Origin of the sequence: Ramlibacter lithotrophicus (assembly GCF_012184415.1) — a bacterium.
GTDB lineage: Bacteria > Pseudomonadota > Gammaproteobacteria > Burkholderiales > Burkholderiaceae_C > Ramlibacter > Ramlibacter lithotrophicus.
The window spans coordinates 1113519-1168649 of the sequence record NZ_VTOX01000001.1; the positions used below are offsets into that span (position 1 = coordinate 1113519).

The following is a 55131-nucleotide window of genomic DNA, read 5'->3' on the forward strand; positions in this document are numbered from 1 at the left end:
CCTGCTCGATGTCGCCGGCCAGCAGCGCCGCCCGTTCGCCGTTGGCGACCCGCAGCACGCAGCTGAGCGCATTGGGCTTGCCCGGTGCGAGGTAGTCGGCCGGCCGCGGGTGCAGCACTTCGAACCGGACGCCGTCCCAGTCCCAGGACTGCCCGGCCGCGCATCGCGCCAAAGGCCGGATCGCCTGCAGTTCGTGATCGTCGGCGAGCGAGCCGAGGACCGCCGCTCCTTGCTGCTGCGCCAGCACGGCGCCGGCGCCACCGGTGTGGTCAGTGTCGCGGTGGCTCAGCACCAGCAACTGCACCCGCTCGCCGAAAGCGCGCAGGAGCGGCACCAGCACCCGATGGCCGGCGTCGCTTTCCGCGCTGTAGCGCGGGCCGCTGTCGTACACGAGGGTGTGGCCGGCCGTGCGCACGATCACGGCGTTGCCCTGCCCGATGTCGGCCGCGAGCAGCTCGAACTGCCCCGGCGCGGGGCGCGGCGTCTGCCAGAGCAGCACCGGCAGCAGCATGGGCAGCGCGAGCAGCCGTACCGGCCACGGCAGGCGCAGCACCAGCAGCAACCCGCCCGCGACGCCCAGCGCGCCGGCCCACAAGGGCGCGGCCGGCACGGCGACCGTCGCGAACGGAAAGGCGGCCAGCCATTGCAGGAACTGCTGCAGGAACTGCTGCAGGACCTGCACCGCGGCACCGGCCGGCGTCCACAGCGAGTTGGCGGCGGCGCCGGCGATGGCCAGCGGCGTCACCACCAGCGTAACCCACGGAATCGCGACCGCGTTGGCCAGCAGGCCGACCAGCGACGCCTGGCCGAACAACAGCAGGGTCAGCGGCGTCAACGCCAGCGTGACCACCCATTGCTCGCGCATCGCGGCCATGATCGCGCGCGCCAGCCGCGCGGCGGGCCCAGCTGGCGGTCGCGGCGCCAGGGCCGGCGGCTCGCTCGCAAACAGGACGCCCACCGCGACGAAACTGAGCCAGAAGCCGGGTTGCAGCAGCGCCCAGGGATCGGCCGTCACCACCACCGCCGCGGCCAGCAACCACACGACGGGCCACGGCCAGTGCCGGCCCGACAGGCGCAGCAGCGCGACCGTGGCGAGCATCAGCACCGTGCGCTGCGCAGGAACGCCCCAGCCGCTGAACAGGGCATAGGCCGCGGCCAGCGCCGCCCCGCCGGCGAGCGCCGCGTGTTGCGCCGGCCAGGCCAGGCAGGCGCGGATGCTGCGCCGCCACAGCGCGCCGGTCACCAGCGCCGCCAGCCACGCGAACATCGTGATGTGCAGCCCGGAAATGCTCATCAAGTGGGCCACGCCGGTTGCGCGGAAGATGTCCCAGTCGGCGCGCTCGATGGCGTTCTGGTCGCCGACCGCCAGCGCCGCGAGCACGCCGGCGATCGCGCGGTCGGGGACCTGGCGGAAGACGGCGTCGCGCACCTCCTGCCGCCAGCGCTCCACCGGATGGCGCCAGGTGGCCTCGAGGCGCTGCGGCGGCACATCGCGCGGACCGGCGCGCACCGATCCGGTCGCCTGCACGCCCTGTTCCCAGAGCCACAGTTCGTAGTCGAAGCCGTGCGGGTTGCTGTTGCCGTGCGGCGCCTTCACGCGCACGGCGAGCTGCCAGCGCTCGCCCGGACGCAGCGGGGCCGGCACGCGCTGCAGCTCGACCAGACCGGAGTCGCCCGGCGCGACGCCGCCATACCAGCCGAGCGACAGCAGCGGCACCAGGCGCACCGCCACGCCGCCCGTCGTCGCCGACTCCACCTCCAGCCGGAAGCGCAGCCCCGCCTCATGCTGCTGCGGCAGCGCCGCGACGATGCCGGTGACGACGAGGTCGCGCCCTTCCAGCGCCGGGTCCAGCCCCCGCGCGAGGAAGCGGTCGGCGCGCCAGCCGCAGGCGCCGAACCCGGCCAGCGCGAAGGCCAGCAGCGCCAGCACCGCTGCGCCGCGGCCGGGACGCCGCCACGCCGCGCCTGCCAGCACCGCCAGGCCCAGCACGCCAAGGCCCGCGTAGGCTGCCGCCGGCCAGAGTGCCGGCTGTTGCACCTGCAGCGCCGGACCCAGCACGGCGCCTGCCAGCGCGGGCGTGATCCAGCGGCTGGCGGCGGGGCCATGGCGGTCGGGCATGCCGCTTCTCAACGATCGACGGCCCGCCGGCGCCGACCGGGCAAGCCCGGCCGGCCGCTCAGGCCTGGTCGTCGATGGCGTCGGTGGAAGGCGGCGGCTCGGGCGGCGGCACGCGCCGCTTGATCAATGCCGTGAGGGCGCTGTCGGCGCCGCGGCCGGTGCCGGGCGAACGCCTGCCGTCCTCATCGTGCGGCGGCTCGACGCTATCCTTCTTGTCTGGCGTCGTCATCGCGCTCCGGCCACTGTGCGTTGCTGCCATGCAGGCGCTGGTGGCGGCGCTGGTGCTGCGACTTCATCTTCTCGAGGGCGCTCGCCGCGCCCATGCCCGCGTTGCCGAAGTCGCCGGCGGCGCCCTCGTCGCGGGGTTCCTCGGACCCGGTCTGGTCCTGCCTCACCTGCCCCATGCTTTGCTTCCCCTTTCCGGCTCTTTTGATCGCAGCGGGCAAAGCGCAGCCCGGGGCGACGGTGGCGAATCTATCAAGGATCGGCGGTCCGCCACGGGAAGAGGATGTAACGTTGCGCGCGCCTGCGCTCCTACAATCGCGTGACACAAGGAGGCGCCATGAGCGTGTACGACCAACTCGAAGAACTGGGCATCACCCTCCCGCCGGTGGCCGCGCCCGCCGCGGCCTACGTGCCCTTCGTCCAGACCGGCAACCTGGTCTATCTCTCCGGCCACATCGCGAAGAAGGACGGCAAACCCTGGGTCGGCCAGTTCGGCCGCACCATGACGACCGACGAAGGCAAGGCCGCTGCGCGTGCCGTCGCGATCGACCTCATGGGCACCTTGCACGCCGCGGTGGGCGACCTGAACAAGGTGAAACGCATCGTGAAGCTGATGAGCCTGGTCAATTCCACCGGCGACTTCACCGAGCAGCACCTGGTGACCAACGGCGCGAGCGAACTGCTCGGCCAGGTGTTCGGCGACAAGGGCCAGCACGCGCGCAGCGCCTTCGGCGTCGCGCAGATCCCGCTGGGCGCCTGCGTCGAGATCGAGCTGGTGGTCGAGGTGAGGTAAGCAGCGCGACTGGCACTGAAGCACCACCTCGAATGCCATCGGCCGGGCGGCCTGGGTGTCGGAGCAAACGCGCGCCACCTGGGTGGCATCGGCCGGCGACCGGGGGTGTCGTTCTCCGCTCCTCTCGCGGACGACCGCCCAGCCGCGCATGAACCATCACATCACCACCGCCCGCGCACGCCACCGGGCGGGCAACCGCGAATGGGTCGCTGCGCCCGACACCCCCAATCGCCGGCCTCGGCGGTGCGGCGTGGCGCTCCACCATGAAGGCGGCAGCCGGTGAGTCGCGGGTAGTTTCTTGCCACCACGGTGGAGCGTCCCCCGCTCGGTGAGCACCCAAGATGGACCACCGCCGACCCGGAGTCCGTCTATTCCACCCGCTCGATCGTCACCGGCTTGAAGCCCAGGTCCGCCGCCTTGCCCTTGCGGCCGCGGCCGGCCTTGGCGTTGTTCAGCGAGCGGATCTCCAGCGTCTCCTCGCGCTCCTTGCCGCCGCGCCCGAGGCCGGCGATGCGCACGCTGCGGGTGTAGGCTGCGGCGCCGGCAAGCGAGTCCTTGGCGTCCAGGTCGATCAGCATCAGGCCGCGCCCGCCGTTGGCCATCGCCTTCAGCTCGGCGATCTCGAAGGTGAGGATGCGGCCCAGCGTGGAGGCGCAAGCCACGTGCGTAGCGGGCGGTTGCGGCGGCACGTTGGCCGGCGACGGACGGCAGATCGTCTCGCCCTCGCCGACGCTGATGAAGGCCTTGCCGGCCTTCAGGCGCGACATCATGTTTTCCACCGTGGCGATGAAGCCGTAGCCGCCCGAGCTGGAAAGCAGCAGCCACGCCGACGGCGCGCCGGCGAAGTAGTGCAGCAGCTGCGTGCCGGCTTCCAGTTCGATCATCGTGGTGACCGGCTGGCCGTCGCCGCGCGCGCCCGGCAGCGTGGACACCGGCACCGTGTAGACGCGGCCGTTGCTGCCGAACGCAAGCAAGGTGTCCACGGTTCGGCACTCGAAGGTGCCGTACAGGCCGTCGCCGGCCTTGAACGCGAAGCCGGACGCATCGTGCCCGTGGCCCTGGCGCGAACGCACCCACCCTTTCTGGGAAACGATCACCGTCACCGGCTCGTCGAGCACGCGCACCTCCACGGTGGCTCGCTTTTCCGCCTGGATCAGCGTGCGGCGGGCGTCGGCGAACAGTTTCGCGTCCTGCTCGATCTCCCTGATCATCAGGCGCCGCAGCGCCGCCGGACTGCCCAGGATCTCCTCGAGCTTCTTGCGCTCCTCGTGCAGTTCCTTCAGCTCCTGCTCGATGCGGATCGCTTCCAGGCGCGCGAGCTGCCGCAGCCTGATCTCCAGGATGTCCTCGGCCTGCCGGTCGCTGAGCTTGAAGCGCGCGATCAATGCAGCCTTCGGCTCGTCGCTGTGGCGGATGATCGCGATCACCTCGTCGATGTTCAGCAGCACCAGCTGCCGGCCCTCGAGGATGTGGATGCGGTCGCTCACCTTGGCGAGCCGGTGCTTCGAGCGCCGCTCGATGGTGGCCTGGCGGAACTCGGTCCATTCCAGCAGCATCTGGCGCAGCGACTTCTGCACCGGCTTGCCGTCGAGGCCGATCGCCGTCAGGTTGATCGGCGCCGACGTCTCCAGGCTGGTGTGCGCCAGCAGCGTGGCGATCAGGTCGGACTGCTCGATCCTGCTGGTCCTGGGCTCGAACACGATGCGCACCGCCGCGTCCTTGCTCGACTCGTCGCGCACGGCGTCGAGCACCGCCAGCACCGTCTGTTTGAGCTGCAGCTGCTCCTGCAGCAGTGCCTTCTTGCCGGCCTTGACCTTGGGGTTGGTCAGCTCCTCGATCTCTTCCAGCACGCGCTGCGCGCTGACGCCCGGCGGCAACTCGGTGACCACCAACTGCCACTGGCCGCGCGCCAGCTCCTCGATCTTCCAGCGGGCGCGCACCTTGAGCGATCCGCGGCCGGTGCGGTATGCCTCGGCGATGTCGGCCGCGGCGCTGATGATCTGGCCGCCGCCCGGATAGTCCGGTCCCGGCAGCAACGTGAACAGCTCCGCGTCGTCAAGCTTCGGGTTGCGAATCAGGGCGACGCAGGCATCGGCGACTTCGCGCAGGTTGTGGCTGGGCACTTCCGTCGCCAGCCCGACGGCGATCCCGCTCGCGCCGTTGAGCAGCGCGAACGGCAGGCGCGCCGGCAGCTGCTGCGGCTCCTGCGTGCTGCCGTCGTAGTTGGGGACGAAATCGACGGTGCCCTCGTCGATCTCGTCGAGCAGCAGGCTGGTGATGCGGGCCAGGCGCGCCTCGGTGTAGCGCATCGCCGCGGCGCCGTCGCCGTCGCGGCTGCCGAAGTTGCCGTGGCCGTCGATCAGCGGATAGCGCTGCGAGAAGTCCTGGGCCATGCGCACCAGCGCGTCGTAGGCCGCCTGGTCACCGTGCGGATGGAAGCGGCCCAGCACGTCGCCGACCACGCGCGCGCTCTTGACGGGGCGCGCCCCGCCGGCGCCGGAAAATCCCAGGCCCATGCGCCACATGGAGTACAGGATGCGCCGCTGCACCGGCTTCTGGCCGTCCGCCACGTCGGGCAGGGCCCGGCCCTTGACGACGCTCAGCGCGTATTCGAGATAGGCCCGCTGGGCATACGAGCCCAGGCCGAGCTCGCCGTCGTCGCCGGCGTCGCCGCCGCCGAAGGAAATCAGTTCTTGTTCCATAGCTCCGTCGCAAAGGCCGGCGCGAGCCGGCCATCTCCCTCACTCCGAGACCGTCGCGCCCTCGTCCCTGGGCCCGGCCGCCAGCGGCACGCCCGGCGCCTCGCGGGCCGGCAGGTTGCCGCGGCCGCGCGCGCCGCCCACCGGCAATTCCATCCGCACCCGGCTCGGCGCCGGCCCCTCGCGCGCCGCCAGCTGCGGCGGCTTGAGCAGCCCGTACAACTGCAGCACGGTCTTCACGTAGTTCTGCGTTTCGCGGTAATTGGGGATGCGGTTGCCCGCGCGCTGCACCGCGCCTTCCCCGGCGTTGTACGCGGCCAGGGCCAGCTCCAGTTGCCCGGGGAACAGGTCCAGCAGGTGGCGCAGGTAACGCGCGCCGGTCCTGATGTTGACGCGCGGATCGGCGAGCTTCCTTGCCGTCGGCGTTTTGGCGTCCCCGGTGACGCCGTAGCGCTGCGCGGTGGCCGGCATCACCTGCATCAGGCCCACCGCGCCCTTGGGCGACACGGCGCCGGCGTCGAAGCCGGACTCGGTGGCGATCACGGCCTTCAGCAGCTCGTAGTCGATGCCGTGCGCCTTCGATGCCTCGCGCAGGTGGTGCTTGACCTGCTTGTAGGCCGGCGAGACGTCGAAGAACGCCAGCAGCTTGGATTGCGAGGTCGGCACCGCTACCGGCCGCGGCGTGGCAATGCCCTGAGTGGTGTCGAAGCTCTCGCCGCCCCGGAAGAACAGCTGGTAGCGCTCGTCGAGCCGCTCGGCCGCGAAATGGGCGACCCCCTTCTCGTCGACATAGCCCCAGACGTCCGCCCGCGCCGCCGGCAGCAGCGCCAGCGCCAGCAACAGCGCCGCGAGCGTGCGCCAGGCCGCCGTCATGCCGCGAGCTCCAGCGCCGCCGCGCGGCGCGCGTCGAACTCGGGCCGCAACATCGACATGACGGCCAGCGAGTCAAAACCGTCCGCCACCTTGACGGCGTCGCGCAGGACGCCTTCCTGGACGAAGCCCTCGGCGCGGTACAGCGCCGCCGCGCGGGTGTTGCGGCCCTTCACGTCGAGCCAGAGGCGATGGGCGCCAAGGTCGTCGAACGCGATCTTCTTGGCCAGGTGCAGCGCGGCGCGGCCGTAGCCCTGGCGTTTGGTCTGGATGACCATCCTCTTGAGTTCCAGCGACAGGTGGCGGCTGCGGCAGCCGACCAGGATCAGGAAGCCCACCGCATCGAGTTGGGGCCCGCCCTCGACGATGAAATGCCGGAAATCCGGAAAACGGATCGCCGCCTCGTGCTGGGTGCGCTCCCAGGGGGTGATGAACGGCAGGTTGGCGTCGTCCTGCTCCAGGGTCAGCACGAAGTCGAGGTCGCTCTGCATCGTCGGCCGCAGGCGCACCCGCACGGGCGGGCGGTCCAGGATCGTGTCGGCGGGGCAGGAACGGTTCATGGGTTGGAAGTCAGACGTCGATTTCGACGGCGTTGCCGTGCAGCTCCATCAGTTCGCGGCGCGCGGCGGCTTCGCCCTTGCCCATCAGCTTCGTGATGAGCTGCTGGGTCTGCAGGAAGTCCAGCTGGCCCAGCCGCACCGGCAGCAGCCGGCGGGTATCCGGATTGAGCGTCGTCTCCCACAATTGTTCCGCGCTCATCTCGCCCAGTCCCTTGAACCGGCTGATGCTCCAGGCGCCTTCGCGCACGCCTTCCTTGCGCAGCTTGTCCAGGATCGCCGTGAGCTCGCCTTCGTCCAGGGCGTAGCTCTTGGACGCCGGTTTCTTGCCACGGGCCGGCGCGTCCACGCGAAACAGCGGCGGGCGCGCCACGAAAACATGGCCGGCCTCGATCAGCTTCGGGAAGTGGCGGAAGAACAGCGTGAGCAGCAGCACCTGGATGTGCGAGCCGTCGACGTCGGCGTCCGACAGGATGCAGATCTTGCCGTACCTCAAGCCAGACAGGTCGGGACTGTCCTCGGGGCCGTGCGGATCCACGCCGATCGCCACGGCGATGTCGTGGATCTCGGTGTTGGCGAACAGGCGGTCGCGCTCGACCTCCCAGGTATTGAGCACCTTGCCGCGCAGCGGCAGCACGGCCTGGCATTCCTTGTCGCGGCCCATCTTTGCGCTGCCGCCGGCGGAGTCGCCTTCCACCAGGAACACCTCGTTGTGGCTCAGGTCACGGCTCTCGCAGTCGGTCAGCTTGCCGGGCAGCACGGCCACGCCCGACCCCTTGCGCTTTTCCACCTTCTGGCCGGCCTTCTGCCGGCTCTGGGCCGCCTTGATCGCGAGCTCCGCGAGCTTGCGGCCGTACTCCACATGCTGGTTCAACCACAGCTCCAGCGCCGGCCGCACGAAGCTGGACACCAGCCGCACCGCGTCCCGCGAGTTGAGGCGCTCCTTGATCTGGCCCTGGAACTGCGGATCGAGCACCTTGGCCGAAAGCACGTACGAGGCGCGGGCGAAGACGTCCTCCGGCAGCAGCTTGACGCCCTTGGGCAGCAGCGAATGCAGGTCGATGAAGCTCTTGACGGCGTTGAACAGGCCGTCGCGCAGCCCCGCCTCGTGGGTGCCGCCGTTGATGGTCGGGATCAGGTTGACGTAGCTCTCGCGCACCGGCTGGCCGTCCTCGGTGAACGCCACCGACCACTGGGCGCCCTCGCCTTCGGCGAAGCTGTCGTTGTTCTGGGCGAAGCCCTCGCCCTCGAACAGCGGGATCACCGGCTCGCCCGTCAGCGTCTGCAACAGGTAGTCGCGCAGGCCGCCCTTGTACTGCCAGGACTGGGTGTCGCGCGTCTTCTCGTTGGCCAGCGACACCGTGACGCCCGGCATCAGTACCGCCTTGCTGCGCAGCAGGTGGGCCAGTTCGGCCAGCGGCAGCTGGGTGGACTCGAAGTACTTCGGATCCGGCCACACGCGCACCGACGTGCCGGAACGCCGGTCGCCTTCCTGCGCCTTGCGCACCTGCAGCGGCTCGACCACGTCGCCGCCGGCAAAGACGATCCGTGCCACCTGGCCTTCGCGGTGGGTGGTCGCTTCCAGCCGCTTGGCCAGGGCATTGGTCACCGACACGCCGACGCCGTGCAGGCCGCCGGAGAAGCTGTACGCCCCGCCCGAACCCTTGTCGAACTTGCCGCCGGCGTGCAGCCGCGTGAACACCAGCTCGATCACCGGCGCCTTTTCTTCCGGGTGCAGGCCGAACGGGATGCCGCGACCATCGTCGTCGATGCTCACCGAACCGTCGGTGTGCAAGGTGACCTTGATCCGCTTGCCGTGGCCGGCCAGCGCCTCGTCGGCCGCGTTGTCCAGCACTTCCTGGATCACATGCAGCGTGTTGTCGGTGCGCGTGTACATGCCGGGGCGCTGCTTGACGGGCTCGAGGCCCTTGAGCACCCGGATGGAACCTTCGGAATAGTCGGGAGGGAGTTTGCTGGCCATGGGAGCCGGATTGTATGCCGCCGGCCGGAACTGGCTGTACGGACATACAGGTTCATGGCCAGGGCCGCCATGGGGCATCGCCGGGCGCGACAGCAACGGCACGGCGGCTTCGGTACAGTCGCCCGATGCCTCCCGCCGCCTCCCGCCATCTCCCGCTCGCGCAGGTCCTCGCCTGCGGCGCCGCCATCGTCACGCTGTCCATGGGCATCCGCCACGGCTTCGGCCTGTGGCTGCAGCCGATCACGCAGGCCCAGGACTGGAGCCGCGAGACCTTCTCGTTCGCCATGGCGATCCAGAACCTGGCCTGGGGCTTCTTCGGCATCTTCGGCGGCATGGCGGCGGACCGGTTCGGTCCGCTCCGGGTGCTGATCGGCGGTGCCCTCCTGTATGCAGCCGGCCTGCTGGGAATGGCCCTCGCCACCAGCGCGACACTCTTCGCCCTCACCTCTGGCATCCTGATCGGCGCGGCACTGGCCTGCACCACCTACCCCATCATCTACGGCGTGATCGGGCGCCAGATCGACCCGGCCCGGCGGTCCTGGGCGATGGGGGCCGCGGCCGCGGCCGGCTCCTTCGGCCAGTTCGTGATGCTTCCCGTCGAGGGCTTCCTGATCGGCGCCGTCGGCTGGCAGCAGTCGCTCCTGCTGCTCGGCGGCCTGGTGCTGCTGATCGCCCCCATCGCCTTCGGCCTGCGCGAGCCCGGCTTCCAGGGCGGCCATGCGCCGCAGCGCGAGCAGAGCATCCTGCACGCCGTGCGCGAAGCCTTCCGCAACCCGAGCTTCCAGCTGCTGACGGCGGGTTTCTTCGTCTGCGGGTTCCAGGTGGTCTTCATCGGCGTGCACATGCCCAGTTACCTCCGCGACCACGGCCTGCCGCCGCACGTCGCCAGCTACGCGCTGGCCCTGGTCGGTCTGTTCAACGTGTTCGGCACCTATATCGCCGGCTCGCTCGGGCAGAAGCTCGCCAAACGCAAGATCCTCGCCTTCATCTATCTGGCCCGCTCGGTCGCGATCGCGCTCTTCCTGTGGGCACCGCTCACGCCGTTGTCGGTGTACCTGTTCTCCGCGGTCATCGGGCTGCTGTGGTTGTCCACGGTGCCGCCCACCAACGCCATCGTGGCCCAGATCTTCGGCGTCGCGCACTTCTCCATGCTGGGCGGCTTCGTCTTCTTCAGCCACCAGATCGGCTCGTTCCTGGGCGTCTGGCTGGGCGGCCTGCTGTACGACCGCACCGGCAGCTACGACATCGTCTGGTACATCGCGATCGCGCTGGGGGTGTTCGCCGCGCTGGTGAACCTGCCGGTGCGCGAGTCCCCCATCGTGCGGCGCGTGCCGCAACCGGCCTGAAATGAGCCTTCGCGCGCGCAAGGTCCTCGCCTACGTGGCCGCCGTCGCGGTGCTGCTGGGGGTTTTCGCCCTCTACACGCGGCCCGAGCTGATGATCACCATCTCCGAGCAGGTCTGGGCGTGCTTCCAGTGAATGACGCTGCAATTCCTGCGCTGCGCTGCGAAATTGCATCGTGGCCGATCGGCAGGAAAGCTTGGGACGGCCCGGCGCTTTCCTGAGCATGAAGACAACGAGAGAAGAGATGCACGGCACCGAAACGCCATCCCCCTGGGTCCGGCGCTGGTCGCACCTGGTGCCGGCCGGCGCGCCGGTGCTCGACGTCGCCTGCGGCGGCGGCCGGCACCTGCGCTGGTTCGCCGGCCGCGGCCATCCCGTCACCGGCATCGACCGCGCGCCTGAGGCGATCGAGGCAGCCCGCACGTTCGGCGCGGCGCTGCAGGCCGACCTCGAGGACGGCAGCCCGTGGCCGCTTCCCGGCCGCACGTTCGGCGGCGTGATCGTCACCAATTACCTCTGGCGGCCGCTCTTCCCGCAGTTGCAGGACAGCGTCGCTCCCGGCGGCGCGTTGATCTACGAGACCTTCGCGCTCGGCAACGAAACCGTCGGGCGGCCGGCGCGCCCGGAGTTCCTGCTGGCCGCCGGCGAGCTGCTGCGCCTGGTCGACCGGCTGCGGGTCGTCGCCTACGAGGAGGGTTTCCTCGAAGATCCGCCGCGCTTCGTGCAGCGGATCGCCGCCGTGCGTCCGGTCGCGGGTGATGCGGCCCCGCGCTACCTGCTCAAATAGTCTCCACCTGCGCCGCCGCCGGCGCGGTGCCAGCGAAGCGGCTGGGTAGAATGCCTTTTTTCCCCCTCGAGTACCCGCACATGACACCGATTACAGGCAGCATCGTGGCATTGGTGACGCCGATGCACGACGACGGCAGCGTGGACTATCCGTCCCTGCGGAAGCTGGTCGACTGGCACATTGCCGAGGGCACCGACTGCATCGGCGTGGTGGGGACCACGGGCGAGTCGCCCACCGTCGACGTGCAGGAACACCACGAGATCATCCGCGTCGCGGTGGAGCAGGCCAGGGGCCGCGTGCCGATCATGGCCGGCTGCGGCGCCAACTCCACGGCCGAAGCCATCGAGCTGGCCAAGTACGCGAAGAAGACCGGCGCCGACTGCCAGCTGCAGGTCGTGCCCTACTACAACAAGCCGACGCAGGAAGGCCAGTACCGGCACTTCCGCGCGATCGCCGAAGCGGTCGACCTCCCGATGGTGCTGTACAACGTGCCGGGCCGCACCGTGGCCGACCTGCAGCACGACACCGTGCTGCGCCTGGCGCAGGTGCCCGGCATCATCGGCATCAAGGAAGCGACCGGCAACATCGAGCGCGCGCAGTGGCTGATCCGCGACGTGCCCGAGGGCTTCGCCGTCTACTCCGGCGACGATCCGACCGCCGTCGCCCTGATGCTGTGCGGCGGGCAAGGCAACGTCAGCGTCACCGCCAACGTCGCGCCGCGCCTGATGCACGAACTGTGCGTGGCGGCGGTGGCCGGCGACGCCAGGAAGGCGATGGAGATCCAGCGCCGGCTGCTGCCGGTGCACCGCCACCTGTTCGTGGAAGCCAATCCGATCCCGGTGAAGTGGGCGATGGCCCGCATGGGACTGTGCGGCGGCGCCCTGCGCCTGCCGATGACGCCGCTCGCGACGGCCAGCGAGCCGGTGGTCGAAGCCGCGCTGCGCGCCAGCGGCCTGCTGGCCTGAAGTTCAAGACAAATCCTGAGGGGATGAAGTGAAGCAATCTGCAAGACTCGCGCTGCTGGCGGCGTGCGCCGTGATGGCGCTCTCGGCCTGTTCCGTGCTGGAAGGCGAGAAGGTCGACTACAAGAGCGCCGGCAAGGGCGTGACCCTGGAGGTCCCGCCCGACCTGACCCAGCTCTCGCGCGACTCTCGCTACCAGGTGCCCGGCGGCACGGTGACGGCCAGCAGCTTCCAGGTCGGCCAGGCCGCTCCCGGCGTGCCGACCGCGGCCACGACGCTGGGCGACGTGCGCATCGAACGCGCCGGCACCCAGCGCTGGCTGGTGGTGAACCGCTCCGCCGACCAGCTGTGGGGACCGGTGCGTGACTTCTGGCTGGAAAGCGGCTTCCTGCTCACGCAGGACGAGGCGGCACTCGGCATCCTGGAGACCGACTGGGCCGAGAACCGCGCCAAGATCCCGCAGGACTTCATCCGCAACGCGCTGGGCAAGCTGATCGACTCGGTGTATTCGACCGCCGAGCGCGACAAGTTCCGCACCCGGCTCGAGCGCACGCCCAGCGGCGGCACCGAGATCTACATCAGCCATCGCGGGATGATCGAGGTGTACAGCAACACCCAGAAGGACCAGACGGTGTGGCAGCCGCGGCCGTCGGACCCGGAACTGGAAACCGAATTCCTGCGCCGGCTGATGGTCAGGCTCGGCGTGCCGCAGGAGCAGTCGAAGGCCCTGGTGGCGAGCGCGGCCAGGCCGAGCTCGCGCGTCGCCACGGTGGGCAACACCCCGGTGGTGCAGATCGACGAGGGATTCGATCGCGCCTGGCGCCGCGTCGGCCTGGCCCTGGACCGCACCGGCTTCACGGTGGAAGACCGCGACCGCGCCCAAGGCATGTACTTCGTTCGCTACGTCGAGCCGAGCGCCGACCGCAAGGAGCCGGGCTGGCTGGCGAAGCTGTTCGGCCGCGGCGACAAGGACGCCGCGCCGAACAAGTACCGCATCGCGCTCAAGAGCCAGGGCGAGTCGACGACGGTTTCGGTGCTGAACGCGAGCGGCGGGCCGGAGACCTCCGAGACGGCCAAGCGGATCGTGCAGGTCATCGCGGACGACTTGAAGTAAAGGTGAAGACACGGGTCCTGCTGCGCGGACCCGCGTCCTTGCACGGATGATCAGGTTCAAGAGCCTCGGCAGCGGCAGCACCGGCAATGCCACGGTGGTGCAGGCCAGCGGCGGCGGCCGCGCAACGCACCTGCTGATCGACTGCGGACTTGGCATCCGCCAGCTGGACAAGCGGCTCGCCATGGCCGGCATGCTCGCCGAGCAGATCGACGCGATCTTCATCACCCACGAGCATTCCGACCACGTCGGCTGCGCCCGCCAGTTGGCGCTGCGCGAGCGGATCCCGGTCTGGATGAGCCACGGCACCTGGTCGGCGATCGGCAAGCCGGACCTCGAGGGCCTGCTGCGGATCGCCTGCGACGAGGTCGACATCGAGATCGGCGGGCTGCAGGTGCTGCCCTTCACCGTGCCGCACGATGCGCGCGAGCCGCTGCAGCTCACGTGCGGCGATGGCCAGCGGCGCCTGGGCGTGGCGACCGACATGGGCCATGCCAGCAGCCACGTCCTGGAACAACTGGCAGGCTGCGACACCCTGCTCCTGGAGTGCAACCACGATCCCGAACTGCTCGCGGCCTCGGCCTATCCGCCCTTTCTCAAGCGCCGCGTGGCCGGCGCGTACGGGCACCTCGCCAACAGCGCTGCCGCGGCCATCGCCGCGGCCCTGCAGCCACGCGGCTTGAAGCAGGTGGTGGCCGCGCATCTGAGCGAGCAGAACAACCGTCCGGCGCTGGCGCGCGAGGCGCTGGCCGCCGCACTCGGTTGCGCGCCAGCCGACATCGGCGTGGCGGATGCGGGGACCGGCTGCGACTGGCTTACGGCCTGACTCACCCGCCGCGCGCCTTCGGGGTGCCACCAATGCAAAAAGCCGCCCGAGGGCGGCTTTTTCTTCGAACCGGAAGAACCGATTACTTGGTGCCGCTGGCGGCCGAGGCGGCCGGCGTGGCAGCGGCTGCAGCGGCTGCGGAAGCAGCAGCATCGGCAGCCGGGGCGGCGGCCGGAGCGCTGGCAGCGGCGTCGGCGGCCGGAGCGGCGGGGGCCGGAGCCGGAGCGGCGGCGGGAGCGGGAGCCGGAGCGGGCGCCGGCTCTTCCTTCTTGCCGCAGGCAGCCAGGGCAGCGGCGGCAATCAGGGTCGCCAGGACGAGCGATTTCTTCATTTCAAGGTTCCTTCTCTGGGACGAAGCAATTTTCGGAAATTGTCAGTTCGGCGGAATGGCCGGTGTTGACCCGAACGCAGGCATTCGAGCTCCTGCCGTTCAGCACGGGATTATAGGTCCGAAAGGCCCAATACCCGGCAAACCCTTAAGGGACTGCCCCTAGGGGATTCCACTCACAGTCCAAGAGTGTTGGATGGAAACGACGGCGAGCTCTGCCGCAGCCATTCCTGCAGGTCCTCGCGCAGCATCAGGCGGCGTTCCGGCTCGCCGCCGCAGTAGCCGTTGCAGCGGTCGAGGTCCAGCCGTTGCATGACCCAGCCGGGACTCCAGATGGCACTGGGCAACTCCAGCGGATCGGCGGCGCGGCAGGCCCTGGCATCGATGATGTGCGCCCAGGTGCCGCGCCAGCCGACGAAGCGGGCGTGCCGGCGCACCACCTCGTCCCAGCGGCGCGCCAGCAGGATGCAGTGCCGGCCGCTCGTCGACCACGCGTGCAGCGACTCGGCGACGGCCCGCTCGCCCAGCGGCCAGTCGGCGAAGTCGGGGTCGCTGAGGATGATTTCGCGCCAGCCTTCGCGGGCGGCGGCGGCCAGCGCATCGCGCACCAGTTGCTGGAAGGCGATGCGCCCCTCGAAGCGGCCGGACGGCAGCGGCTCGGGCGGAATGGCGTCGGGCGCGGTCATGGCGTTGCTTCCTCCAGCGGCTGCAGCCAGCCGGCTTCCTGCCAGGCCGCGAGCAATGCGCGCGCCGCGGCGCTCGCGCGCGCCACTTGCGCGGCCTGCAGCCGGCGGCCGTCGGCCAGGGCGCGCATCAGCGCCGCATCGCGGCCGCTGGCGCGGTAGCTCTCGCCGTTGATGAAGACGTGCGAGCGGTCGTACATCATCCGCGTGCGGCGATCGAGGACGACGCCCGCGTCCAGGTCGGCGGGGGCCGCGCCCTCGAACCACACCGTCGGCTTGGGCTCGCTCAGCGCCTCGCCCAACGCGCGCTCGACCGCACCGGGATCCTTCAGGGCTGCGGCGAGCGCCGCCTGCGCGAACGCCTGCAGCGCTTGGGGAATGGCCCCGGGCGCGGCGGTGGCGGCTTGCGCCGGGTCGCGGTAGATCCGCTCGCCGGCCGCCTCGGCCGCATCCTCGGACAGCCGCTGCAGCAGGTCGCGTGCGAGTTCGGCGCCCGCCGGCGAGCGGAAGCCGATCGAGTAGGTCTGGCACTCGCCCTCGGCGATGCCGTCATGCGCATAGCGCGGGGGCAGGTACAGCAGGTCGCCGGGCTCCAGGACGTATTCGGCCTCCGGCTCGAAGCTGGCGAGGATCTTCAGCGGCACGCCAGGCACGAGGCGGAGGTCGTCCTGCCGGCCGATGCGCCAGCGCCGCCGTCCCTGCGCCTGCAGCAGGAACACGTCGTAGCTGTCGAAATGCGGGCCGACACCGCCGCCGTCGGCCGCATAACTGATCATGAGGTCGTCAAGCCGTGCCTGCGGCACGAAGCGGAACCGCGACAGCAGTTCGTGCGCCGCTTCGTGGTGCAGGTCGACGCCTTGCACCAGCAGCGTCCAGTCGGGCCGCGCCAGGGGCGGCAAGGCGCGCCGGGCGAACGGCCCGCGCCGGAACTGCCATTGGCCGCCCGAGCGCGCCACCAGCCGCGACTCGACCTCCTCGCGCGCCGCGAGCGCGAACAGTTCGGCGCGCGAGAGCAGCGGCTCGAAGCCCGGCAGCGCGCCGCGCACCAGCAGCGGCTTCTTCTGCCAGTGCCGCTTCATGAACTGGGCCGGGGTGAGCCCCCCGAGCAAGGGCGTGGGTCGTGTGACGTCCATCGTGAACTGCGAGAATCATGGCATGGAAATCACACCGCAATGCGTCGTCGCGCTGACGTGGACCCTCGAGGACACGCTCGGCGAAGTGCTGGACGAACTGGCCGAGCCGGTGGAGTTCCTCGTCGGCGGGGACGACCTGCTCGCCCGCATCGAGGAAGCGCTGCAGGGCCACGGGGCCGGCGACCGCCTGGACCTGCACCTGGAGCCGGAGGAAGCCTTCGGCGACTACGACGAGGAACTGGTGTTCCTCGAGCCGCGCAGCCTGTTCCCGCAGGAGCTGGAAGAAGGCATGACCTTCGAGGGACTGCCCGCCGGCGCGAACGAACAGGCCCCGAAGGACCTGCTCTACACCGTGACCGAGATCTATCCCGAGCACGTCGTCGTGGACGGCAACCACCCGCTGGCCGGCATCGCGCTGCGCCTGCACCTGAAGGTGGAGCGCGTGCGCGAAGCGACCGAGGAGGAAGTCGGCCGGGGCTCGGCTGGCACCGGCTTCTTCAAGGTGCAGACCGGCGCGCCGGACGGCGGCCTGCTGCACTAGCAGGCCGCCCGCTTGCGCCCGTCAGGCGTGGTAGATCACGCCGTTTTCGATGCGCACCCGGTCACCCGGGCGCAGGTTGCCAGTGGCGGCCACATCGTAGGTGCGCACATAGCCCTGGTCCGTCTGGACTTCGATGCGGTACACCGGGTTGGTGCTCGCCACCGTGCCGCCGGGCGCCGTGTTCTGGGCGATGCGGTTGCCGGCGATGCCGCCGCCGATCGCGCCGAGCACCGTGGCGGCCGAGCGGCCCGAACCGCCGCCGATCTGGTTGCCCAGCAGGCCGCCGACGATGGCGCCGATGGCCGTGCCGGCGAGGTTGCGGCCCTGGTTGGACGAAGCGATCGGCTGCCCGCTGACCAGCGACACGTTGGTCACGCGGCCGTATTCGACGGCGGCGACCGGCGCGCTGCTGTACGTGCCGGACGGATACGTCACGGGCGCGGGCTGGCCATACAGGTCGGTCGTGCTGCAGCCGGCCATGGCCAGGGCCAGGGTGGCGGCTCCGGCGATCGGAAGCAATCTGGATTTCGTGTTCATGGTGGCTCTCCTTGTGATCAAGCTGGCGAACACCACGATTAAAGAGTCCTGCCGCTCCATCTGGGCCGCAGGCATTGCCGCAGATTGCTGTAGGACCGGGCCGGGGCTGGCGCCCCGTCTGATGCGGACGAGCTAGTGCTTGCCGGTCGAGCCGTAGCCACCCGCGCCGCGTTCGGTCGCGGGGAACTCGTCCACGACATTGAACTGGGCCTGGACCACGGGAACGATCACGAGTTGCGCCAGCCGCTCCATCGGCTGCAGCGTGAAGGCCGTGTCGCTGCGGTTCCACGCGCTCACCATGAGCTGGCCCTGGTAGTCGCTGTCGATGAGCCCGACCAGGTTGCCCAGGACGATGCCATGCTTGTGGCCCAGGCCGGAGCGCGGCAGGATCATCGCGGCGAAGCCGGGATCCTTGAGCCAGATCGCGATCCCGGTCGGCACCAGCCGCCAGGCGTTCGGCTCCAGCGTGAGCGGGCCTTCCAGGCAGGCCCGCAGGTCGAGGCCGGCGCTGCCCGGCGTGGCGTAGCCGGGAAGCTGGTCCGCCATCCGCGGATCGAGGATCTTGACGTCGATTTTCATTGGAGCGTGGGGGAAAAGGCTCAGCCGGCGATGCGCCGCGCGATTTCGGCGACGAGCTGGCGCGCCAGGACCGTCTTGGAGGCGCGCGGCAGTTCGCGCACGCCTTGCGCGTCGACCAGCAGCATCTGGTTGTCGTCGAGGCCGAAGGTCAGCGGGCCGATGTTGCCGACGATGAGCGGAATGCCCTTGCGCACGAGCTTGGCCCGTGCATGGGCGGCCAGGTCGTGGGTTTCGGCCGCGAAGCCGACGCAGAACAGCGCCCCGCTCCTGGCCCGCGCGCCCTGCGCCACCGTCTGCAGGATGTCGGGGTTCTCCGTGAAGGCGACGACCGGGGCGGCGCCCGAGGCGGGCTTCTTGATCTTCTGCTCGCTCTGGGCAGCGGGCCGCCAGTCCGCCACGGCCGCGGTGGCGACGAAGACGTCGGCGCGCGGCTCCTCGCCCAGCGTGGCCTGCAGCATCTCGCGGGCCGACTTCACGTCGATGCGGGTGACGCCACGCGGCGTCGGCAGGTGCACGGGACCGGCGACCAGCGTGACGTCGGCGCCGGCCTCGCGCGCCGCGCGCGCGAGCGCGAACCCCATCTTGCCGGAGGAGTGGTTGGTGATGCCGCGGATCGGATCGAGCGCCTCGAACGTGGGGCCGGCGGTCACCAGCACGCGCTTGCCCGCCAGCAGCTTGGGCTGGAAGAAGGCGACCACGTCCTCCAGGATCTGCTCGGGCTCCAGCATGCGGCCGTCGCCCGTCTCGCCGCAGGCCTGGAAGCCGCTGCCCACGCCCAGGATGTGCGCTCCGTCGGCCGCGAGCTGGGTCATGTTGCGCTGGGTCGCGGGGTGCGCCCACATCTCGCGGTTCATCGCCGGCGCGAGCAGCAGCGGCACCTGCGCCAGCGGCCGCGCCAGGCACATCAGGCTCAGGAGATCGTCGGCCCGGCCGTGCAACAGCCTGGCCATGAAGTCGGCGCTGCATGGGGCGACCAGGATCGCATCGGCTTCCCGCGACAGGTTGATGTGCGGCATGTTGTTGGGCTCGCGGCGGTCCCACTGCGAGGTGTAGACGGGCCGGTTCGACAGCGCCTGCATCGTGACGGGGGTGATGAACTGCTCGGCCGCCTCGGTCATCACCACCTGCACGGTCGCGCCGGCCTTGACCAGGGTGCGGCACAGCTCCGCGGCCTTGTAGCAGGCGATGCCGCCGGAGAGGCCCAGGACGATGTGTTTGCCGGCGAGCTCGGTCATGGCGGAAGTGTAAGGGGCCGGGGACGGGGGACCGGGAAGCAACCGGACCTCTCTCATCCCCTGGCCCCTCGCCCCTAAGCTCTAACCCCTGACCCCTATAATTTCGCTTTACCACCTCCGGGCGCCGCGGCTCCCGACCGACATGACCAAATTCGTCTTCGTCACCGGCGGTGTGGTGTCCTCCCTGGGGAAGGGAATCGCCTCAGCCTCCCTCGCCGCGATCCTCGAATCGCGCGGCCTCAAGGTCACCCTCATCAAGCTCGATCCGTACATCAACGTCGATCCGGGCACCATGTCCCCCTTCCAGCACGGCGAGGTGTTCGTCACCGACGACGGCGCCGAAACCGACCTCGACCTCGGCCACTACGAGCGCTTCGTGACCACCCGCATGGGCAAGGTCAACAACTTCACCACCGGCCGGATCTACCAGTCGGTGCTGGAGAAGGAGCGCCGCGGCGACTACCTCGGCAAGACGGTGCAGGTGATCCCGCACATCACCAACGAGATCCAGGAGTTCATCAAGCGCGGCGCCCACTTCGGCGAGCCGGGCGCGGCCGACGTGGCGATCGTCGAGATCGGCGGCACGGTGGGCGACATCGAGTCGCTGCCCTTCCTGGAGGCCGCGCGGCAGATGAGCCTGCGCATGGGCGCCAACAACACCGCGTTCGTGCACCTGACCTACGTGCCGTGGATCGCCGCGGCCGGCGAGCTCAAGACCAAGCCGACCCAGCACACGGTGCAGAAGCTGCGCGAGATCGGCATCTCGGCCGACGCGCTGCTGTGCCGCGCCGACCGCAAGATCCCCGACGAGGAGCGCGGCAAGATCTCGCTGTTCACCAACGTGCCCGAGTGGGGCGTGATCTCCATGTGGGACGTGAACACGATCTACAAGGTGCCGCGCATGCTGCACGAGCAGGGCCTCGATGGCCTTATCTGCGACAAGCTGCGCCTGAACACGCCGCCCGCGAACCTCAAGCGCTGGGACGACCTGGTGTACGAGACCGAGCATCCGCAAGGCGAGATCACGATCGCCATGGTCGGCAAGTACGTGGATCTCTCGGACAGCTACAAGTCGCTCAACGAGGCGATCAGGCACGCCGGGCTGCGCAACCACGTGCGCGTGAAGATCGATTACGTCGACTCGGAGACCATCACCCCGGAGACCGAGTCGCAACTGGCCAAGTACGACGCGATCCTGGTGCCGGGTGGCTTCGGCAAGCGCGGCATCGAGGGCAAGGTCGCCGCGGCCCGCTTCGCCCGCGAACACAAGGTGCCGTACCTCGGCATCTGCCTGGGCATGCAGGTCGCCACCATCGAGTACGCCCGCGACGTCGCCGGCCTGAAGGACGCCAACAGCACCGAGTTCGACCCCGCCACGCCGCATCCGGTGATCGCGCTGATCACCGAGTGGATGGAAGCCGACGGCACCATCAAGACCCGCACCGAGCAGTCCGACCTCGGCGGCACGATGCGCCTGGGCGCCCAGAGCTCCGACGTCGCCAAGGGCACGCTGGCCCACAAGATCTACGGCGACGTGGTGACCGAGCGGCATCGCCACCGCTACGAAGCCAACGTCAAGTACCTCGACCAGCTGCGGCAGGCCGGACTGGTGATCTCGGCGCTGACGCAGCGCGAGCACCTCACCGAGATCGTGGAACTGCCCCAGGACGTGCATCCGTGGTTCATGGGCGTGCAGTTCCACCCCGAGTTCAAGTCGACCCCCTGGGACGGCCACCCGCTGTTCAACAGCTTCGTGAAGGCGGCCGTCGACCACCAGCAGAGCACCGGCCGCCAGGCCGGCAAGCCGCTCAAGGCGGTGGCATGAAGCTGTGCGGTTTCGAGGTGATTGCCGCAGGGCTGGAGAGGGGCCCCGGCTTCGCCGGGGATCGGAACCCGGAGGCAATCGCCACGTCGTTCGAGGTGGGTGAATGAAACTGTGCAACTTCGACGTGGGCCTGGACCGGCCCTTCTTCCTGATCGCCGGTCCCTGCGTCGTCGAGTCGGAGCAGTTGCAGCTCGACGTCGCCGGGCAGTTGAAGGAAATCACCGGCAGCCTGGGCATCCCCTTCATCTTCAAGAGCAGCTACGACAAGGCCAACCGCTCGTCGGGCACCAGCTTTCGCGGCCCGGGCATGGCGCGCGGCCTGGAGATCCTGGGCAAGGTGAAGAAGGAACTGGGCGTGCCCGTCATCACGGACGTGCACACCGAGGCCGAGATCCCCGAGGTGGCGAAGGTGGTGGACGTGCTGCAGACGCCGGCCTTCCTGTGCCGCCAGACCGATTTCATCCGCGCCGTCGCGCAGTCGGGGCTGCCGGTCAACATCAAGAAGGGCCAGTTCCTCGCGCCGCACGACATGAAGAACGTGATCGACAAGGCCCGCGCGGCAGCGCGCGAGAACGGCCTGTCCGAGGACCGCTTCATGGCCTGCGAGCGCGGCGCGAGCTTCGGCTACAACAACCTGGTCTCCGACATGCGGTCGCTCGCGATCATGCGCGAGACCGGCGCGCCCGTGGTGTTCGACGCCACGCACTCCGTCCAGCTGCCGGGCGGCCAGGGCACCAGTTCGGGCGGGCAGCGCGAGATGGTGCCGGTGCTGGCGCGCGCGGCGGTGGCCGTCGGCGTGGCGGGCCTGTTCATGGAGACGCACCCGGACCCGGCCAAGGCGCTGTCGGACGGCCCGAACGCCGTGCCGCTCAAGCACATGCGGGCGCTGCTGGAAACGCTGGTCGCGCTCGACGCCGTGACCAAGAAGAACGGATTTCTGGAAAACAACTTCGAGGCCTGAGACATGCCCAGTGCTTACGTGATCGCCACCGTGGACGTCACCGACCCGGTGCAGTACGAGGAATACAAGAAGCTCTCCACCATCGCCATGAAGGCGGGCGGCGCCGAGGTGTGCATCCGCGGCGGCAAGGTGGAGGTGCTGGAAGGCGACTGGAACCCGGCGCGGTTCGTGATGCTGAAGTTCCCGTCGGTGGAAGCGGCCCACAAGTTCTACGACTCGCCGGAGTACCAGGCCGCGAAGAAGGCGCGCGAAGGCGCCGCCGACATGCGGATGCTGATCGTGGAGGGGGCGGCCTGACGGCCTCCCCTTCGGGGCCCATGTGCCCACCCCTCCCCAACCCCTCCCCTCGAGGGGAGGGGCTCAAGACAGAGTAGCTGCCAAGGAAACGGAAGAAACAACAAATGAGTGCCATCGTTGACATCGTCGGCCGCGAGATCCTCGACTCGCGCGGCAACCCCACCGTCGAATGCGACGTCCTGCTGGAATCCGGCACCATGGGCCGCGCGGCGGTGCCGTCGGGCGCGTCCACCGGTTCGCGCGAAGCGATCGAGCTGCGCGACGGCGACAAGGGCCGCTACCTCGGCAAGGGCGTGCTGCGCGCCGTGGAGCACATCAACACCGAGATCTCCGAATCGGTGCTGGGCCTGGACGCCTCCGAGCAGGCGTTCCTCGACAAGACGCTGATCGACCTCGACGGCAGCGACAACAAGAGCCGCCTCGGCGCCAACGCCACCCTGGCCGTCTCGATGGCCGTGGCCCGCGCCGCGGCCGAGGAATCGGGCCTGCCCCTGTACCGCTACTTCGGCGGCATGGGCGGCATGCAGCTGCCGGTGCCGATGATGAACGTGGTCAACGGCGGCGCCCATGCCAACAACAACCTCGACCTGCAGGAGCTGATGATCATCCCGGTGGGCGCGCCGACCTTCCGCGAGGCGCTGCGGTACGGCGCCGAGGTGTTCCACGCGCTGAAGAAGATCATCCACGACAAGGGCATGAGCGTGGCCGTCGGCGACGAAGGCGGCTTCGCCCCGAACGTCGAGAACCACGAAGCCGCGATCGGCCTGATCCTGCAGGCCATCGAGGCCGCCGGCTACCGCCCGGGCGAGCAGATCGCGCTGGGCCTGGACTGCGCGGCCAGCGAGTTCCACAAGGACGGCCGCTACAACCTCGAGGCGGAGGGCCTGGTGCTCGAAGCCGGCGAGTGGACCAACATCCTGTCCACGTGGGTCGACAAGTACCCGATCATCAGCATCGAGGACGCGATGGGCGAGAGCGACTGGGACGGCTGGAAGCTGCTCACCGAGCGCCTCGGCTCGCGCGTGCAGCTGGTCGGCGACGACCTGTTCGTCACCAACACGAAGATCCTGAAGGAGGGCATCGAGAAGCGCATCGCCAACTCGATCCTCATCAAGATCAACCAGATCGGCACGCTGACCGAGACCTTCGCCGCCATCGAGATGGCCAAGCGCGCCGGCTACACGGCCGTCATCAGCCACCGCTCTGGCGAGACCGAGGACTCAACGATCGCGGACATCGCGGTGGGCACCAACGCCGGCCAGATCAAGACCGGCTCGCTGAGCCGCAGCGACCGGATGGCCAAGTACAACCAGCTGCTGCGCATCGAGGAAGACCTCGGCGACGTCGCCAGCTACCCGGGCCGCGCGGCCTTCTACAACCTGCGCTAGCAGCTTGGCCAAACGGCTCGTTCCCCTGCTGCTGGTCGGGCTGCTGCTGCTGGTCCACGCGCAGCTGTGGTTCGGGCGCGGCAGCCTCGGCAAGGTGGCGGGCCTGCAGCGGGAACTGGAGGCGCAGAATGCGGCCAACGTCCAGGCGCAGCAGGCCAACGAGCGGCTCGCCTCCGAGGTGCGCGACCTGAAGGAAGGCCAGGAGATGATCGAGGAGCGCGCCCGCGCCGAGCTCGGCATGGTCAAGCCCAACGAGATCTACGTCCAGATCGCCAGGCCCGCCCCGGCTTCCGCCCCCAAGCCGTGAGGATCGCGCTCCTCGGCGCGGAGAGCACCGGCAAGACGACGCTCGCCACCCAGCTCGCAACCGCCCTGCGGCGCGACGGGCACCCGGCGGCGGTCGTGCCCGAGGTCCTGCGGGAGTGGTGCGAACGCGAGCGGCGCACGCCGCGACCCGAAGAACACTGGCCGATTGCGCGCGAGCAGGAGCGGCGCGTTGAAGCCGCTGCCGCGACGGCGCAGGTCGCGATTGCCGACACCACCGCCCTCATGGTCGCGGTCTGGGGCGGGCTGCTGTTCGACGACGATCCGCTGCTGCGCTTCGCGCTGGAGCGCCAGCGCGGCTACGACCTGACGCTGGTCATGGGACTGGACCTGCCGTGGGTGGCCGACGGCCTGCAGCGCGACGCGTCGGCTTCGCGCGAGCACACGGACCGGCTCGTGCGCGAGCTGCTCGCGCGCGCCGGCGTCGCGTACCGGGTGGTGTACGGCACCGGCGAGGACCGGCTGCGCAACGCGCTGGCGGCGCTGCCCCCTGGCCTGGCGCAGCGCCCTGCGCCGCCGGCGGGCGCCGCGCGCTGGCAGTGGCAATGCGGCAAGTGCAGCGACCCGGACTGCGAACACCGGCTGTTCACTTCGCTGGCGAGGCGTTGACCTCGATCAGTTCCGCCCGCACAGGGCCAGCGCCGCCTGCAGCAGTTCCACCGCCGCCGGCTGCGACAGCAGCGATTCCGGGCGGAACAGGAAGCACGCGAGGCGCCGCTCCTCGTGCACCAGGACCTGCGGCACGCGCTCTTCGTCGGTCGCCCACACCGACCAGCCTGGGCCGGGCTTGCGCGCGCCCAGTTGCCAGCGCAACGAACGCGCCGCGATGAACGTGCCGGCGCCGCCGGGTGCCGCCGCCGCCCGCGTGCAACGCACCAGGTGCCCGTGCTGCGGCTCGCTGCCATGCGCCGGATGCCCTTCGGCGTGCAGCAGGAGCACGGCGGCGTCCCCGATCGCGATCACGTGGCGCGGCGCTTCGATGCGCCGCGAGCCGGCCAGCACCGTGAGTGCGGCATCGTCGCGAAGGCCCAGGCCCAGGCCGGCGAGGCAGTCGGCCAGTGCGGCGGCGAACGCGTCCCCCTCGGCCACCAGCCGCACCGCGGACGGCAGCGCGTGCGATGTGCCCGCCGCCTCGCCCGCAGGAGCCGCCGCTTCGAGGCCGAAGGCGCGCCACAGCGAACGGGTCTTGAGCCGCGCCTCCTTTTCCTCGCGCGCCGGCGACGAGCCGGCCAGCAGGTCGCCGCCGGTGCGCACTTCGGCCACGCCATCCCGCACGGCGGCCGCCCGCAGGATCGTGCCGGCCAGCGCGTCGCCAGTGCCGTCCACCTGCACCACCATGCCGCCGTACCAGCCGCGCGGGCTCGATTCGAGTTCGGCGATGGCGGCCAGTGCCTGCGCGCGCGGCGTTCCGGTGACCATGACCGGCGCCGCCGTGCCCGCGATGGCGTCCCACGCGTCGCACCCGGGTCGCAGCCGTCCCGCGAGCCGGTCCACGGCATGCACCACCGTGGCCAGCGACATCACCCGGCGGCGATCGAGCAGGCGCAGCGTTCCGGCCTCGCACAACGGCGCCAGGTCGTTGCGCAAGGCGTCGCTGCAGACGGCGAGCGAGGCGGCATCCACCTCCTCGTCGATCAGCTCGCGCAGCGACTCGGCTTCGCCCACGGCGCCGGCGCCGCGCGCCACCGTGCCGCACACCGGCAGCGCTTCGACGCTGCGGCCCTTCACCACCAGTTGCAGGTCGGGCGAAGCTCCCAGCAGGCATTCGCCGCGGCCATCGTTGACGAAGAAGGTGACAGGCGCCGGATTGGCCTCGCGCAGGCGGCGGAACGCCTCCAGCGGCGGCATGACCACCCGCCGGCGCCAGGCCTGGCTCAGCGTCAGCGACACCAGCGGCCGCTCGTGGAGCAGCACGACGGCACGCTCCACCATGGCCGCATAGCCGCCGGGCGGCAGGTCGTCCCGCGGTTCCGCGGCCGGTGATGCGGATGGCTGCGGCGCTTCGTGCACCGCTTCGCCGGCCGTATCGGCGCCGGGCACGGCCAGGCTCACCGACTCCGAGGCGCCCGCAGCGTCGCGCCGCAGGAAGGTCCCAGCGAAGAACAGGAGGCCGAGGTGTTCGCCGGGCTCGCCGCCGGCAGCCAGCCGGTGCGCGGAAAACGGCAGCGCCCCGGCGAGGAGCGCGTCGCGCGACGGCTCGAAGCACGCCATGAAGCCGCGCACCAGGGCAAGCGGCCCGCAACCGGTGCCGCGCAATGGACCGGCGGCCCACGCCGCGAGTGCCGGCTGCCGCAGCAGCGCGCGTCCGAGGCCGTCCAGCGCCTGCACTTCGACGCCGTCGCCGAACAGGCGCAGCGCCAGCGCCGGGCGATGCAGCAGCGTCGCCTGCAGCGGATGCAGGCCGGCAACGCCGCCTTCGATGCCGAAATAGATGCCCGGGCGCGTACCCAGGCGGGACAGCGCGGCCTCGGCCTCGGCGGCGTCCGCGGCACGCCGGGTCGCCGCGAGCCGTATCCGCTGCGTCACTTGAGCTTGGCGCCCATCCGCTTGATGACCGGCGCCATGGTCTTGAGCTCCTTGGCCATGAAGCGCTGCAGGTCCTCGGGCGAGCCGCCGATCGGCTCCATGTACTGCGAGTTCATCTTCTGCTTGACGTCGGGCATGGCCAGGGCGGCGTTGATCTCCTGGTTCATGCGCTGCACGACCTCGGTGGGCGTGGCGGCCGGCGCCATGATGGCCATCCAGGCAACGTTCTCGACTTCGGGGAAGCCCGCCTCCTTCATGGTCGGGATGTCCGGCGTGAGCGAGCTGCGCTGCCCGGTCGACACCGCCAGCGGCCGCAGCTTGCCTGCCTTCACCTGCGGGACCACCGCCACGGCGGGCACGCACGTGAACTGCACGTCGCCCTGCAGCACCGCCAGCACCGCCAGCGGCGAGGAAGCGTACGGAATGTGCACGGCGAAGGTATCGGTCCTGGCCTTCAGCAGTTCGACGCCGAGCTGCGACAGGCTGCCGACGCCGATCGACGAGTAGTTGAACTTGCCCGGCTCGCGCTTCATCGTCGCCACCAGGTCGCGCAGCGAATTGATGCCGGAATCGGCGCGCACCGCGCAGATGTTGGCCTGGCCGCCGGCCAGCACCACCGGCCGCAGTTCCTTGAACGGGTCGTACGGCAGGTTCTCGTACAGCACGGTGTTGTAGACCAGCGGGCCGTTGGTGCTGATCAGGAACGTGTAGCCGTCGCCGGGCGCCTTCGCCACGGCGCTGGTGCCGTTGTTGCCGCCCGCGCCGGCCCGGTTCTCGACCACCACCGGCTGCCCGAGCCGGGCGCCGACCTTCTCGGCGATGATCCGCGCCGCCACGTCCGGGGAAGATCCCGCCCCGTACGGCACGACCAGCTTGATGGGCTTGCTCGGCCACGCCTGGGCGAACGCGCCGGAGGCGGCGGCACAGGACAGCAGCACGCCGATGGCGGCACGGCGGCCCAGCGAGGACCAGCGGGAGGTGGAAGTGCGGTTCATGGTCATGGTTGGATGGTTTCGGTGTCCTGGAACAACTGGGCCTCGGCGGCGACGAAGGCGCCGACCAGGGTGCGATAAGTCGACTCGACGATGTCCGGCAGCCCCGGAAAGGCGGGCGCATGCGGCGCCGCAAGCGCGCGCACGCGCTCGAAGACCTGCGCCTGGCGGGCCGGCGCCGCCACCTGGAAGGCGTCGCGCTTGAAGCGGGTCGCGTCGCGCACGCAGGCCGCGCGCTGCGCGAGCAGGTTCACGATCTGCTCGTCGAGCGAGTCGATGCGCTCGCGCAATTCACCCAGCGTGGAGGCGACCTCGACGTACGCCGGATCCTTGAATCGCCGCACTGGCGCACCCGCGACGGCGGGCTCGTGTGGACTGTTCATTTGTACCAATTATGTCGCGCCGGTGGAAAGCCGACGGCCAAACGAAACCGGCCCTGCGTACGGATGGCCGCGTCCGCGCCCGCTCCCGCATTCCGCGTTCACTGCATCGTCGGACTCACCGGCGGCTGGTCGCCCGGGGCGGTGAAGATGCGCGTCGCGTCCACCGCATCGAACCGGTACTGCTGGCCGCAGAAATCGCAACCCACGTCGATCTCGCCGTGGTCCTCGAGGATGCTCTGCGCCTCCTCCTGCCCCAGCGCCCGGATCATGTTGGCCACCCGCTCGCGGCTGCAGGTGCAGGCGAAGCGCGGCGTCTGGATGTCGAAGCGCAGCAGCTTCTCCTCCCAGAACAGCCGGCGCAACACGGTCTCCACGTCCAGCTCCAGCAGCTCTTCGCGCGTGAGGCTGGCGGCCAGCGTCGCGATGCGGTTGTAGTCCTCGTTGCGGCCGATCGCATCCTCGTTGGCCTGGCCCCGGAACGATGGCGCGCCCTCTTTCGTGCGCTGGCTGCCGCCATGCTGCTCGGCACCGGCGAGGTTGCCCTCGCCCGTGACCGGCAGGCGCTGGATCAGCAGCCCGGCCGCGACCTTGCCGTCGGCCGCCAGCACCAGGCGCGTGTCGAGCTGCTCCGACTGCAGCATGTAGTGCTCCAGCACGTCGCTCAGCCTGCCAAGCTTCTCGCCGCGGTCGCCGTGCAGCGGCACGACGCCCTGGTACGGCTGCTGGCCCGGGAAGCGGTCCTTGGGGTCCAGCGTGATCGCGCACCGTCCCTTGTTGGAGTGGTTCACCATGTCCGGCAGGCGGGCGTTCACGCCGACGTCGCCGACCACCTTGGCCGTGGCCCGCAGGCTCAGGTCGTGCTGCACTTCGGCCACGGCCACCTTGACGGGGCCGTCGCCGAAGATCTGCAGCACCAGCGCGCCGTTGAACTTGATGTTCGACTGCATCAGCACGCCGGCCGCCGCCATCTCGCCCAGCAGCTCGGCCACCGGCGGCGGCCAGGCGCCAGTCGCCGTATTGGCCTGCCGCCGCGCCAGCATGTCGGTCCAGGCGTCGGTCAGACGCACGATGCTGCCGCGCACCGGCAGGCCGTCGAACAGGAACTTGTGCAATTCGCTCAAGGCAGGCCCTCAGCCGATCTTGCGCAGGCCCCGGGCGAAGCGGTGCGCATTGGCGACGTAGTTGTGGGCACTGGTGACCAGGCCGTCGGCGCGCGCCGGATCGAGCGTGCGCACCACCTTGGCCGGGCTGCCGATGATCAGCGAGTTGTCCGGGAACTCCTTGCCTTCGGTGACGACGCTGCCGGCGCCGACGATGCAGCCGCGGCCGATCTTCGCACCGTTGAGCACCACCGCCTGGATGCCGATCAGCGAGCCGTCGCCCACCGTGCAGCCGTGCAGCATGGCCTGGTGGCCTACGGTGACGTTCTCGCCGATGGTGAGCGGCACGCCCTGGTCGGAATGCAGCACCGCCAGGTCCTGGATGTTGCTGTTGCGCCCGATGCGGATCGGGTCGTTGTCGCCGCGGACCACGACGCCGAACCAGACGCTCGCGTCGGGGCCGAGCTCGACGTTGCCGATCACCTGTGCGCTGTCGGCCACCCAGGCCCCCTGCCCCAGTTGCGGAGCCTTGCCGTCGAGTTCGTAGATCGCCATCGCTGCCTTCAGTGGAAATGGGGCATTGTAGGGAGGCGCCGGCGGCCGCGGGGCGCCCGCCGCGATCGCCACGTTACGATTCGCCGATGACCTTGCGCGAGCGTGCCCTGGAACTGCTGCTGCTCACCGATGCCGACCGCAAGGCACGGGAGACGCAGGCTCTGGCGCACTACCTCCCGATCGATGCGGCGGCGGTGATCGCCGAACCTGCCGGCGTGCCGGGCCACCCCGCCCGGCCGGTCCTGGTGCCGCACACCCAGCTGCGGCGCGGTTCCCTGGCCACGCGCGAGGGCCACGCCGCGCTGCTGCACGCGGTGGCGCATATCGAGTTCAACGCCATCAACCTGGCGCTGGACGCGATCTGGCGCTTTGCCGGCCTGCCCGACGACTACTACCGCGACTGGGCGCAGGTGGCGCGCGAGGAGGCGTACCACTTCCAGTTGATGCGCGACCACCTGGCGACGCTCGGCTTCGGCTACGGCGACTTTCCGGCGCACGACGCGCTGTGGCGAATGACGGAGCGCACCGCCGGCGACGTGGTGGCCCGCATGGCCCTGGTGCCCAGGACGCTGGAGGCGCGCGGCCTCGATGCATCGCCGCCGATGCAGGCGAAGCTGCGCGGCATGGGCGACACCCGCGGCGTGGCGATCCTGGAGATCATCCTGCGCGACGAGATCGGCCACGTGGCGATCGGCAACCGCTGGTACCGCTGGCTGTGCGAGCGCGCCGGGCTGGATCCGGTCGCGCACTACGCGGTGCTCACCGAGCGCCACGAGGCGCCGCGGCCGCAGCCGCCGTTCAACGTCGATGCGCGGCGGCAGGCCGGTTTCACCGCCGACGAGCTGGCCCGGCTGCGGGCTTGACTACCCAGGCTTTCCCCAATGACGGGCGGCGCGCGCGCCGCCTGTTTGAGCGCATACTGGGCCACGCCAGGTTGCCTGGAGGGGGTGGAATGGAACAACACGTGAAGACCAGGATCCGCGCCGACGGATTGCGGTACGAGTCCAAGGCCGGCGCACCCACCGGCTTTCCCGGCGCCCTCGGCGCCACCATGAGCTGCTTCCAGTGCGGCAAGCACGTGCCGCGCTCGACGCTGCGGCCGTTCCTGCTGGCCGGCTCGCGCCACTACCGCTGCCGCGACGGCTGCTGATCCCGGCCTGGCTCCGGGGCGCGATCAGCGGGCGCCGGCGCCCGCCGTCAGCGTCATCAGGATGTCGGCGTACCACGCGCTGTTCAGGCCAAGCACGTCGTCTTCCTGGGGGTCGCGCCCGGCCATGTCCAGCCGCGCCGAGTGCACGCCCAGCAGCGTCCACGGCATGGAGCCGCCGCTGGCCGACCGGGTCACCACCGGCGCGCCGCTCGAGCCCCTGTGCATGCGGGCGTCGGTCAGGAAATACCCCTCGCCCTGGAACCGCACGCCGAAGGCCGAGGCGACGATCGCGTGCCGCGCCACCGGCAGGTGGTGCAGCGTGTCGTAGAACCCCAGCGGAAAGCCGACCAGCAGCAAGGGCGTGCCGATCGGGACCGCGTCCAGCGCGGCCTGCAGGTGTTCCGGTCCGAAGGCATGCAGCACCGTGCCTTGCACTGCCGCCGGCTCGAGCTCGATCACGGCCACGTCGATCTCGCCGCCGGAGTCGGCGCCTTGCCGCCAGACGGCCTGCCCGAGGCGGTACAGCGGGATGCCCACCGTCACCGTGCGCGTCAGGTTCTGCGCGTCGACGTGCAGGACGATCTCGATGCGGTCCGGAAGGTGGGCGCCCGGCGCGTCCTGCAGCACGTGCCGGCTGGTCACCAGGTACAGGACACCGTCGCGCCGGAAGAAGAAGCCGGTGGCGGCGGTGAGGGCGCGCGCTCCCTCGAACGTGGAGATCCGCGTCGTGCTCAGCATGAGCGCTTCCGTCATCGGTTTCGATTCCCCGCTGGACCAGGACCGGACCAGTGTACGCGGCTAGTTGGCCTTGATGCCCGCCGCCTTGATGATGCGCGCGTTGTTGGCCGACTCGGCGGCGATCTGACGCGCGAAGTCGGCCGCGCTGCCGCCGGTGGGCACGTTGTCGCTGCCGACCAGCTTGCCGCGCACGTCCGGCTGCGCCAGCGCCTTGTTGATCTCGGCGTTGAGCCGGTCCAGCACCGGCTGCGGCACGCCGGCCGGCGCGAAGATGCCGAACACCGAGGTGAGGTTCGCGGCCGGATGGCCCAGCTCGCCCAGCGTCGGCACGTCGGGCAGCGCCTCCAGCCGCGCCGGCGCGCCCACGGCGAGCGCGCGCAGCTTGCCGGCCTTGACGTGCTGCATCAGCGCCGGACTCGTGTTCACCGACAGCAGTTCGAACTGGCCGCCCAGCGCATCGGTGATCTGCTGGCCGCCGCCCTTGTACGGCACGTGCGTGAACTGCACCTTCGCGCCGGACTGCAGGTGCTCCAGCATGATGTGGCCGAGCGACGCGCTGCCCGACGTCGCCCAGCGCACGCTGCCCGGCCTGGCGCGCGCGGCGGCGAGCAGCTCGCCGAAGTTCTTCGCGTCGCTGGCGCTGGTGCCCGCGAGCAGCACCGGTGAGTACATGACGCTCGCGACCGGCGCGATGTCCTTGGCCGGGTCGTACGGCAGCTTGCCCAGGTGCGGGCTCAGCACCAGCGGGCTGATGGCCGAAAAGCCCACGGTGTAGCCGTCGGGTGCGGCTTTCGCCACGGCATCGATGCCGATCGTGCCGCTGGCGCCGGCGCGGTTCTCGACGATGACGGGCTGGCCCAGCGGGCCCGTGAGCTTGTCGGCCAGAAGGCGCGCGACGGCGTCGCTGACGCCACCGGCCGGGTAGGCCACGATGATGCGGACCGGCTTGGCGGGCCAGGCAGTTTGCGCGGCGGCAGGAGCGGCCAGCGCGGCCAGGGACAAGGCGGCCAGCATGCCGCGGCGGGACAGGGTCGAAGGAAAGGTCATGGGTGGATTGAGGTGGCTCGGCGGGCGGCACCTGCGCAACGCGTGCCGTCCCGGCCACGATTATCTCAACCGCGCGGATGGTGCTGCGCGTGCAGCTGCTTCAGCCGTTCACGGGCGACGTGGGTGTAGATCGTCGTCGTCGAGATGTCGGCGTGGCCCAGCAGCATCTGCACCGCGCGCAGGTCGGCGCCGTGGTTCAGGAGGTGGGTGGCGAATGCGTGGCGCAGGGTGTGCGGCGACAGCGGCGCGGTGATGCCGGCGGTGCGGGCGTGCTTCTTCACGATCACCCAGAACATCGCCCGCGTCATGCCGTGGCCCCGGGCCGTGACGAACAGGTCCTCGGTCTGCTGCCCGGCGAGGATCGCCGGCCGCGCGTCCGCCAGATAGCGTTCGATCCAGTCGCGGGCGACCTGGCCGAACGGCACCAGCCGCTCCTTGCTGCCCTTGCCCAGCACCCGCAGCACCCCTTCGGCCATGCCGACGTTGAAAGTGCGCAGTGTCACCAGTTCGCTCACGCGCAGCCCGCTGGCGTACAGCACTTCCAGCATGGTGCGATCGCGCAGTCCGAGCGGCGTGTCGACCTCGGGGGCATCGAGCAGCGCCTCGACCTGGGCCTCGGTCAGCGTCCTGGGAACGCGCAGCGGCTGCTTCGCCGACTGCAGGCGCAAGGTCGGGTCGGCTTCCACCAGGCGCTCGCGCAGGGCCCAGCGGAAGTAGCGCTTCAGCACCGTCAGGCGGCGATTGGCCGTCGTGGCCTTCGTCTCGCCGTGGCGGGCCGCGAAATAGCCATTGAGGTCGGCTTCGCTGCTCGCCTCGAGCCGGCCGCCGCGCTGCGCAAGCCACGCCGCATAGAGCGCGAGGTCGCGCCGGTAGGCGGCCAGCGTGTTCTTCGCCAGCCCTTCTTCCAGCCACAGGGCGTCGATGAACGCGTCGATCGCGGCGTCGTGCGGGGGCGTGGCCGGCGTTTTCACAGCGCAGATTCTGCCGACAAAAAAGCCGCCCTCGCGGGGCGGCCTGTGGCAGCCTGGGCCGGCCGGCTCAATCGAGCTTCAGCTTGGACTTCTCCACCACGCTCTTGTAGACCGCGTATTCGGCCTTGATCTGGTCGGCGAACTGCTGCGGTGTGTTGCCGATGACCAGCGACCCCGTCTCCTCGATCCGCTTGCGCACCGCCGGGTCTTGCAGCACCTGCTTGACGGCGGTGTGGATCCTGTCGACCACTTCCCTGGGCAGGCCCTTGGGCCCCAGGATGCCGTAGTAGGCCATGCGATTCACCGGCTCGAGGCCCACTTCCTTGAACGTCGGCACGTTGGGCAGCGCGGCGACCCGCTGCGGCGCGGCCACGACGATGGGCACCAGCCGGTTGTCCCGGATGAACGGCAGCGCGGACGGCAGGTTGTCGAAGATCATCGGCACCTGGCCGGCCACGGTGTCGTTGAGCGCCGGGCCCGCGCCGCGGTACGGGATGTGGGCCACGAACGTGCCGGAGAGGCTCTTGAACAGCTCCATCTGCAGGTGGCCGATGCCGCCGGTGCCGGAGGACGAATAGGAGTACTTGCCGGGGGCGCGCTTGAGTTCGGCGATGAACGACTTGTAGTCCTTGGCCGGGAAGCCCGGATGCACCGCGATCACGTTGGGCGTCGCCGCGATGTTGATGATCGGCGTGAAGTCGGTGACCGGGTTGTACGGCACCTTGGGATTGATCGCCGGATTGGCCGCCGTCGTCGAGACGGTGGCAACCCCCAGCACGTAGCCGTCCGGTGCCGACCGCGCGGTCTCCTGCGCGCCGATGATGCCGCCGGCGCCGGCCTTGTTCTCCACCACCACCGGCTGGCCCAGGGCCTTGCCGAGCGGGTCGGCGATCACGCGGGCGATGATGTCGGTGGTGCCGCCGGGCGCGAACGGCACCTGGAGCCGGATCGGCTTGTTGGGATAGTTCTGTGCGAGCGCGGGCGCCGCGGCCATGAGCAGCGCGGCGGCGGACGACGCGAACCAGCTGGTCGCTTTCATCAATATTCCTCGGAGATGGGAAGGGGACAAACCCTGAATGGTACCCGGCAGGCCGCAGCGGAACTGCGGCACTCGGGTACCGGTGCGTGCAGCCGCTATCCTCGGGCCGGTGAATTTCGCCCAGCTCCTGTTCCCCGATTTCTCGCTGATCCTGGTCGGCTACCTGGTCTGCCGGTTCACCGCCCTCAATCGCACCGTCTGGGAACAGGCCGAGGTGCTGGTCTACTACTTCCTGTTCCCGGTGCTGCTGTTCCACTCGATCACGCGCAGCCCGCTGGACCTGGGCGAGGCCTCCAGCCTGATCGGCGCCGGCGTCATGCTGGGCCTCAGCGGCATCGCGATGGCCTATGCGTTGCCTTTCGTGCCGTGGCTGGGCCGGCACATCGACCGGCGGGAGCACGCGGGCGCGGCGCAGGTTGCCTTCCGCTTCAACTCCTTCATCGCCCTGGCGCTGGCCGAGCGCCTCGCCGGCGCGCGCGGCCAGCTCCTGATCGCGGTGCTGATCGGCTTTTGCGTGCCGCTGTTCAACCTGGGGGCCGTGTGGCCGATGGCGCGCCACTCGCGCACCGGGGTCGTGCGCGCGCTGGTGCGCAATCCGCTGATCATCGCCACCTTCGCCGGCCTCGCCGTGAACCTGATGGGGCTGCGCGTGCCCGAATGGCTGGTGCCGACGCTCACGCGCATCGGTGGGGCCTCGCTCGCCGTGGGCCTGCTCGCCGCCGGCGCGGGCATGCAGTTCGGCAAGATGACGCAGTCGCCGGCGCTCACCGCCGGCGTGCTGTCGATCAAGCACCTGCTGATGCCGCTGGTGGCATTGGCACTGGCGCGGCTGTGGCGGCTGGATGCCGCCCAGGCCGCCGTCCTGCTGGCGTTCTCGGCCACGCCGACGGCGTCGAGCGCCTATGTGCTCGCCGCGCGCATGGGATACAACGGCCCGTACGTCGCGGGGCTGGTAACGCTGTCGACGATCCTCGGGCTGGCCAGCCTGCCGTTCGCGCTGGGGGTGCTGGGCTGAACCTCGCCGTCACGACGTCGCCGTCAAGGCCGCTTCGGCCTGCACGGCGGACGGCGGCGCCGGGAGCGTGAAGAAAAAGCGTGCCCCGCGCCCGCGTTCGGACTCGCCCCACACCTTGCCGCCATGGCGCTGCACGATGCGCTGGACGATCGTCAGCCCCACCCCGGAGCCCTCGAACTCCGCCGTCGAATGCAGGCGCTGGAACGGCCGGAACAGCTTGCCGGCATAGGCGGGGTCGAATCCCGCGCCGTTGTCGGTGACGAGGTAGGTGTCCGCGCCGGCGCGCCGCAGGCTGATCGACGCCGTCGGTACGCGGGCCGTGAATTTCCAGGCGTTGCCCAGCAGGTTCTCCAGCACCACGGCGAGCATCGCCGGGTCGCCCGTCGCGGGCAGCGGCTCCTCGATCTCCACCGCCACCTGGCGTTGCGGCCAGCGCTGGCGCAGCGACTCGACCACCTGCCGAGCCAGCGGCGCCAGGTCCACTGCCTGGCGGGCCAGCGGCTCGCGCCCGGTGCGGGCAAAGGCCAGCAGGTCGAGGATCAGCCTGTCCATCTGGCCGGTGCCGGCGCGGATGCGCCCCAGGTAATGGACGGCCTGCGGCGGCAGCGCGGCACCGTGGCGTTCGACCAGCACGGCGCAGAAGCCGTCGATGATCTGCAGCGGGCCGCGCAGGTCGTGCGACACCGAGTAGGAGAAGGCCTCGAGTTCCTCGTTCGCGGCGGCCAGCTCCCGCGTGCGCTGGGCCACCTGGCGCTCCAGGGTCTCGTGCAGGCGCTCCCAGGCGGCCGCTGCCTCCACCCGACTGGTCACGTCGACCACGGCCACGGCGCGACCGGGGCGACCATTCCAGTCCTGCGACTGGCCTGACACCTCGACGTGGACCAGCCGGCCGTCCTTGCGGATATGGCGCGTGGTTACCGCGCCGGCGCCGCTGCGGCCCAGCGATGCCATCAGCTTGGGAACGTCCTCCGGCGGCCGGATATCGGCGATCGTCATCGCCAGGAACTCCGCACGCGTGTAGCCGTACTGCCGCACCGCAGCGTCGTTCACCTCCAGGAAGGCGAGGGTCTCCAGGTCGAACACCCACATCGGCTGCGGCGATGCCTCGAAATGGGTGCGATAGCGCTGTTCGCTGCGCTCCAGCGACAGCTTCTGCCGCTCGATCTGCGCCATGGCGGCGTCCCGCTGCGCCGACCGCGCCGCCAGCGCGGCCGCCAGGTCGGCGACGCCCCGTTCGATGCGCGCCAGCTCACGCACCGCCCCGTTGCCGGCCGGCGCCTCGGGCGGCGCTTCGTTGCGTTCCAGGGCGCCGACGAAGCGCACCAGCCGCTCCACCGGACGCGCGAGCAGCCGGTCGCCCAGCCGCCAGGCCAGCAGGCTCGCCGCGGCGGCGACCGCGAGCAGCACGGCCAGCTGCAGCCGCAGCCGCCACAGGGACGGCGCGAGCACGCCGGCGGCGGGCTCCCGCGCCAGCACGGCCAGCCCACCCTCTCCCTCCGCCCGAACCCAGCGCACCGCCTGGATCCACTCGCCCTGCGCATCCTCGTAGGCTGCACCCTCGCTCGCCAGGTCGTGGCCGATCGCCGCCAGCAGCGGACCGGGCAGCGGGTCGCCGGTCGCGAGCGCGGCCGGGCCGAGCGAGGCCAGCACTCGGCCCCTGCCGTCCGTCACCAGCTCGGTGACGTGCGCCGGCGCCGGACTGGACGCCAGCTGCTGCTGGAACATCGCGGCGTCCAGCACCGCGTACTGCTGGCCCCGGGGCCGCCCCTGGTCGTCGAACACCGGCAGGCTCATGGCGATGCTCGGCCGGGCCAGGATGCGGCTTTGCATGTACTCGCCGATGGTGAAGCGACCGCTGCGGGCGGCACCCACGTAGTACGCGCGGTCACCCACGTAAGTCGGGGTCTGGTCGGCCGCCGAGCGGCAGGCGATGTAGCCCTGCAGGTCCGCGAAAGCCAGGTGGCCGTAGGCGGGAAAGTGCTGATGGACCCGGCGCATGCGCGCGTTGCATTCGGGCCCGCTGTCGGCCGCGCCCGGCGCACCGTAGGCCAGCGCGGTGAGCATCTGGCGCACCCCGTGGACCAGTTGCTCCTGCGCCCTGGCGCGCAGCTGCACCTGGCTGCGCAGCTCCTGCTTCGCCTGGGCGATGGCGTGCCGCTGCTCCAGGCCCGAGGTGTGGATCACCAGGGCGAAGATCGGCGCCACGGCGACCAGCACCAGCAGGATCAGGATGGCGCGCACGCCGAAGGAACGTCGGATCATCGGTCAGCCCGGCGGGCCGGTAAACAAAAGTGGCAGCTTGCCAGCGCCCGGCCAGCCGGGCTTGAGATTTGTCAGCCGGCCGCGAGGGCCCAGGCCACGTGTTCCCGCACCAGCGCACTGGGATGGTGCGCGACGGCCCGCAGCGCCCCTCGCAGCGCGGAATCGTCCGCCTGCCGCAGCGCGTTGCCCGCCGCCACCGCCACGTTGCGCAGCCAGCGCTCGTGGCCGATGCGGCGGATCGGGCTGCCTTCGGTGCGCTGCAGGAACTGCTCCTGCGACCACCCGAGCAGCTGCGCGAGCGTCTGCCCCGACATCCCGGCTCGCTCATCGAAGTCCGGCAGGGGGCTGCGCTGCGCGAACTTGTTCCAAGGGCACGCGAGCTGGCAGTCGTCGCAGCCGTAGATGCGGTTGCCGATCGCCGGGCGCAGCTCTTCCGGAATCGATCCGTGGTGTTCGATCGTCAGGTACGAGATGCAGCGGCGGGCATCGAGCCGATGCGGCGCGACAATCGCCCCCGTCGGACACACGTCGATACAGGCGCTGCAGCTGCCGCAGTGCATGGCGACCGCAGCGCTCGGCGGCAGCGCCACGTCCACGTAGATCTCGCCCAGGAAGAACATCGAGCCGGCCTCGCGGCTGAGCACCAGCGTGTGCTTGCCGCGCCAGCCCTGGCCGCTGCGGGCGGCGAGCTCCGCCTCCAGCACCGGCGCCGAATCGGTGAACACCCGGTGGCCGAACGGGCCGACGCGCGCGGCGAGCCGCTCGCTGAGCTTGCCCAGGCGCGCGCGCAGCACCTTGTGGTAGTCGCGGCCCCGGGCATAGAGCGAGATCACGCCTTCGCCGGGGCGCTGCAGCCGCTCGAATTCGATCGCCTGCCAGTCCGGCGGCGTCGCGGCGGGCAGGTAGTCCATGCGCGCGGTGATCACGCTGACGGTGCCCGGCACGAGTTCGGCCGGGCGCGCGCGCTTCAGGCCATGGTGTTCCATGTAGGCCATCTCGCCGTGAAAACCGTTGGACAGCCACGCCAGCAGGCCGGGTTCCGCCGCAGAAAGGTCGACACCGGCAACGCCGATTTGGGAAAATCCGAGCTCACGGGCCCACGCCCGGATTTCCGCCACCAGTTCAGGACCTTCGATCTGACCACCGCTCAACGCCACGCGCCGATTGTAGGAAGCAGCCCCGCCGCGGGCGCGGGCGCGGCGGCAGCGCCCCTCGCACCAGCGGGGCCAGCGGCGCAGGTGACCTGGCTCGGCGAAGACGACACGCGGGCCTTTGCCGAAGGGCTCGCCCGCCGGCCGGCGCTGGCCGACGCCTTCATCGAGCTGCACGGCGAGCTGGGCGCCGGCAAGACGACGCTGGTGCGCCACCTGCTGCGCGCGCTCGGCGTGCCGGGCCGCATCAAGAGCCCGACCTACGCCGTGGTGGAGCCGCACGAGGTGCCCGGCCTGGCGATCTGGCACTTCGACTTCTACCGGTTCGCCGACCCGCGCGAATGGGAGGACGCCGGCTTTCGCGACCTGTTCGCCGCCCCGGGGCTGAAGATCGCCGAGTGGCCCGAACGAGCCGCCGCCTTCCTGCCGCGCGCCGACCTCGTCGTACGCATCGAGGTCCAGGCTGACGACTCGCGGCGCGTGACCCTGCTCGCACAGACCGACACCGGCCGGGCGCTGCTGCCATGAAGCGCCGCGACCTGATCGGGCAAGGTGCGCTGGTGCTGCTGCTGGGCCGGGCGCAGATCGCGCGCGGCGCCACGGTGGTCGGCGTGCGCGTGTGGCCCGCGCCCGAGTACTCGCGCCTCACGATCGAATCGGACGGTCAACTCACGTCGACCCAGGTGGTGACCGTGCAGCCGCCGCGGCTGGCCGTCGACATCCGGGGTCTGGACCTCACGCCGCAGTTCACGGAACTGGTCGGCAAGGTGCAGCCCGGCGATCCCTTCATCGCCCGCATCCAGGCCAGCCAGCACGCTCCCGGCGTCGTGCGGCTGCTGGTGGACCTGAAGCAGACCGCGGTACCGCAGGTGTTCACCTTGCCGCCGGTCGCGGCGTACCGCCACCGCCTGGTGGTGGACCTGCATCCGGTCAAGCCGGTCGATCCGCTGGAAGCCTTCATCGCCGAGCGGTTGAAGGACGCGGCCGCCGCGCCCGCACCCGCCCCCGCACCCGACCCCCTGGGCGACCTCATCGCGAAGCAGCTTGAGCGGCCAAGGGCGCCCGCGGTGATCAGCCGCGCCGAAGCGGCCGCCCGCAGCAAGACCGACCGCCTGATCATCGTCGCGCTCGACCCCGGCCACGGCGGCGAAGACCCGGGCGCCATCGGTCCCGCCGGAACGCGCGAGAAGGACGTCGTGCTGCGCATCGCGCACCGCCTGCGCGAACGCATCAACGGCAGCGTTGTCAACGGCAACCCGATGCGCGCCTACCTCACGCGCGACGCCGACTTCTTCGTGCCGCTGCACCAGCGCGTGCAGAAGGCCAGGCGGGTGCAGGCCGACCTGTTCGTGAGCATCCATGCCGACGCGTTCATGACGCCGACGGCGCGCGGCGCGAGCGTCTTCGCGCTGAGCCAGGTCGGCGCGTCGAGCACCACCGCCCGCTGGATCGCCAACAAGGAAAACCAGGCCGACCTGATTGGCGGCATCGACGTCAAGAGCCACGACCGGCTGGTCGCGCATGCCTTGCTGGACATGAGCACGACGGCGCAGATCAACGACAGCCTCAAGCTGGGCAGCGCGCTGCTGGGCGAGATCGGCAACGTCGGCCGGCTGCACAAGCGCCACGTCGAGCAGGCAGGCTTCGCCGTGCTGAAGGCGCCGGACATCCCCAGCGTGCTGGTCGAGACCGCGTTCATCAGCAACCCGGAGGAAGAGTCGCGCCTGGCCAGCGAGGCCTACCAGGAGCAGCTCTCCGACGCGATCATGCGGGGCATCAACCGCTACTTCGCGCAGAACCCGCCGCTGGCCCGCAGCCGGCCGCTGTAGCGTCAGTGCCTCGGCCATACCCGGTCGGCATCGTTTCCGTCTGCCCGGCAATCGCGCGGGGTGCCGACGGCCCCGGCCGCCGTTTTCCTACACCTCGGCCAAGGCCCGCTGCCTAGAGTGCAGCCACAGGCAACACAAGCGACGTGCATGCCGCGCGGCGCGCCTGGCAGTTCAACCATTCGAGGTGACCACATGAAGACCAAACTCGTCGCGGCCGCGTTCGCCGCTTCCCTCCTGGCCCTGACCGGCTGCGCCAACATGGACCGCCAGACCGCCGGTACCGTCGGCGGCGCCGTGGTCGGCGGCGTCGTCGGTGACGCCCTGACCGGCAGCACGCTGGGTACCGTGGGCGGCGCCGCCGCCGGTGCGTACCTGGGCCGCGAAGCCGCCAAGCGCTAAATCGGGTAAATCAGCGAGTTGAGCACCATCTCGCTGTCGTAGATGCACTGCCGGCTGGCCAGTCTCAGGCCGGCCGGCGTGCGGACGATTTCGTCCAGGTAGCGGCCGACGTTGTACACCTCGCTCGCGTCGCCCGGCCGGGTGCGGAACACGGCGTAATGGGTCCGGGCCCTCACCAGGCCCCCTTGTTCGCCCAGCACCTGCGCCGGGCTCACCACGTGCCGCGTGTAGTACGGTCCGTGGTAGATGGTCTGCGTGACGCCGTAGACCCGATCCTTCATCATCCCCTGGCTCTCCAGGTCGATCAGCGCCAGTGGCAGCCCGCGATCGAAATTCTCGCGCGCCTGCACCCTGTAGCGGCCGTCCTCGGTGAAGAAGCCCGGCCACTCGTCGAAGCGGCGCTCGTCGAGCGTGGCGGCATACGCCGCGTTGAGCTGGTCGATCTCCAGCTGCAGCAGCAGCCGGTCGCGCTGTTCCTCGGTCATTGCCCCATCACCTTGCGCCAGTAGGCATACATGCTGCGGATCAGGCTCTCGGTGACCATGTGCTCGGCGCCGCCGATGCCGGTGCCGCCCAGTTCGCACAAGGTGCTGCCGCCCTCGCCCCACTGCGCGAAGCCCTCCTGGCTGAACGCGATCACCTCGCCGTCGTCGGCGCTCACGAAGCCGGCCGGCCCGAACAGGTTGGCCTGCCGCAGCCGGCGCCGCGTCATCTCGGGCGCGTCGTCGGCAAACCCGAAATGCGTCCAGACGAAGTCGAACTCCCCCGTGCCGCGCGGCACGATGTGGCGGGTCGAGAGCGAGTTCACCTGCTGCTGGATGATCAGGCTGGGAAACAGCGTGATCATCGTGACCGAGGGCGTGATGCTGGTGCCCGGATCGGACGGATCGTCGACGGTCCACCAGGGCTCGGGCACCACGTCGAGCAGCCGCTTGTCGTGCAACTGCATGTCGGCCTTGAACGACGTCACGCCGCTCGTCACGGCGGCGTTCTGCCCGCCCTCGTTGCGGCGCGAGATCATCACCGCGTGCCGGCCATGCGCATCGGTCACCATTCGGCTCTTCTGGTCGGCGCGCCACAGCCCGAAGGTGACGAACCAGGTGTGCAGCAGCCCGGGGTGGTAGGGATCCTTGATGTTCTCCATCATCAGTTTCCAGTTGCCCGGAATGCGCTGGCGGTTGTAGCCCAGCAGCGTCAGCCCGCGCCCCTTGAAGATCCGGTCCAGCCACGGCATCACCTGCGGACCGAAGTACTCGGCCAGCGGCTCGGCCTCGGCGTTGAAGGTCGCGAACACCAGCCCATGCAGCACCTCGACGCGCAGCTTCGCGAGGCCATGGTCCTTCAGGTCGAAGCCGGGCGGCATGCCACCGTTGATGCAGTCGCCGTCCTTCACCCCGTCCTTGAACGGCAGCCCGGCGAGGTCGCCGTTGAGCTTGTACGTCCACTGGTGATAGGGACACACGAAGCTGCGCGCGTTGCCATGCGGCTGCTGGCAGAAGCGCACGCCGCGATGGGCGCAGCGGTTCTCGACCACCCGGATTCCGTGGTCCGTGTCGCGGTCCTTCGGCGCCACTCGGTCCCTCACGACGATCACCTGCCGCTCCCCGACCCACGTCAGCTTGTAATCGCCGACGTTCGGGATCTCGACCGCCAGCCCGACGTAGCACCAGTGGCGGCCGTAGAAGATCTTCTCCAGCTCCAGCCGGTACAGCTGCGGATCGGTGTAGGCCCAGAACGGCACGCGGCTGGAGCCGGCATCGGCCCAGCGGGCGAGGGACTGCGGGGCATTCATGCCGCGGATGATAGGGTGGCGCGGCCGCCCGCGCTTGCGGCCCGCGGCGGGCTCAGAACTGCGCGACCAGCGACACCCGCAGATGGCGGCCCGGCTGGGTATAGGCATCCGCCGCGGGCGCCGCCGCCGCCAGCCCCTGCACGTCCGACCACAGCCAGTACTTGCGGTTCGTCAGGTTGACGATGCTGGCCGTGAGCCGCAGGTCCTTGCGGATGCGCCACTGCCCCGACAGGTCGAGCGTGGTCACGGCCGGCACCGTGATCTGCGTGTTGGGCGCCTTCACCAGTGCCGCGCTGTCGATGTCTTCGGCTTTCTTGGCGGCCTGGTGCCGCAGGTCGAGCCGCAGGTCCCACGACGGCGTCCGGTAATCGACACCGGCCATCAGTTGCCACGGGTCCACCGAATTCAACGGCCGGCCGGTGGTGCGATTCACGCCGCGCGCGGTGCCGAAGGCGAACGGGATGCCGAGCCGGCCGGCGCCGACGGCGCCGGCTTCGATGCGCCCTTTCGCCTCGAAGCCGCGGATGCTGGCGCGCTCCACGTTGCGGGTCTGGAACAGCTTGGGGTCCGCGGCCGTGCCGGTGCCGGACACCAGCACCGTGTCGACGATCAGGTTGGAGAAGCGGCCGGTGAACAGCGCCAGGTCGACGCTGAACCGGGGCGAGCGCCCGCGCAGCCCGACTTCGAGCGTGCGGCTCTTCTCCGGCTGCAGGTCCGGATTGGGGATCACGACCACGTGTTCCGCCGCGTTTTCATAGTAGCCGTTGACCTGGTTGGCATTCGGGGCGCGGAAGCCGCCGGCCGCACTGCCGAAGACGCTCCAGGTGTCGCCAGCGCGGAACATCACGCCCAGCTTGGGCGACGCGGCGGAGCCGGACAGCGACCGCGCGAGCGTCTTCGCCGGCGGAAAGAACCCGGCCTGCGTCAGCGCCTCGAGCTCGAACCGGTCCAGCCGCAGGCCCGGCACCACCGTCCACGGCCCCGCCGTCCACTCGCCCTGCCCGTACAGGGCGGCGGTGGACTCCCTCGTGTCCGGAAAGCGCTTGAGGGGAAACACTTCCGGCGGCAGCGAATTGATGCCGGTGTACAGGTTGGTGATCCTCGAGCGCACGAACTCGGCACCGTACGTGAGCTGCAGCGACTGCTCGCCCGCCAGCGCCACCGACTTGCCGGCCTGCGCCGACGCGTGCCAGGTGCGCTCGTCGTAGCGCACGTCGCGTTCGCGGTCCGGCCGCGCGTTCAGGTCGCTGGTGCCGAACTGCCGCGACGACGCCTCCTGCACCCCGAGCACCGCGTCGATCCTGTCGGCCAGTCCAGTCTCCAGCGGAATGCGTGCGTCCCAGGTCAGTCGGCTGCGCTCCATCGTGCCCCAGGCGCGCTCGTCCATCACCGCGGCGGCCTGCTGCGCGGGGGTGCCCGAGAGCGGCAGTGCGGCACGGCTGGACAGCAGGTTGACCTCGGAGCGGCGGTCCACGTGCTCGCCGGTCAGCACGTGCTTCTGTCCGGTGCCGGGACGCAGGACCACCTTGGCGAGCAACGCACGGTCGCGGTCGTCCTGCGGGTTCGGGCGGGTGCGCCTGAGGTCGGGCGCGTCGTTGTCGCCGCGCGTGTCGAGCGCGTGGGCACGCCGCCCCGACGCCGAGATCAGCCATTCGGCCGTCTCGGACGCGCGCGTCGCGGCCGTCGCCGCCGCCCCGCGGCCGTCGTCGTCGCCGCTCCACGCCGCCGCCAACCGCCCGCCGATCCGCCTGGGGGCCTCCCCCGCCAGCAGGTCGGCCGGCTCCCAGGTGATGAAGTTCACCAGTCCGCCCATGCCGTCGGATCCGTAGAGGGCCGACGCGGCGCCGCGGACGACCTCGACCCGCTTGACGAGATCGAGTGAAAGATAGTCGCGTCCGAACGCATTGCCGCCGAAGACGTAGCTGCGCGGCATGCGCACGCCGTCCACCAGCATCAGGACCCGGTTGCCGCCCAGGCCGCGGATCGTGAAGCCGGCGTTGCCGTCGCGGCCGGTGTTGTTGGCCGGGCCGGTGAGCGCGAAACGCGCCGGCGCATGGCGCACCGAGACGTTCGGCAGGTCGCGCGCCGCGTCGCGGATGTCGTGGATCTGGCCGCGCTCGAGTTCCTGCGCATCCAGCACGTCCGCCGACACCGGCAGGTCGTCGCTGAACTGTTCCTGGCGCGAGGCGCTCACGATCACCGGCTTGAGCGTGGCCACCGGCGCCCGCGCGTTGTCGGCCGCGACGGCCGCCAGCGGCAGCAGCGCACAGGCGGCGACGGCGGCCGCCGGCGGTCGACGGAAGGACGGTGAGGCAACTACTGTTGAGGTCATGCGTGATTTGGCGACGGCTGGGATCCGGACTATCTTTGAAAACGCTGGCGGCATGGACCGAGTGAAAACACGACTTGCCCGTCCGTTCCTTGCGGCAGGTCAAGGACTCGCGTGACTGTTTTGCAGAAGATGCATCCGCTCAGTACTTTTCGACGGCACCGTCGCGGTCACGGATCCGGCCGCACAGAAAGGAAAGACTTCGATGAAGACGAGAACGATGGCCCGCGCCGGACTCGTGGCGATTTCCGCGCTGGCGCTGGCGGCGCTGGCGCAGGTGACGCCGCAAGCCCAGGAGAAGAAGGGCATCACGACGCCGGAGCTCAATTACCAGGCAGGCTCGTCGCCGCTCGGCAAGGAGCAGATGGTGCAGAGCACCAACCCGAAGGCACCGCCGATGACGATGGCGGAGTTCGGCGACGCCCGCAACATCTACTTCGAGCGCTGCGCCGGCTGCCACGGCGTGCTGCGCAAGGGCGCCACGGGCAAACCGCTGACGCCGGACATCACGCTCGGCAAGGGCACCGACTACCTGAAAGTCTTCATCGCCTACGGCTCGCCCGCGGGCATGCCCAACTGGCAGACCTCCGGCGAGTTCACCGAGAAGCAGGTCGACCTGATGGCGCGCTACATCCAGCACGAGCCGCCGATGCCGCCCGAATGGGGCCTGCCCGACATGAAGGGCACGTGGAAGGTGGTCGTCGCGCCGAAGGACCGCCCGAAGCGCAAGATGAACAACTACAACATCGACAACATCTTCTCGACGACGCTGCGCGACACCGGCGAGGTCGCCCTGATCGACGGCGACAGCAAGAAGATCATCAACATCGTCAAGACCGGCTACGCGGTGCACATCTCGCGCATGTCGGCGTCCGGGCGCTACCTGTTCGTGATCGGCCGCGACGGCAAGGTCAACATGATCGACCTGTGGATGCCCAAGCCGGACAACGTGGCCGAGATCCGCATCGGCCTCGAAGCGCGGTCGGTCGACACGTCCAAGTACAAGGGCAAGGAAGGCGACTACACCGACAAGCTGGCCATCGCCGGCGCCTACTGGCCGCCGCAGTTCGTCATCATGGACGGCGACACGCTGGAGCCGCTGAAGATCGTCTCCACCCGCGGCATGACGGTGGACACGCAGGAATACCACGCCGAGCCGCGCGTGGCCTCGATCGTGGCTTCGCATTACAAGCCCGAGTTCATCGTCAACGTCAAGGAGACCGGCAAGACCCTGCTGGTGGACTACACCAACCTGGCGTCGCTCAAGATCACCGAACTGGGTTCAGCGCGGTTCCTGCACGACGGCGGCTGGGACGCGAGCAAGCGCTACTTCATGGTGGCGGCCAACAACAGCAACAAGATCGGCATCATCGACGCCAAGGAGAGCAAGGTGCAATCGGTGGTCGAGGTCGGCAAGATCCCGCACCCGGGACGTGGCGCCAACTTCGTCCATCCGAAGTTCGGTCCGGTCTGGGCCACCGGCCACCTGGGCGACGAGACGATCTCGCTGATCGGCACCGACCCCGCCAAGCACAAGGCGCAGGCCTTCAAGGTGGTGCAGACGCTCAAGGGCCCCGGCGGCGGCGCGCTGTTCATCAAGAGCCACCCGAAGTCGAAGCACCTGTATTCGGACGCTCCGCTGAACCCGGATCCGAAGATCTCGCAGTCGGTGGTGGTGTACGACATCAACAACCTCGACAAGGGCTACACCGTGCTGCCGATCGCCGAATGGGCCGGGCTGCCAAACGACGGCGGCGCCAAGCGCGTGGTGCAGCCCGAATACAACAAGGCGGGTGACGAGGTCTGGTTCGCGGTCTGGTCGGCCAAGGACAAGGCCTCGGCCCTGGTCGTGGTCGACGACAAGACGCTCAAGCTCAAGACCGTGATCAAGGATCCGAAGCTGATCACGCCGACCGGCCACTTCAACGTGTACAACACGCAGAAGGACGTCTACTGAGCGGCCCGAGCTGAAAGAATGGGGGCTTCGGCCCCCTTTTCTTTGCCCCATGGGTCCCGACTGCCCCTGTCCCGAACGCCGGCGCCTGCTGCGCTTTGCCGCGGCGTGCGCCGCCGGCCTGCCGCGGGTCGCGCCGGCCGCCACCGCGCCGGGGGCAATGCTGCTGCTGGACGACGAGGGACGGCGACTGGCGCTGCTCGATGCGACGAGCCTCGCTGTCCTGCGCCGCTGGCCCGCGGACGGCGCCGTCCACGGCCAGCCGGCCTTTACGCCCGACGGTCTGCACGCGTTCGTCGCGCTGCGTGACGGTGCGATCGCGCGGCACGGCCTGGGCGCGGGGGCACAGGCGGCCCGTGCGCACGCCGGCGCCGACCCGCGCGGGCTGGCGCTCTCTGCCGACGGCGACTGGCTGCTGGCCGCGCACGGCGCCGACCTGACCCTGTTCGACCGCGACCTGCGGCCGGTGCGCCGCTACCCTGCCGCCAGCCTGGACGGCAAGCTGGCGTCGCGCGTGGCGGCCGTCTTCCACGCCGCTGCCCGCCGCAGCTTGGTCGTGGCCTTCGAGACGCTGACCGAGCTGTGGGAGATCTCGTACGACCGCGCCGCGCCGCCGATCTTCGACGGCCTCGTGCACGACTACCGCATGGGCGAGGCCATCGCCACCGGCGGCTTCCTCGGCGTGCGGCGCACCCCGCTGGAGGAGCCATTCACCGCACTGGCGCTCGATGCCAGCCACAGGCATGTGCTCGGTGCCGGCGCAAACGGCAGGCTCGACGTGCTCAACCTGGACGTGCGGCGCCGCATCGCGCGACTGCCCTTGGCCGCGGCCTCGCCCGAATTGCTGGCCGACTTCGTCCAGCAAGGAGCGCCGCGGCTGGCGGTCGCGGGCGCCGGCGGCACCATCCACGTCGCCGGCGCGGCGCCGTGGCGGCTGGCACGCACGGTGCGCTTCGAGCTTGGCGATCCGCTCTGGCTGCGCACCCATCCGGGCTCGGCGCACCTGTGGCTAGTCACGCAGGCGGGCGACGGCGCGCTGCTCACCTTGATCGACAAGGACACGCTGCAGGCCGCCGCAACCATCGCGATGCCCGGGCGGCTGCTGGGAACGGTCGCATTCGCCGGCGACGGCCGTGCCTGGATCGGCGTGCGGGACGGGGAAGACGCCGTGCTGGTGGTGGACGAGCGCCGGCGAGTGATCGCTGGACGGGTGCCGACCGGGGCGAATCCGGCCGTCTGGCGCGTCCCTTAGCCGCCGGCCTGCAGCTTCGCCGCCGCCTTGCCGCGTCCCTTCCACGCGCCCCACAGCACGATCAGGCCCGGGATCAGGATCATCGCCCAGATGATCTTGTCGAGGTTGGCCTTGACCCAGGGCACGCTGCCGAAGAAGTAGCCGGCGGTCACGATCCCGCCGACCCACAGCGCGCCGCCGAGCACGTCGTAGAAGGTGAACTTGCTGCGCGTCATTTCCGCCACGCCGGCCACGAACGGCGCGAAGGTGCGCAGGAACGGCATGAAGCGCGCCGCCACGATGGTGATGCCGCCGTACTTCTCGTAGAAGGCGTGGGCCTGGTTGAAGGCCTTGCGGTTGAAGTAGCGCGAATCTTCCCAGTGGAACACCTTGGGCCCGAAGTAGCGGCCGATCGTGTAATTGCTCTGGTTGCCCAGGATCGCCGCCGCCAGCAGCAGCGGCACCGTCAGCGAATAGTCCATCAGCCCGACGCCGCACATCGCGCCGACCACGAACAGCAGTGAGTCGCCGGGCAGGAACGGCATCACGACGACGCCGGTCTCGACGAAGATGATCAGGAACAGGAGCGCGTAGACCCAGGCACCGTAGGTCGCGACGAATGTTTCGAGATATTTGTCGACGTGCAGGATGAAGTCGACGAGAAAACCGAGCAATTCCATCGGCGCGATTATCCCTGCCGCCCAGCTTGCGTGGGGTAACCCATCTCTACAATCGGCGCGGTGAATGCCCCCCTCGCGCCGCCGCGCCGCCCCATCCGCGAACTGCCCGACGAGCTGATCAGCCAGATCGCCGCCGGCGAAGTGGTCGAGCGACCCGCGTCGGTGGTGCGCGAACTGGTCGACAACGCGCTGGATGCGGGGGCCGCGCAGGTCACCGTGCGGCTGCTGGCGGGCGGCGTGCGGCTGATCAGCGTCGAGGACGACGGCGCCGGCATCGAGCGCGAGCAATTGCCGCTGGCCTTGCGCCGCCATGCCACCAGCAAGATCGGCTCGCTGGCCGACCTGGAATCGGTGGGCACCATGGGCTTTCGCGGCGAGGCGCTGGCGGCGATCGCCTCGGTGTCCGAACTGAGCATCCTGTCGCGGCCGGCCGGCCAGTCCAGCGCCTTCCTGCTGCACGCGGGCAGCGGCGAACTGCGGCCGGCGGCACGGGCCACCGGCACGACGGTGGAAGTCAAGGAGCTGTTCTTCAGCACGCCGGCGCGGCGCAAGTTCCTCAAGACCGACGCCACCGAGCTGGCACACTGCATCGAAGCCGTGCGGCGCCATGCGCTGGCGCGGCCCGACGTCGGCTTCGCGATCTGGCACGAAGGCAAGCTGGTCGAACAGTGGCGGCCCGCGACGCGCGAGCAGCGCCTGGCCGACGTGCTGGGCCAGGAACTGCTGGAGCAGAGCGTCGCCGTGGAATACAGCGCCGGCCCGCTGCGGGTCTGGGGCCGCGCCGGCGTGCCGGATGCCGCCCGCTCGCGCGCCGACCAGCAGTTCGCCTACGTCAACGGCCGCTTCGTGCGCGACAAGGTGCTGTCGCACGCCGCCCGCAGCGCCTACGAGGACGTGCTGCACGGCCAGCGCCAGCCGGTCTATGCGATCTACCTGGAGATCGATCCGGCGCGGGTCGACGTCAACGTGCACCCGACCAAGATCGAGGTGCGCTTTCGCGACAGCCGCGAAGTGCACCAGGCGGTGCGCCACGCGCTGGAGAACGCGCTGGCGGCGCCGCGCGCCGCGGCGGCCGCGCCTGCCCAAGGCAGCGTCCTCGCCGGCGAGCCGCGGCTGCAGGAAGTCGCCTGGCCGTCCTCGTCCTGGACCCAGCCGGGAATGAGTTTCCGGCCGGCGCCGGTCGCCGCCGACTGGGCCCGCGACCTGAACGCGCTCTGGCAGCCCTCGGGCTCTCTCCCTCCTGGGCAGGCCCAACTCCCTCCCCCGCTGGGGGAGGGCTGGGGTGGGGGCAGACCTCCTCACCCGGGGGAGGGTTGGGGTGGGGGCAACTCCCCCGCCGCCCTTCCAGCTGGCGACTGGCCCCTCGGCCGCGCCATCGCCCAGCTCCAGGGCATCTACATCCTGGCCGAGAACCGCGAGGGCCTGGTGATCGTGGACATGCACGCCGCCCACGAACGGATCGTCTACGAGCGCCTGAAGCACCAGTTCGCCGACCAGCGAGGGGCGCTGGCGAGCCAGCCGCTGCTGATCCCGGCGACGTTTGCCGCCACGCCCCAGGAAATCGCCACGGCTGAAGGCAGCGGCGAGACGCTGGCGGCGCTCGGCCTGGAGATCACGCCCTTCAGTGCCCGGACGCTGGCGGTGCGAGCGGTGCCCGGCAGCCTGGCGCAGGGCGACGCCGTGGAACTGGCGCGGGCGGTGCTGGCCGAACTGGCGCAGCACGATGCCAGCACGGTGGTCCAGCGGGCCCGCGACGAACTGCTGGCCACCATGGCCTGCCATGGCGCCGTGCGCGCCAACCGGCAGCTGACGCTCGAGGAAATGAATGCGCTGCTGCGGCAGATGGAGGAGACCGAGCGCTCCGACCAGTGCAACCATGGGCGGCCGACCTGGCGCCAGATCAGCCTCAAGGACCTGGACAGTTTGTTCCTGCGCGGCCGCTGACCGCACCAGAAGCGGGCAACTCGCACCAAAACAGGGCAATTTAACGCCGGATGCGCCGGAATGGGCTGTTGCCGCACCAAGTTATTCCGGCATTGCAGGAAATGCATAGGACAATACGCTCCTTGCATAACTGTCCAGCAAAGGGTGATTTGATGAAGCACGCGAGTCTCGAGGCGTTCCTGCAATACGTGGCGGATCGCAGCCCCGGCCAGCCCGAATACCTCCAGGCGGTGACCGAGGTCTTCGAGAGCCTGTGGCCGTTCGTCCAGGCGAATCCGAAGTACGCCGAGAACGCGTTGCTGGAGCGCATCGTCGACCCCGAGCGCATCGTCATCTTCCGGGTGTCGTGGGTGAACGACAAGGGCGAGGTGCAGGTCAACCGCGGCTACCGCATCCAGCACAGCCAGGCGATCGGCCCGTACAAGGGCGGCCTGCGCTTCCATCCTTCGGTGAACCTCTCGGTGCTGAAGTTCCTGGCCTTCGAGCAGACCTTCAAGAACGCGCTGACCACGCTGCCGATGGGCGGCGCCAAGGGCGGCTCCGACTTCGACCCCAAGCACAAGAGCGACGCCGAGGTCATGCGCTTCTGCCAGGCCTTCGTGACCGAGCTGGTGCGCCACATCGGCGCCGACACCGACGTGCCGGCCGGCGACATCGGCGTGGGCGGCCGCGAGGTCGGCTACATGGCCGGCATGGCCAAGAAGCTCACCAACCGCGCCGACTGCCTGTTCACCGGCAAGGGCATCTCGTTCGGCGGCTCGCTGATCCGCCCGGAGGCCACCGGCTACGGCACGGTCTACTTTGCGCAGGAGATGCTGCAGACCCAGGGCAAGTCGATGGAAGGCATGCGCGTCTCCGTCTCCGGCTCGGGCAACGTGGCGCAGTACACCGTCGAGAAGGCGATGCAGTTCGGCGCCAAGGTGCTCACGGTTTCCGACTCCGACGGCACCGTCTACGACAAGGACGGCTTCACGCCCGAGAAGCTGGCTCAGCTCATGGAGATCAAGAACGTCCAGTACGGCCGCTGCGAGGAATACGCGAAAAAGGTCGGCGCCAAGTTCCTGCCCGGCGTACGGCCGTGGAACGTGCCGGTGGAAGTGGCCCTGCCCGGCGCCACCCAGAACGAGCTGGACGGCAAGGATGCCGCCATGCTGATCGAGAACGGCGTACTGTGCGTGGCCGAAGGCGCCAACATGCCGTCGACCCTGGAGGCCGTGCACCTGTTCGAGCGCTCCGGCGTGCTGTACGCGCCGGGCAAGGCGACCAACGCCGGCGGCGTGGCCGTGTCGGGCCTGGAAATGAGCCAGAACGCGGCTCGCCTGTCCTGGACCCGCGAGGAAGTCGACGGCCGGCTGCAGCAGATCATGCACGCCATCCACCGCTCGTGCGTGCAGTACGGCAAGCGCCGCGACGGCCACGTCAGCTACGTGAACGGCGCCAACATCGCCGGCTTCGTCAAGGTGGCCGACGCGATGCTGCACCAGGGCGTGATCTAAGCGCAGCCCCCCGCCCGGCCGGCCCACGGAAGCGCATCCGTGGCCGGCCTTTCCCTTTCTTGCGCTGGTATGCTCCGGGGCCTTTCCAGCCTCGCATGCAATTTCGCGCCCGCGTCCTTCGCCGCACGCTGCCCGCCCTGGTGGTGGTCGCGCTGCTGTTCGCGCAGGCGCTCGGACTGCTGCACGGCATCGCCCACGGGCCGATCGCCGGCGCCCAGGCGCAAGTCGCGGCGAACGCGGCCGACGATCGCGACGCCGCGTCGGACGTCTTCTCGCACGAAGCCGGCGAGCCCACCTGCCGGCTGTTCGACGCGCTGACCTGCGGCGGTGCGGTCCCGACCGAGGCCGGCCCCGCCCCCGCCTGTCCGGCCGCGCTCGAGCGCCCGCTGGCGCACCAGGCGCCGCTCGCCGCTCGCGCTGCGCAGTTTCAGGCCCGCGGCCCTCCCGTTCTTTCCTGAGCCTCTTCCCGTGCAACGGCTGCCTGCCCGCGGGCCGGCGGCTGCTCGTCTCGTCCCACTCAGGAAAGTCATGTCCACCAACTTCGTCCGCGCCGCCATCGGCGCCGCCGCGGTTGCCGCCTGCGGCGGCTCCGCCCTCGCCCAGTCCGCCCTGCCCCCGGTCACCATCACGGGCAACCCGCTTGGCGGCTCCGACCTCGTCGCGCCGGCCGCCCAGCTCTCGGGAACCGGCCTCACCGTCCGCTCGCAAAGCACGCTCGGCGAGACCCTGAACCAGCTCCCCGGCGTGAGCAGCACCTACTTCGGCCCCAATGCCAGCCGCCCCGTCATCCGCGGGCTGGACGGCGACCGCATCCGCATCCTCAGCAACGGCGGCACGGCCCTGGACGTGTCGAACCTGAGTTACGACCACGCAGTCGCCGCCGACCCGCTCGCCATGGAGCGGATCGAAGTGCTGCGCGGGCCGGCCGCGTTGCTGTACGGCGGCAACGCGATCGGCGGCGTCGTCAACGTCATCGACAACCGCATCCCGCGCCAGCCCGGCGAAGGCGTGCTCGGCAAGGCCGACCTCGGGTACGCCACGGGCGGCCGGGAGAAGAACGCGGCCGCGATGGTGGAAACCGGCAACAGCCGCCTTGGCCTGCACGTGGACGCCTTCCGCCGCCGGCACGGCGACGTGCGCGTGCCCGCCGCGCTGGGCTGCACCCAGGGCGGCGTCAACCGCGTCGAGGCGCGCATCTGCAACTCGGGCAGCGAAGCGGACGGCGGCGCCGTCGGCGGCTCGCTGTTCTTCGACCGCGGGTATCTCGGCGCCTCGGCAACCACCTATGACAGCAGCTACGGCGCCGTGGCCGAGGACGAGGTGACCATCGGCATGCGCAGCAACCGCTACTCGCTGGAAGGCGAGCTGCGTCCCGGCGGGCTGGTGCAATCGGTCAAGGCGCGGGCCGGCCACGCCGACTACCGGCACACCGAGTACGAGGCCGCCGAAGCGGGCACGGTGTTCCGCAACCGCGGCAACGACCTGCGGCTGGAGGCGCGCCACGCGAAACTCGGGTCGCTGGAAGGCGTGCTCGGCCTGCAGGTGGAGAGCGCGCGCTTCTCGGCCGACGGCACCGAGGCCTTCGCGCCGTACAGCCGGACCCGCCAGCGCGCCCTCTTCCTGTACGAGGAGCTGGCCACCGGCTGGGGCAAGTTCACCTTCGGCGGCCGCGCGGAACACGTGCAGGTGGCCTCGGAGGGCAGTCCGCTCGTGGCTCGTTTCGCCCCCGCCTCGCGCAGCTTCAACCCTGGCAGCGCGTCGGTGGGCGTGCTGTGGAACGTGGCGCCGCGCTGGCAGGTCACGGGCAACCTGGCGCACAGCCAGCGCGCGCCCAAGGACTACGAGCTGTATGCCGACGGCCCCCACGTGGCGACCGGCGCGTATGAAGTCGGCAGCGCCGACCTGGGCAAGGAGCGTTCGACGCACGCCGAGGCCGGCGTGCAATGGAAGGACGGGGCCAGCAGCCTGCGCGTCAACGCGTTCAGCAGCCGCTTCGCCAACTACATCGCGCTGCTGGGCACCGGCAGGCTGCGTGACGCCGACGGCGGCGGCGCCGGTGGTACGGGCGCCGCCGATTGCGGCGACGGCACCTCGCTGGAGTCGGGCTGCAGCGCCGAAGTGATGCCGGAGATGGCCTACCAGGGCGTGCGGGCCACATTCCGCGGGGTCGAGGCGAGCGGGACCATGCGCGCATGGGATGCCGCAGGCCACACCGTCGACGTCGAGCTGCGCGGCGACCTGGTGCGTGCCATGAACCGCAGCATCGGGCAGCCGTTGCCGCGCATCGCGCCGGTGCGCGTCGGAGCGACCGGGACCTGGAGCCGCGGCCCCTGGTCGGCTCGGCTCGGCTTCGACCACCATGCGGCGCAGTCGCGCGTTCCGGCCGGCGACCGGCCGACCGGCTCGTACACACTCTGGCAGGCGTCCGCGCAGTACCGCATGC

The 55131-nt window shown here is 70.3% G+C and carries 54 protein-coding genes (2 of these 54 running past the window's edge); 26 read left to right on the top strand and 28 right to left on the bottom strand.

All coding sequences use genetic code 11. From position 1 onward, the window contains the following. The 3 genes in view from RAMLITH_RS05245 to RAMLITH_RS05255 are tightly spaced (at most 58 nt apart) and all read right to left on the bottom strand, a layout consistent with a single transcriptional unit that may run on beyond the window. Window positions 1–2119, bottom strand: partial view of a DNA internalization-related competence protein ComEC/Rec2 gene (locus tag RAMLITH_RS05245; protein ID WP_168106229.1) — the 5' portion only. The gene continues 332 nt to the left of window position 1, outside the view; only the first 2119 of its 2451 coding nucleotides appear in the window; it begins with the start codon at window positions 2117–2119; its stop codon lies beyond the left edge, outside the window. A gap of 58 nt (window positions 2120–2177) precedes the next feature. Further along, window positions 2178–2348 (bottom strand): hypothetical protein, encoded by a 171-nt coding sequence (locus RAMLITH_RS05250; RefSeq protein ID WP_168106230.1) that lies wholly within the window; start codon window positions 2346–2348, stop codon window positions 2178–2180. Next, window positions 2323–2523, bottom strand: a complete 201-nt coding sequence (locus RAMLITH_RS05255) for a hypothetical protein (RefSeq protein ID WP_168106231.1) — start codon at window positions 2521–2523, stop codon at window positions 2323–2325. Before RAMLITH_RS05255 ends, RAMLITH_RS05250 begins: the two co-directional genes overlap by 26 nt. A gap of 158 nt (window positions 2524–2681) precedes the next feature. On the opposite strand from RAMLITH_RS05255, the gene RAMLITH_RS05260 reads away from it, so the two are divergent. After that, complete coding sequence (locus RAMLITH_RS05260; protein WP_168106232.1) at window positions 2682–3137, top strand: RidA family protein; 456 nt, start codon at window positions 2682–2684, stop codon at window positions 3135–3137. 368 nt (window positions 3138–3505) lie between these two features. On the opposite strand, the gene parC is transcribed toward RAMLITH_RS05260, so the two are convergent. Genes parC through RAMLITH_RS05280 form a run of 4 tightly spaced genes read right to left on the bottom strand, consistent with a single transcriptional unit; the run spans window position 3506 to window position 9244 of the window. Continuing rightward, window positions 3506–5839 (bottom strand): DNA topoisomerase IV subunit A, encoded by a 2334-nt coding sequence (gene parC / locus RAMLITH_RS05265; protein WP_168106233.1) that lies wholly within the window; start codon window positions 5837–5839, stop codon window positions 3506–3508. Between the two features lie 39 nt (window positions 5840–5878). After that, entirely contained in the window at window positions 5879–6709 is an 831-nt protein-coding gene (locus tag RAMLITH_RS05270) for a lytic transglycosylase domain-containing protein (protein WP_168106234.1), read from the bottom strand. Then, window positions 6706–7266, bottom strand: a complete 561-nt coding sequence (locus RAMLITH_RS05275) for a GNAT family N-acetyltransferase (protein ID WP_168106235.1) — start codon at window positions 7264–7266, stop codon at window positions 6706–6708. The genes RAMLITH_RS05270 and RAMLITH_RS05275 overlap by 4 nt, the downstream gene beginning before the upstream one ends. A gap of 10 nt (window positions 7267–7276) precedes the next feature. Next, window positions 7277–9244: a DNA topoisomerase IV subunit B gene (locus RAMLITH_RS05280; RefSeq protein WP_168106236.1), complete on the bottom strand. Its 1968-nt coding sequence runs from the start codon at window positions 9242–9244 to the stop codon at window positions 7277–7279. A gap of 125 nt (window positions 9245–9369) precedes the next feature. Here RAMLITH_RS05280 and RAMLITH_RS05285 point away from each other — a divergent pair, with 125 nt between their 5' ends. From RAMLITH_RS05285 to RAMLITH_RS05305, 6 genes are all read left to right on the top strand, one after another. After that, complete coding sequence (locus RAMLITH_RS05285; protein WP_168106237.1) at window positions 9370–10590, top strand: MFS transporter; 1221 nt, start codon at window positions 9370–9372, stop codon at window positions 10588–10590. 1 nt (window position 10591) lies between these two features. Further along, complete coding sequence (locus RAMLITH_RS26015) at window positions 10592–10723, top strand: hypothetical protein (RefSeq protein ID WP_272954145.1); 132 nt, start codon at window positions 10592–10594, stop codon at window positions 10721–10723. A gap of 109 nt (window positions 10724–10832) precedes the next feature. After that, on the top strand, window positions 10833–11375 hold the full coding sequence (locus tag RAMLITH_RS05290; RefSeq protein WP_168106474.1) for a class I SAM-dependent methyltransferase: 543 nt from the start codon (window positions 10833–10835) through the stop codon (window positions 11373–11375). Window positions 11376–11455: 80 nt separating this feature from the next. Next, entirely contained in the window at window positions 11456–12340 is an 885-nt protein-coding gene (gene dapA / locus RAMLITH_RS05295) for a 4-hydroxy-tetrahydrodipicolinate synthase (protein WP_168106238.1), read from the top strand. Between the two features lie 28 nt (window positions 12341–12368). Continuing rightward, window positions 12369–13451 carry an outer membrane protein assembly factor BamC gene (gene bamC, locus RAMLITH_RS05300; protein ID WP_420376887.1) on the top strand — a complete coding sequence of 361 codons (1083 nt, stop codon included), beginning with the start codon at window positions 12369–12371 and terminating at the stop codon, window positions 13449–13451. Window positions 13452–13497: 46 nt separating this feature from the next. Continuing rightward, the gene (locus RAMLITH_RS05305; RefSeq protein WP_168106239.1) at window positions 13498–14274 is read left to right on the top strand and encodes an MBL fold metallo-hydrolase; all 777 of its coding nucleotides are present in this window, start codon (window positions 13498–13500) and stop codon (window positions 14272–14274) included. An 82-nt stretch (window positions 14275–14356) separates the two neighbouring features. Here RAMLITH_RS05305 and RAMLITH_RS05310 read toward each other — a convergent pair whose 3' ends face one another. The 3 genes from RAMLITH_RS05310 to RAMLITH_RS05320 form a co-directional block, all read right to left on the bottom strand. Next, the gene (locus RAMLITH_RS05310; RefSeq protein WP_168106240.1) at window positions 14357–14605 is read right to left on the bottom strand and encodes a hypothetical protein; all 249 of its coding nucleotides are present in this window, start codon (window positions 14603–14605) and stop codon (window positions 14357–14359) included. A gap of 173 nt (window positions 14606–14778) precedes the next feature. Continuing rightward, complete coding sequence (locus tag RAMLITH_RS05315; protein ID WP_181017744.1) at window positions 14779–15288, bottom strand: hypothetical protein; 510 nt, start codon at window positions 15286–15288, stop codon at window positions 14779–14781. Next, the gene (locus RAMLITH_RS05320; protein WP_168106241.1) at window positions 15285–16418 is read right to left on the bottom strand and encodes a JmjC domain-containing protein; all 1134 of its coding nucleotides are present in this window, start codon (window positions 16416–16418) and stop codon (window positions 15285–15287) included. The genes RAMLITH_RS05315 and RAMLITH_RS05320 overlap by 4 nt, the downstream gene beginning before the upstream one ends. 22 nt (window positions 16419–16440) lie before the next feature. On the opposite strand from RAMLITH_RS05320, the gene RAMLITH_RS05325 reads away from it, so the two are divergent. Beyond that, complete coding sequence (locus RAMLITH_RS05325; RefSeq protein WP_168106242.1) at window positions 16441–16959, top strand: FKBP-type peptidyl-prolyl cis-trans isomerase; 519 nt, start codon at window positions 16441–16443, stop codon at window positions 16957–16959. Window positions 16960–16980: 21 nt separating this feature from the next. Here RAMLITH_RS05325 and RAMLITH_RS26020 read toward each other — a convergent pair whose 3' ends face one another. The 3 genes from RAMLITH_RS26020 to coaBC all read right to left on the bottom strand — a co-directional run bounded on the left by RAMLITH_RS26020 (window position 16981) and on the right by coaBC (window position 19310). Then, window positions 16981–17496, bottom strand: coding sequence for an outer membrane lipoprotein (locus RAMLITH_RS26020; protein ID WP_272954146.1), 516 nt, complete (start codon window positions 17494–17496; stop codon window positions 16981–16983). Window positions 17497–17628: 132 nt separating this feature from the next. After that, a complete protein-coding gene (gene dut, locus RAMLITH_RS05335; RefSeq protein ID WP_168106243.1) occupies window positions 17629–18075 on the bottom strand; it encodes a dUTP diphosphatase in 447 nt (148 codons plus the stop codon). A gap of 20 nt (window positions 18076–18095) precedes the next feature. Further along, window positions 18096–19310 carry a bifunctional phosphopantothenoylcysteine decarboxylase/phosphopantothenate--cysteine ligase CoaBC gene (coaBC, locus tag RAMLITH_RS05340; protein ID WP_168106244.1) on the bottom strand — a complete coding sequence of 405 codons (1215 nt, stop codon included), beginning with the start codon at window positions 19308–19310 and terminating at the stop codon, window positions 18096–18098. A gap of 142 nt (window positions 19311–19452) precedes the next feature. Between coaBC and RAMLITH_RS05345 the strand changes: the two genes are divergently transcribed. The 6 genes from RAMLITH_RS05345 to RAMLITH_RS05370 all read left to right on the top strand — a co-directional run bounded on the left by RAMLITH_RS05345 (window position 19453) and on the right by RAMLITH_RS05370 (window position 24714). Beyond that, on the top strand, window positions 19453–21135 hold the full coding sequence (locus tag RAMLITH_RS05345) for a CTP synthase (protein ID WP_168106245.1): 1683 nt from the start codon (window positions 19453–19455) through the stop codon (window positions 21133–21135). A 103-nt stretch (window positions 21136–21238) separates the two neighbouring features. Then, window positions 21239–22096, top strand: a complete 858-nt coding sequence (gene kdsA / locus RAMLITH_RS05350) for a 3-deoxy-8-phosphooctulonate synthase (RefSeq protein ID WP_168106246.1) — start codon at window positions 21239–21241, stop codon at window positions 22094–22096. Window positions 22097–22099: 3 nt separating this feature from the next. Further along, window positions 22100–22393, top strand: coding sequence for a DUF1330 domain-containing protein (locus RAMLITH_RS05355; protein ID WP_168106247.1), 294 nt, complete (start codon window positions 22100–22102; stop codon window positions 22391–22393). Window positions 22394–22497: 104 nt separating this feature from the next. After that, window positions 22498–23781, top strand: a complete 1284-nt coding sequence (gene eno / locus RAMLITH_RS05360) for a phosphopyruvate hydratase (RefSeq protein WP_168106248.1) — start codon at window positions 22498–22500, stop codon at window positions 23779–23781. 4 nt (window positions 23782–23785) lie between these two features. After that, window positions 23786–24088, top strand: a complete 303-nt coding sequence (ftsB, locus tag RAMLITH_RS05365) for a cell division protein FtsB (protein ID WP_168106249.1) — start codon at window positions 23786–23788, stop codon at window positions 24086–24088. Then, window positions 24085–24714 carry an AAA family ATPase gene (locus tag RAMLITH_RS05370; RefSeq protein ID WP_168106250.1) on the top strand — a complete coding sequence of 210 codons (630 nt, stop codon included), beginning with the start codon at window positions 24085–24087 and terminating at the stop codon, window positions 24712–24714. The genes ftsB and RAMLITH_RS05370 overlap by 4 nt, the downstream gene beginning before the upstream one ends. Before the next feature lie 6 nt (window positions 24715–24720). Here the strand turns inward: RAMLITH_RS05370 and RAMLITH_RS05375 are convergent, their stop codons facing one another. The 5 genes from RAMLITH_RS05375 to RAMLITH_RS05395 form a co-directional block, all read right to left on the bottom strand. Next, a complete protein-coding gene (locus RAMLITH_RS05375; protein WP_168106251.1) occupies window positions 24721–26631 on the bottom strand; it encodes a chorismate-binding protein in 1911 nt (636 codons plus the stop codon). Further along, window positions 26628–27626: a Bug family tripartite tricarboxylate transporter substrate binding protein gene (locus tag RAMLITH_RS05380; RefSeq protein ID WP_168106252.1), complete on the bottom strand. Its 999-nt coding sequence runs from the start codon at window positions 27624–27626 to the stop codon at window positions 26628–26630. Before RAMLITH_RS05380 ends, RAMLITH_RS05375 begins: the two co-directional genes overlap by 4 nt. Before the next feature lie 2 nt (window positions 27627–27628). Continuing rightward, window positions 27629–28006, bottom strand: a complete 378-nt coding sequence (locus RAMLITH_RS05385) for a chorismate mutase (protein WP_168106253.1) — start codon at window positions 28004–28006, stop codon at window positions 27629–27631. Between the two features lie 98 nt (window positions 28007–28104). Continuing rightward, entirely contained in the window at window positions 28105–29127 is a 1023-nt protein-coding gene (gene hslO / locus RAMLITH_RS05390) for an Hsp33 family molecular chaperone HslO (RefSeq protein ID WP_168106254.1), read from the bottom strand. A gap of 9 nt (window positions 29128–29136) precedes the next feature. Continuing rightward, window positions 29137–29661 carry a gamma carbonic anhydrase family protein gene (locus tag RAMLITH_RS05395; RefSeq protein WP_168106255.1) on the bottom strand — a complete coding sequence of 175 codons (525 nt, stop codon included), beginning with the start codon at window positions 29659–29661 and terminating at the stop codon, window positions 29137–29139. Window positions 29662–29747: 86 nt separating this feature from the next. Here RAMLITH_RS05395 and RAMLITH_RS05400 point away from each other — a divergent pair, with 86 nt between their 5' ends. Both RAMLITH_RS05400 and RAMLITH_RS05405 read left to right on the top strand, forming a co-directional pair. Next, window positions 29748–30524 (top strand): ferritin-like domain-containing protein, encoded by a 777-nt coding sequence (locus RAMLITH_RS05400; protein ID WP_238343992.1) that lies wholly within the window; start codon window positions 29748–29750, stop codon window positions 30522–30524. Between the two features lie 89 nt (window positions 30525–30613). Beyond that, entirely contained in the window at window positions 30614–30811 is a 198-nt protein-coding gene (locus RAMLITH_RS05405) for a hypothetical protein (RefSeq protein ID WP_168106257.1), read from the top strand. 24 nt (window positions 30812–30835) lie between these two features. Here RAMLITH_RS05405 and RAMLITH_RS05410 read toward each other — a convergent pair whose 3' ends face one another. The 4 genes from RAMLITH_RS05410 to RAMLITH_RS05425 all read right to left on the bottom strand — a co-directional run bounded on the left by RAMLITH_RS05410 (window position 30836) and on the right by RAMLITH_RS05425 (window position 34606). Then, entirely contained in the window at window positions 30836–31549 is a 714-nt protein-coding gene (locus tag RAMLITH_RS05410) for a S1 family peptidase (RefSeq protein ID WP_337786106.1), read from the bottom strand. 60 nt (window positions 31550–31609) lie between these two features. Beyond that, entirely contained in the window at window positions 31610–32596 is a 987-nt protein-coding gene (locus tag RAMLITH_RS05415; RefSeq protein WP_168106259.1) for a Bug family tripartite tricarboxylate transporter substrate binding protein, read from the bottom strand. A 65-nt stretch (window positions 32597–32661) separates the two neighbouring features. Next, window positions 32662–33567: a site-specific tyrosine recombinase XerD gene (gene xerD / locus RAMLITH_RS05420; RefSeq protein WP_168106260.1), complete on the bottom strand. Its 906-nt coding sequence runs from the start codon at window positions 33565–33567 to the stop codon at window positions 32662–32664. Between the two features lie 67 nt (window positions 33568–33634). Next, the gene (locus RAMLITH_RS05425) at window positions 33635–34606 is read right to left on the bottom strand and encodes a tripartite tricarboxylate transporter substrate binding protein BugE (protein WP_168106261.1); all 972 of its coding nucleotides are present in this window, start codon (window positions 34604–34606) and stop codon (window positions 33635–33637) included. A 97-nt stretch (window positions 34607–34703) separates the two neighbouring features. Between RAMLITH_RS05425 and RAMLITH_RS05430 the strand changes: the two genes are divergently transcribed. Beyond that, window positions 34704–35621, top strand: coding sequence for an AEC family transporter (locus RAMLITH_RS05430; protein ID WP_168106478.1), 918 nt, complete (start codon window positions 34704–34706; stop codon window positions 35619–35621). Window positions 35622–35630: 9 nt separating this feature from the next. On the opposite strand, the gene RAMLITH_RS05435 is transcribed toward RAMLITH_RS05430, so the two are convergent. Together RAMLITH_RS05435 and queG are read right to left on the bottom strand one after the other, a co-directional pair. Next, complete coding sequence (locus tag RAMLITH_RS05435) at window positions 35631–37883, bottom strand: ATP-binding protein (protein ID WP_168106262.1); 2253 nt, start codon at window positions 37881–37883, stop codon at window positions 35631–35633. Window positions 37884–37954: 71 nt separating this feature from the next. Then, window positions 37955–38992, bottom strand: coding sequence for a tRNA epoxyqueuosine(34) reductase QueG (queG, locus tag RAMLITH_RS25675; protein WP_420376890.1), 1038 nt, complete (start codon window positions 38990–38992; stop codon window positions 37955–37957). Between the two features lie 54 nt (window positions 38993–39046). Between queG and tsaE the strand changes: the two genes are divergently transcribed. From tsaE to RAMLITH_RS05450, 3 genes are all read left to right on the top strand, one after another. Beyond that, window positions 39047–39562 carry a tRNA (adenosine(37)-N6)-threonylcarbamoyltransferase complex ATPase subunit type 1 TsaE gene (tsaE, locus tag RAMLITH_RS05440; protein ID WP_420376891.1) on the top strand — a complete coding sequence of 172 codons (516 nt, stop codon included), beginning with the start codon at window positions 39047–39049 and terminating at the stop codon, window positions 39560–39562. Then, window positions 39559–40863: an N-acetylmuramoyl-L-alanine amidase gene (locus RAMLITH_RS05445; protein ID WP_168106264.1), complete on the top strand. Its 1305-nt coding sequence runs from the start codon at window positions 39559–39561 to the stop codon at window positions 40861–40863. The genes tsaE and RAMLITH_RS05445 overlap by 4 nt, the downstream gene beginning before the upstream one ends. A 192-nt stretch (window positions 40864–41055) precedes the next feature. Further along, window positions 41056–41262 carry a glycine zipper 2TM domain-containing protein gene (locus tag RAMLITH_RS05450; RefSeq protein ID WP_168106265.1) on the top strand — a complete coding sequence of 69 codons (207 nt, stop codon included), beginning with the start codon at window positions 41056–41058 and terminating at the stop codon, window positions 41260–41262. Here the strand turns inward: RAMLITH_RS05450 and RAMLITH_RS05455 are convergent. Genes RAMLITH_RS05455 through RAMLITH_RS05465 form a run of 3 tightly spaced genes read right to left on the bottom strand, consistent with a single transcriptional unit; the run spans window position 41259 to window position 45386 of the window. Then, the gene (locus tag RAMLITH_RS05455) at window positions 41259–41747 is read right to left on the bottom strand and encodes an aromatic-ring-hydroxylating dioxygenase subunit beta (RefSeq protein WP_168106266.1); all 489 of its coding nucleotides are present in this window, start codon (window positions 41745–41747) and stop codon (window positions 41259–41261) included. The two genes, RAMLITH_RS05450 and RAMLITH_RS05455, sit on opposite strands and share 4 nt — an antisense overlap. After that, window positions 41744–43054 carry an aromatic ring-hydroxylating dioxygenase subunit alpha gene (locus RAMLITH_RS05460; RefSeq protein WP_168106267.1) on the bottom strand — a complete coding sequence of 437 codons (1311 nt, stop codon included), beginning with the start codon at window positions 43052–43054 and terminating at the stop codon, window positions 41744–41746. Before RAMLITH_RS05460 ends, RAMLITH_RS05455 begins: the two co-directional genes overlap by 4 nt. A 52-nt stretch (window positions 43055–43106) precedes the next feature. Then, window positions 43107–45386, bottom strand: coding sequence for a TonB-dependent hemoglobin/transferrin/lactoferrin family receptor (locus RAMLITH_RS05465; protein ID WP_168106268.1), 2280 nt, complete (start codon window positions 45384–45386; stop codon window positions 43107–43109). Window positions 45387–45588: 202 nt separating this feature from the next. On the opposite strand from RAMLITH_RS05465, the gene RAMLITH_RS05470 reads away from it, so the two are divergent. Further along, a complete protein-coding gene (locus RAMLITH_RS05470) occupies window positions 45589–47340 on the top strand; it encodes a nitrite reductase (protein WP_238343993.1) in 1752 nt (583 codons plus the stop codon). Window positions 47341–47389: 49 nt separating this feature from the next. Beyond that, window positions 47390–48589 (top strand): cytochrome D1 domain-containing protein, encoded by a 1200-nt coding sequence (locus RAMLITH_RS05475; RefSeq protein WP_168106269.1) that lies wholly within the window; start codon window positions 47390–47392, stop codon window positions 48587–48589. On the opposite strand, the gene RAMLITH_RS05480 is transcribed toward RAMLITH_RS05475, so the two are convergent. Then, complete coding sequence (locus tag RAMLITH_RS05480) at window positions 48586–49248, bottom strand: VTT domain-containing protein (RefSeq protein ID WP_168106270.1); 663 nt, start codon at window positions 49246–49248, stop codon at window positions 48586–48588. The genes RAMLITH_RS05475 and RAMLITH_RS05480 overlap by 4 nt on opposite strands. A gap of 60 nt (window positions 49249–49308) precedes the next feature. On the opposite strand from RAMLITH_RS05480, the gene mutL reads away from it, so the two are divergent. The 4 genes from mutL to RAMLITH_RS05500 form a co-directional block, all read left to right on the top strand. Continuing rightward, on the top strand, window positions 49309–51192 hold the full coding sequence (mutL, locus tag RAMLITH_RS05485) for a DNA mismatch repair endonuclease MutL (protein ID WP_168106271.1): 1884 nt from the start codon (window positions 49309–49311) through the stop codon (window positions 51190–51192). Window positions 51193–51344: 152 nt separating this feature from the next. Further along, window positions 51345–52688: an NADP-specific glutamate dehydrogenase gene (gene gdhA, locus RAMLITH_RS05490; RefSeq protein ID WP_168106272.1), complete on the top strand. Its 1344-nt coding sequence runs from the start codon at window positions 51345–51347 to the stop codon at window positions 52686–52688. Window positions 52689–52783: 95 nt separating this feature from the next. Continuing rightward, window positions 52784–53146, top strand: a complete 363-nt coding sequence (locus RAMLITH_RS05495) for a hypothetical protein (protein ID WP_168106273.1) — start codon at window positions 52784–52786, stop codon at window positions 53144–53146. Window positions 53147–53216: 70 nt separating this feature from the next. After that, window positions 53217–55131, top strand: the 5' portion of a protein-coding gene (locus RAMLITH_RS05500; protein WP_168106274.1) for a TonB-dependent receptor. The gene runs 155 nt beyond the window's last position; 1915 of the gene's 2070 nt are visible here — the first part of the coding sequence; it begins with the start codon at window positions 53217–53219; the stop codon falls past the right edge of the window.

Bases quoted from the DNA above. Each gene is read 5' to 3' on its own strand.
- RAMLITH_RS05250 (WP_168106230.1), bottom strand. From the start codon at position 2,348: ATGACGACGCCAGACAAGAAGGATAGCGTCGAGCCGCCGCACGATGAG.
- RAMLITH_RS05255 (WP_168106231.1), bottom strand. From the start codon at position 2,523: ATGGGGCAGGTGAGGCAGGACCAGACCGGGTCCGAGGAACCCCGCGAC.
- RAMLITH_RS05260 (WP_168106232.1), top strand. From the start codon at position 2,682: ATGAGCGTGTACGACCAACTCGAAGAACTGGGCATCACCCTCCCGCCG.
- parC (WP_168106233.1), bottom strand. From the start codon at position 5,839: ATGGAACAAGAACTGATTTCCTTCGGCGGCGGCGACGCCGGCGACGAC.
- RAMLITH_RS05270 (WP_168106234.1), bottom strand. From the start codon at position 6,709: ATGACGGCGGCCTGGCGCACGCTCGCGGCGCTGTTGCTGGCGCTGGCG.
- RAMLITH_RS05275 (WP_168106235.1), bottom strand. From the start codon at position 7,266: ATGAACCGTTCCTGCCCCGCCGACACGATCCTGGACCGCCCGCCCGTG.
- RAMLITH_RS05280 (WP_168106236.1), bottom strand. From the start codon at position 9,244: ATGGCCAGCAAACTCCCTCCCGACTATTCCGAAGGTTCCATCCGGGTG.
- RAMLITH_RS05285 (WP_168106237.1), top strand. From the start codon at position 9,370: ATGCCTCCCGCCGCCTCCCGCCATCTCCCGCTCGCGCAGGTCCTCGCC.
- RAMLITH_RS26015 (WP_272954145.1), top strand. From the start codon at position 10,592: ATGAGCCTTCGCGCGCGCAAGGTCCTCGCCTACGTGGCCGCCGTCGCG.
- RAMLITH_RS05290 (WP_168106474.1), top strand. From the start codon at position 10,833: ATGCACGGCACCGAAACGCCATCCCCCTGGGTCCGGCGCTGGTCGCAC.
- dapA (WP_168106238.1), top strand. From the start codon at position 11,456: ATGACACCGATTACAGGCAGCATCGTGGCATTGGTGACGCCGATGCAC.
- RAMLITH_RS05305 (WP_168106239.1), top strand. From the start codon at position 13,498: ATGATCAGGTTCAAGAGCCTCGGCAGCGGCAGCACCGGCAATGCCACG.
- RAMLITH_RS05310 (WP_168106240.1), bottom strand. From the start codon at position 14,605: ATGAAGAAATCGCTCGTCCTGGCGACCCTGATTGCCGCCGCTGCCCTG.
- RAMLITH_RS05315 (WP_181017744.1), bottom strand. From the start codon at position 15,288: ATGACCGCGCCCGACGCCATTCCGCCCGAGCCGCTGCCGTCCGGCCGC.
- RAMLITH_RS05320 (WP_168106241.1), bottom strand. From the start codon at position 16,418: ATGGACGTCACACGACCCACGCCCTTGCTCGGGGGGCTCACCCCGGCC.
- RAMLITH_RS05325 (WP_168106242.1), top strand. From the start codon at position 16,441: ATGGAAATCACACCGCAATGCGTCGTCGCGCTGACGTGGACCCTCGAG.
- RAMLITH_RS26020 (WP_272954146.1), bottom strand. From the start codon at position 17,496: ATGAACACGAAATCCAGATTGCTTCCGATCGCCGGAGCCGCCACCCTG.
- dut (WP_168106243.1), bottom strand. From the start codon at position 18,075: ATGAAAATCGACGTCAAGATCCTCGATCCGCGGATGGCGGACCAGCTT.
- coaBC (WP_168106244.1), bottom strand. From the start codon at position 19,310: ATGACCGAGCTCGCCGGCAAACACATCGTCCTGGGCCTCTCCGGCGGC.
- RAMLITH_RS05345 (WP_168106245.1), top strand. From the start codon at position 19,453: ATGACCAAATTCGTCTTCGTCACCGGCGGTGTGGTGTCCTCCCTGGGG.
- kdsA (WP_168106246.1), top strand. From the start codon at position 21,239: ATGAAACTGTGCAACTTCGACGTGGGCCTGGACCGGCCCTTCTTCCTG.
- RAMLITH_RS05355 (WP_168106247.1), top strand. From the start codon at position 22,100: ATGCCCAGTGCTTACGTGATCGCCACCGTGGACGTCACCGACCCGGTG.
- eno (WP_168106248.1), top strand. From the start codon at position 22,498: ATGAGTGCCATCGTTGACATCGTCGGCCGCGAGATCCTCGACTCGCGC.
- RAMLITH_RS05380 (WP_168106252.1), bottom strand. From the start codon at position 27,626: ATGAACCGCACTTCCACCTCCCGCTGGTCCTCGCTGGGCCGCCGTGCC.
- RAMLITH_RS05385 (WP_168106253.1), bottom strand. From the start codon at position 28,006: ATGAACAGTCCACACGAGCCCGCCGTCGCGGGTGCGCCAGTGCGGCGA.
- RAMLITH_RS05395 (WP_168106255.1), bottom strand. From the start codon at position 29,661: ATGGCGATCTACGAACTCGACGGCAAGGCTCCGCAACTGGGGCAGGGG.
- RAMLITH_RS05400 (WP_238343992.1), top strand. From the start codon at position 29,748: ATGACCTTGCGCGAGCGTGCCCTGGAACTGCTGCTGCTCACCGATGCC.
- RAMLITH_RS05405 (WP_168106257.1), top strand. From the start codon at position 30,614: ATGGAACAACACGTGAAGACCAGGATCCGCGCCGACGGATTGCGGTAC.
- RAMLITH_RS05410 (WP_337786106.1), bottom strand. From the start codon at position 31,549: ATGCTGAGCACGACGCGGATCTCCACGTTCGAGGGAGCGCGCGCCCTC.
- RAMLITH_RS05415 (WP_168106259.1), bottom strand. From the start codon at position 32,596: ATGACCTTTCCTTCGACCCTGTCCCGCCGCGGCATGCTGGCCGCCTTG.
- RAMLITH_RS05425 (WP_168106261.1), bottom strand. From the start codon at position 34,606: ATGAAAGCGACCAGCTGGTTCGCGTCGTCCGCCGCCGCGCTGCTCATG.
- RAMLITH_RS05435 (WP_168106262.1), bottom strand. From the start codon at position 37,883: ATGATCCGACGTTCCTTCGGCGTGCGCGCCATCCTGATCCTGCTGGTG.
- RAMLITH_RS05445 (WP_168106264.1), top strand. From the start codon at position 39,559: ATGAAGCGCCGCGACCTGATCGGGCAAGGTGCGCTGGTGCTGCTGCTG.
- RAMLITH_RS05450 (WP_168106265.1), top strand. From the start codon at position 41,056: ATGAAGACCAAACTCGTCGCGGCCGCGTTCGCCGCTTCCCTCCTGGCC.
- RAMLITH_RS05455 (WP_168106266.1), bottom strand. From the start codon at position 41,747: ATGACCGAGGAACAGCGCGACCGGCTGCTGCTGCAGCTGGAGATCGAC.
- RAMLITH_RS05460 (WP_168106267.1), bottom strand. From the start codon at position 43,054: ATGAATGCCCCGCAGTCCCTCGCCCGCTGGGCCGATGCCGGCTCCAGC.
- RAMLITH_RS05465 (WP_168106268.1), bottom strand. From the start codon at position 45,386: ATGACCTCAACAGTAGTTGCCTCACCGTCCTTCCGTCGACCGCCGGCG.
- RAMLITH_RS05470 (WP_238343993.1), top strand. From the start codon at position 45,589: ATGAAGACGAGAACGATGGCCCGCGCCGGACTCGTGGCGATTTCCGCG.
- RAMLITH_RS05475 (WP_168106269.1), top strand. From the start codon at position 47,390: ATGGGTCCCGACTGCCCCTGTCCCGAACGCCGGCGCCTGCTGCGCTTT.
- RAMLITH_RS05480 (WP_168106270.1), bottom strand. From the start codon at position 49,248: ATGGAATTGCTCGGTTTTCTCGTCGACTTCATCCTGCACGTCGACAAA.
- gdhA (WP_168106272.1), top strand. From the start codon at position 51,345: ATGAAGCACGCGAGTCTCGAGGCGTTCCTGCAATACGTGGCGGATCGC.
- RAMLITH_RS05495 (WP_168106273.1), top strand. From the start codon at position 52,784: ATGCAATTTCGCGCCCGCGTCCTTCGCCGCACGCTGCCCGCCCTGGTG.